This window comes from Pseudomonas sp. LFS074 (assembly GCF_047978165.1).
Lineage (GTDB): Bacteria > Pseudomonadota > Gammaproteobacteria > Pseudomonadales > Pseudomonadaceae > Aquipseudomonas > Aquipseudomonas putida_P.
This window is the reverse complement of record NZ_JBFPFV010000002.1, coordinates 113,443-166,561: the sequence shown is the minus strand read 5'-3', so window position 1 is coordinate 166,561 and position 53,119 is coordinate 113,443. Positions and strand designations below refer to the sequence as shown.

The following is a 53,119-nucleotide window of genomic DNA, read 5'->3' as shown; positions in this document are numbered from 1 at the left end:
CATCGCCCTGTTCGAGCGTGCGGGAGCGAAGGTTGGCGTCATCGAGGACATCGACCTGGTGGACCATGTGGACTGGCCGCGTTTCGTTGTTACCTACCGCATCGGCGTTGAACCCGACCCCGGCCCGGTGGGGCCGGATGACGAAGCGTCCTGAAGCAGCAAGAAAACACATTGAAGCCGCAAACCGAATGAAGTGGAGCAAACTGGAATAGGCATTCCTCAACAGCAGGAGACGACCATGAACACGACGACCCGCACCAGCACCGCAGAACGCCTCGGCCGCGCCTTTGGCCGCGGATGGCGTGCCTATGCGCGACGCGAACGGCGGGCGTCGAACTGGTTGGTGTCCAAGGGCATGCCGCGAGCTGGCGCTACCGCGCTCGTGTGGGTAGCCAAGCTGGCTGTACTGGGGGTGCTGCTCTACGTTGCGTTTTGGTTTGCACTCGTGATGCTGGGCGTTGCGGCGGCGGGATGGGCTGCTGCTGCAAATACTTCGGATGAGGACGAGTGGCCTTTCACCGACCTCACCGAGCTGCGCAAGACGCCGGGCTACGATCCCAACCTGTACAACGACACGTCGCACGAGTTGTACACCGACGACTGACCGGCCTCGCGCTATTTCAGTTTTCCTCCGGTGAGCGCCCCGGCACCCTTGCCGCCAGCTTGGCCGGCGCTCTTGCTGCCATCGGAAAGTCCCTGGATGACGTGCCCGGCCCGAATCCCAACCCAGGTAAGGCTCGCCAGCCAGAATCCCGGCAGAACCAGGAACATCGTGCCCATGACGAACATCAGGAGCATGTCGCCGAAGGCGTTGTTCAACCCTACCAGCGGGTCAAAGTTGGTGTGCGGCCGGTTCCAGCCAAAGCCCCAGCCATAAAGCGCGTCCAGAATCGTTGAATCGATCCAGCGTGCGAGCTGGAACCAGAAGTCCGTGAAGAACAGCGCGAACTGCACGACGCTGACGGTGACGACCGTCTTCAGGTCGTAGGTGCCCACAACCAGCACGAGCGGGATGCAGATGACCAGCGCCATCTTCAGTAAGGCGAGGATCATGGGCAGGGATTGGCGCACGACATCCATGGCAGGAAACGCGGCAATCGCGCCGACTGCCATCCCCACGTCGCCCGTGGCGCGCGTCACGATGTTCGGCAGGGTCTTGTCGATCTGGCCGCCGTAGTCCGTATAGACGCTGCCCTGGTTCAGTTTCTGCTGCCGCGGTGACGCGATGGCGCGGATCACCGAATCGTCCACCTCGGCCCGGCTGAGGAACCCGGCCCAGCCCGCCAGGCGATTCAGCAGGGTCGGGTCCACTTGCCCCAGCAGCCGCGCGCGCAGGCCGTTGCTGCCGTCTGACCACCACTGCCTGCAGGTCGGGTAGCCGCCACCATTGGCAACCTGCGCGAGGCCTGCATCGCGGGTGTCGTCATAGGGCCATGCCTCGCGCGCCGTGCTGGAGCGGTAGCTGTCGTAGTAGCCACCCGTGTCCGTGAAAAAGCGCGAGCCGATCCAGGTTACGTCGTGCATCTGCTGCTCATCGAGATCCGGGCGCTGCATGAACAATTTGGCCCGCGCAGGCCCATAGCAATCCCGCGAGAAGTCCGCGACCTCCTGAGCCAGTACCGGGTCGTCAATGCGGGTCGCGTCGATCTCCATCCTCATCTGCCGCAGGTCCGTACCGCACGGGATCGCCGCTACCGAGGCGCTCGTGACGGCGCGCGAGAGCGCGTGCATGAAAGCCCACCAGACCGGCACCTTCGCCGACTGGTTGTTGATGGTGCTGAAGGACTGCGACCAGCCGGTTTCCGTGGGCTGCGGCACGCTGACCTGGCACTGCGCCGAGCGCGAGCTGTCGTACTGGATGGTGCTGAGGTCCACGTCGATGAACGGAATGCCCGCGAACATCACCACCACGATCGCGACGAACACCCGGTTCTCGATACGGGCGGCACTCAGAACGCCTTTGTTGCCCTCGTCAGCGCCTTCCGCGCGGGCCTTCAGCCACTCCTGCACGACGATGGCGACGAAAGGCAGCGCGAACACCCCGCTGGACACCAGCACGGCCCAGATACCGTTGTTGACGATCCAGGACACGAGGGTGAGGTAGTACTCCAGATAGTCGGTCGTGAAGAGCGTCATGGCCCCGATCTCCCCTCAAGCGGCCTGCATCAACAGGCTGGCTTCCAGCGCGACGATGGCGACGACGCCGGCGACCTCGGTACGGATCAGCCGGCGCCGCGCCTGCCCATCTGTCCCGCTTTGGTCTTCGCGGGCCAGCACCCGGCGGCGCATCCAGAACCATCCATAGGCCGTTGCCGCGTACACGCACAGCCGCCAGATGAAGAAATACCCTGCGGAGGCCGCCAGCCACCGTTCCCAGCCTGCAACGCTGCCGACCAGGTTGATGCCCGCGACGTTCGCCCCCACTGCGGCGGCAACGATAAGCACCAGCCACAGCAGCGTCTTCGCCGCGCGCCGGCTGAACAACCAGCGCAGCGGCCGCCAGGCCATGCGCGCCGGGCTCATGGCCGACTCCCCGGATTGCCCTTCTGGAGCTGGTCGAGACGGTCCGGCACAGGATCGCCCTCGTAGATGCCGCGCGAACCGGCCGCGCGCGCGCCGTGGCGCTGGATGATCGCCATGGGCGAGTTGTTCGCCAGTTCGCGCCGCAGCTCCAGTTCGGTCTTGAGGTTGCGAATCTCACGGTCGAGCGTGTCGCTCTCGTGGTTCACCGCCTCCACGGCAAGTTCGTTCGCCGCGACGTTGGGCTCCTTCTTGCCCGTGAGCAGCGTGCGCTGCAGCAGCAGCGCTTTCTCCAGCACGGATGCCAGCGCGACCTCGGACGCGAGGCGCTGCGACAGCAGGTGCTGGTCGGGCTCGTCGCGCAGCGCCTCGATCACGCCGCGCGTGATCGGCAGCGACGCACTGCCAGCTTCGCGCAGGTTCTCCGGCGTCGTGTTCTTGGCCTTGGTTACCAGGTCCTGGAGCGCCTGCAGCTTGGCGTCGTACTCCTCCTGGATCAGCGGCGTGAGCCCGACGCCCGGCGTCGTCTCGGTCTTGGTGCAGGCATCGCACGTGCGCTGCTCCTTCTCGCCGAGCACGCGCGTGGCCCACTCGACGGCAGCCTGCGGCGAGGTCCAGGTCTGGCACGAGAGACTGCTGCAACTGGCCGGCGCAATGGACGAGGTGTCGGTCACGCCGCGGCCGTTGACCAGGTTGTAGCCAGCGCGGGTGACATCGCCGACGACCTTGATCGCGGGCTGGCCGGAGCCGCCCGCGTTGCTGCCCCCGACCCACGGCACGCCGTCATTGCCGCGGCGCGTCTCGGCCTGCTCGATGGCCGAGACCGCATCCGTGCTCGACACGGCATCGCGCAGCGCCAGCCCTTCGGCCATCTGGCTCCAGCCGAGTTGGCCGCCCGCCGTTTCGGCCATCTTCTCGGCCATGGCACGGCACGTCAGCTTGCTGCGGTCGAAATCCAGCCGCGCCTGCAGCACGCCATTGGTGAGCAGGTTGTACAGACCGGGATCGGCCCGCTGGATGATCAGTGCGGGCAACGATGCCACCGCACTGGTGGCACTCTGGATCACCGACGACATGATTTGCTGGAAGCCGTTGGTAATGCCGTTAAGTTGGTTCTTCAACGTGGTCTGGATGCTCATGTCGCCGCAGATCAAGTTGCTGTTCCAACCCACGCCGACACCGATGGAGCGCATGCCGGCTGCACGTCCCATCGACACGGCGTTGCCGCCACCGATCGAGTACATGACGTCATCGCCGATGACGCTGCCGCTGGTCTGGTATCCCAGTTGACCCCAGGCCACGCCGCTGCCCAGCGCGAGCGCGCCGGCCAGTGCCAGGACGATCTCCGTGCGACGTACCCGGCGGGAGAACGGATTGAATGCAGGACGGAACTTCATGGCACCCCCTCAGAGGAAATCGACGCTGCCCAGGAACACCTGGCCCCGGCGCTCGCAGCAGGCATACGGCCGCCACAGCGCCCATGCGTAGTCGCCTTGCTGGGCCTGGGTAAGGAAGCCGCTGCGCGGGAAGACCGTGCAGGACGAGGACAGGACGGGCGTGAGTTCTTGCCACTTGCCGGTCGAGGCATCGCCCTCCATCAGCGCGCCGGCCGGCCAGTAGCCGTCACGGGAGTTGGCAAGCAACGGCTGATAGACGTGGATCTGCCCGCGGCGCGTGACCACATCGCCCGCACGCTGGGCCACCACTGCGCCGGCCTTGAAGTCGTCGGTCTGGTGCAGGAAGCCGCCACGGGGATACACGTTGCCCCAGAGATTCATCGTGGTACGGGCACCGACTTCGCGCCGGCCCGGAATCAGCGCTTCCGGGTAGGCCATCTCGGGCACGTTGTAGCGCCAGGCCAGCGTATCCAGGGTGCTGAGCAAGTACGGCATAAACGCCGTGCCCGCGCCCTCACAGAAGTAGCCTGACGAAGAGACGAACTGGTTGAACACCTCTGCGCCGGGGTGACCGATGACATCCGCGTTCTTGAATTTGGCGAGGCTGTTTTCGTGATCCTCGTTCGTCGTTCCGTCGCCGCCAGCTTGGGCGGACGGGTTGGGCGTGCTCATTGCCTGGACTTCGACCCAGGGGTTTTCTCCGGTATTCGAGTACGACGACACCACTGCATCGGGGATGTAGTGGCGCACCTTGATCGACGTGCGCACGGTGCAGCCCGTCCATGTGCAGTAGAGCCAGTAGCAGATGCCGACGACGCGGTATTCGAGGCAATCGGGCGATGCCACCGAGCCGATGATGGTCGCTGTATTGAGGGCGTAGCTGCCCGTGGCGCTGAGCAGCAGCAACGAAGCCACGCCAGCGCGCAGGCGGCGCATCAGGTCGAATGGTCGGGTCACGGCTGGGTCCTCCGGTGCTGCTCGATGCGCGCGACAGCGCGAGCCACATCCGGCTCGCCATAGACCACATAGCGCCTGTCCACCACCACGGCCGGGAGGCTGGTGATGCCGAGGCTCCATGCGTCGGTAACGCCTTGGTATGCGGAAGCGATGCGTCGCTGCAGATCGGCACCGCCGCCATTCAGCCGGCGCTTGACGATGGCCGTCGCCTGTTCGGGGTCGGTGGGCAGTCCCGCGGAAAGCTCCGCTTCAATCCTGTGGGCTTCGTCCAGCTCGATCAGCCGCTCGCCGCCCATGGTCTTGACCGGGTGGCGGCTGTCGGTGACGACCACCACGTCGGCGGCGAAGGTGGCCGGGCTGAAAACGGCCAGGGCTGCCGGCAGCGCCACGGCCCGGCCGAGGGTTCGCCAGCCCGGCGCGAACCTGGAAAGGGATGCTGTCATGTCGCGTGCCCTTGAAGTTGATCAGAGCAGTAGTCAAACGCGAAGCCGACGCGGCCCCAACAAACAATGCGCATCGCGCACTGCCCGCATACCTGCTTGTCTCGCGCCCATGAAAAAGCGGAGGCCGAAGCCTCCGCGTGGATCAGGGAGCCGATGCCGTCGCTACAGCAGGCCGGATTCCGCGAACGAGTACGGCGTGCCCTGGCCGACGATGAGGTGATCCAGCACCCTCACGTCGATCAGCGACAACGCGGCCCTCAGCGTTTGGGTCAACGCACGGTCCGCGCTCGACGGCTCCGTGCAGCCCGAAGGGTGTTGGTGAGAAAAAATGACCGCTGCCGCATTCAGTTCCAAGGCACGCTGCACGATCGGACGCGCATGCACCGAGGTCGAATGGATCGTGCCTCTGAACATCGGCTCGTAGGCCAGCACCTCGTGCATGCTGTTGAGGAACACGATGGCGAAGACTTCATTGGGCTCGGCGGCCAGTTTCAGGCGCAGGTAGTCCTTGACGGCGGCAGGCCTCTCCAGGGATGGCCCCTTCTTGAAGACCCGCTGCTCCAGCAGCGCGATGGCTTGCCGGATGATCCAGTCATCGGATTGGGACATGGGGGCAAAACGTGGCTCCACGCAGGAGTCGTTGGCGACGAGAGACATGGCGGACCTCCAGAAAGTGAGCGGAGGGCGCCACCCTGGGAGGGCAAGCCCTCCTGGGGATGGAAACAGCGGAACAAGGTGCATCCATCACCGCGCGGCGGTGATTGTTCGCGGCCAGGATGCGAAAGCGAACGGGTAGCGGTCAGCGCGGCGAGCCGCGCCGTAGCCTTCAAGACCGAGGGCTACCTGGGCATGTCGCCGACAACGTCGGCAGGCATTTCGGATGTGGGGGTGGCGGGCGAACCCGGCGCGTCGCTGGCCATTTCCCCGGCCGCCAGCAGGTCCATGGCCGAGAGCAAGGCATCGCCCTCGATCGGCCCCTGCAACAGGATGGCCTGGCCCGTCTGGCGATCGAGCAGTCGCAGCGACGGCGTGGCGGTCACGCCGCTCTTGGTGGCTTCCGCGGCCTGCGCGCGGATGGCCACGTTGGGGCGCTCGCTAGCCATGCACTGTTCGATGGCTGACGTTGTTTCGGGGTAACGCAAGCCATCGGGCAAGCCCTGGCCGTCGCTGCGCGTGTGGGCATAGACCCATTCGACCGCCTGCCAGAACGCCGCATGCCCGCCCGCTTCGGCGGCGCACTCGGCCAGACGTGCCTCGGCCGACGCGGCAGGCTCGTGCGCGGCCAGCGGCTGGTGATGCCATTGCAGCGCCACGTCGGTGTTGTTGCCGACCCAGCGCTTGAGCTGCGGGAAATACTCCCGGCAGAACGGGCATTCCAGGTCGGCATAGAGCGTCAGCGTGAAACGGCCTTCCGGGTTGCCCATCTGCCAGGGTGGCCCAGCGACCTGCGCCGTGCTGACCGGCGCGCGCGACGGCGCTGAGGATTCGCCGGGCGTCCGGGACACCAGCCAGATCAGCAGCAGCGCGACCAGCGCAGCAGCCAATACCCAGGGCCAGCGAGGCCGCCAGCGGCGACGGCGGAACGCCTGGACCTGCATCGGAATGGAAGGACGTTTCTGTTCCATGGCGTTCTCCGGTTTACGACAGTTCCAGGGCCGGCGACTCGATGCCGCGGGCCTGGTCGATCTTCTCGGCCACCTTGAAAGCCGCTTCCAGTTCGGTGCAGCCGTACTGCTGCATGAGCTGGTAGCGTTCGGCCTTCTCCTCGGGTTCTGTCTGCGCGAGGGCGAGGTACAGGGACGGCGGCACGGCGCGGAACAGCACTTCCATGCTCTTGGAGAGGATGACGCCTTCGGTGAATTTCCCCGCTTCCTTGCGCGCCGAAAGCATCAGCGCCTTCTGCGCGGGCGAGAGTTCGCGGAACCGCGCGATCTTCTCAACTTCATCGGGCGGCATGCTGAGACAGATCCACCACTCGATCATGTTGAGCATGGGCTCCGCGGCGCGCGGCAGGTCGTCGATGTTCTGCGTCGCGAGCCAGAACCAGGCCCCCAATTTCCTCCACATCTTTGTAATTTTCACGACGTAGGGCGCGAGCAGCGGGTTCTTCGTGATGATGTGGCCTTCGTCGGTGACGTTGATGATCGGGCGTCCCAGGTATTGGTCGCGCTCGGCGATGTTGTTCACCGTGCTGATCAGGCTGATGTAAGCGATGGAGAGCTGCGCGTTGTAGCCCTCGCGGGCGTATGTCGCGAGGTCAACCAAGGTGATGTCGGCTTCGGGCCACGGCGTGCCGTCGCGGTCGAACATTTCGCCGTCCGTGCCTTGACAGAACATGTCCATCGCATCCGCCATCTCCAGCAGCCGCACGCGGCGCATTTCGGGCAGCGTCGGGTCCTGGCCGCGGGCGCGCAACGCGTTGCGCACGTCGCGCGTAAGCACCGTGCGTTTGTCGGCCACGCAGTGCTCGGCGGCGTCGAGGATGCACTGACGGATCAGCGAGCGGTCAGCCCGCGTCATCCGGGCTTCCTCCTTGTCCTCTCCGCCCGTGATCATCAGCCGCGCCGTGATCTCCAGTTCGCCGAGCACGTCGCGCTGCTCGTCCGCCTCCATGGCCGAGGCATCTGGTGGCGGGTCTTCATCCAGCGCGTCGGCGTCGAGCGTCTGCACGTCGCTGGGCGTCTCGATCAGCCGACGCGCGTCTGCGAATGGCGCGAGGCTGATGCCCGAACCTGGGGCCAGCTTGACCCGGTTTACCGTCAGCCCGAGCATGCGTGCGAAGTCGCTGAACAGGCCGAAGCTGTTGCCAGCCTCCACGATGAACAGCCGCGGTCGGTAGATGGCCGTGACCTGATTCAAGAGGTTGTTGAGCGTGGCGCTCTTGCCGGAGCCGGTGGGGCCGAACAGGAACAGATGGGCGTTCATCTGCCGATCCAGGCGGCTGAGCGGGTCGAAGGTGATCGGCCCGCCACCGCGGTTGAACATCGTGATGCCCGGGTGCCCCGTACCTTGAGCGCGGCCCCACACCGGCGACAGGTTCGCCGCGTGCTGAGCGAACATCAGTTGGGTGTACCACTTGCGCCGATCCTGGCCGGGGTTGTAGCAGCATGGCAGCCACCGCAAGTAGCTGTTGAGCGGCGCCACCTCGTCGTCCTCGCGCACCGGCTGCAAGCCAGCATTGAGCATCACGTTCGCCAGGTCCAGGCCGCGCCGGTCCAGTTCCGCTTCGTCGCGTCCGCGCAGGTAGAATGCCAGCGTCCCCCGGTAGAGCTTGTGTGCGCTGCCGATGAGGGAGCGGGCTTCCTGCACGTCCTTCAACGTCTGCTCCGACGCCAGCGTCTCGCCCACGGCCTTCTTCGCCAGGTGGTTGAGATCCGCTTCCAGGACATCCTGCGGCGTGGCGACCATCGTGAGACACAGCAAGGTGTCTTCCGGCATCTGGTCGAACAGCGTGTTGATGGCATCCCCTTTGCGGGTCTCGCCGGTCAGGTGTCCGGTGCCGGGCGGCATGCGCAGCCGGTCGGTGATCAGCACGCGGTGCGGCATGCCGTCGAAATACCAGGTGCCGTGCTCCACGTCGGAGCGTGGCTGGCCGAAGAACAGCCGCTGGCTGAAATCCCGCCCGCTCGCCAGCTCGATTTCGCCGGCCTCGCTTTCTTCGGTGCTGTCGGGGTAGCGCGCCAGCGCGTAGAAGCGCTCCCGGTCCTCTGCACTCGGTCCAAGCATCGCCGGGCGCGGATTGAACCACCGCAGCAGCCAGTCGTGGACGTCGGCTGCGACCATGCGCCGTGCCTGGATGCCGGCGTTCGCCAGGCCGCCGCACAGGCGGTCGCAGACGATGTTCAGCATCTGCTCGGGCGTCTGGCCGCGGCGGCTTGCCTGCCCAGTTGCACGGCGATAGATCACCATGCGCACCCGCCGCGTCTGGCCGCGCCAGCGCAGCCGCGTGACCACCGTGTCCTCGAACAGGCCGCCGGGCTTGGCCACAGCGCGCAGGTGGTGGCCGAAGAAGCGCAAGTAGAACTCGGTGAACGCCGAGCCGCGCGCACGTGGCTGCACGTAATCGCGCAAGGTCTGCATGTACTGGTCGAAGCTCGGTTCGTCCTGGGCATAGAGCTGGAGCACCCACGGGTTCTCGTCCAGTTCATCGAAACTGTCCTGAAGCGCGTTTTCCAGGGCGTCGCGGGCATGCGCGAGCCAGCCGGGTTCCCGGCCTTCGGTGCCCAGCGGCACCAGTTCGTAGAACGCCGCCACCGATTGGCCATCCTCCAGGAGCATCGATTTCGACCCGGGCAAGAACTCCACCCAGGGCAGCAGTTCCACGAAGGACGGCGCAACGTCGTACAGCGCCTGCTCGTCGGCCACGGTCGCTGGCTTGCGGCCGTGGACTGCCGAACCGGGTTCGGGGATGCCGGCCTGGCGCAAGGCCTCGACGTGGCGCTGCCAGCTGTCCGGCTGCTCATCGCTAGCCGGGCTACTGGAGCCGGCGCCGGCCAGCTTCGGCCATGGGAGTTTCCACCGCATCAGTAGTCCTCCACGCGCTCGCCCGGCATCGCGTACTGGATGCGCTGGTAGAGCGGGAAGACGGTCGTGTAGCCGGGCACCGGCACGGGATCGGTGCCGGCCAGATGCGGGTACACGTACATCACGAGATCGGGATTGGGCAGGCGCTGGAACTGGCGGTGGACCTCATTGCGCGCGGTGCGCGTGTAGCGCATCTGCTCGACAGGTGCGGCCTGCACGTCGGCGTCGGTCAGGGGCCGACGCAGGCTCTGGCGCGCATCGAGCAGCTGGCGGCCGGCGTTCCGTCCGGCTGCGCCACCGCCGTCGCCGGCCTCCTGCTGCCAGATGTCCATCATCGTGCGGTCACCGTGGGTCAGCAGCTTTTCCTTGCTGGTGGCGCAGCCGCCGAGCACCGCGACGGCGAGGGCCAGCACCAGGCCCTTAATCGAGTTCGAGAGCATGGCTTTCTCCTGCGCGGTGATCGACCTTGCGGCCTTCGGGATCGAAGTCGATGGCGAGCGGTTTTTCGAGGTGGACGGCGACCTTGGCGCCGGGCTGCACATAGACGGCGGCGAACGCCTGGCCGTAGAGCTTGTTGACCCAGGCCGACATGTCCCGGACACCGCCCGCGAGAATCTGGCCGACCGCTTCCTGGCCGGTGATGCCCACGGTGCCGATGGAGCCGTCCGAGCCGACATAGGACATGCGGCCGCTGTCGCTCTCGATGAGCGAGGCCACGCCGGCACCGGCCGCGGTGATCAGGGCCTGCGAGCCGAGGTACTGCTGGGCGTTGCTGCGCCGCTCGCCGCTGACGCAGGGGATGCCGTGCGGGTCGCTGATCCAGCCCAAGCCGTCGCGTTGCTGGTTGTTCTGCTGGTTGCCCTCGCGGTCTTCGGGGATCGTGCGGATCGTGCCGTCGTTGAAGACGAACGTGATGCTGCGCACCTGGCCGCGCACGCACGAAAGCGTCCAGTCGCCCGATGCGGTGCCGCTGAACACGGCGCCGGCCACGTCGGGAATGTCGATGCCATTGGCGGTCAGGTTGTCCGGCCCGACCAGGACTTTGAACGGATAGGGATCGTTGACCGTGCCGTCGATCGGCACGCGGCCGATCAGCGCGGTCATGGCGACCGAACCCATGAGCGTGGAGTTGGTCGGCACGGTATAGACCGGCTTGGCACTCTTGACCCCAGAGGCGCGGGCGCCCGCGTTGGCCACGGTTTCCGCGGTGGTTTCGAGCGTGCTCTGCGCCGGGCCGAAGCTCGTGGGGAAGCTCATTCCGCCGCTCGCGCCACGACCGCCGTTGCGCCCCTCGGCGGGCTTTGCGTCGTCCGGCTCGACCCACCGCACGCCGCCCTCCATGCCGGCCTCGTCGCCGCCCTGCAGCCCCAGGCCCACGGGCAGGTCCGCATGGCCGCCGCCGCGCCCGCCGATGCTGTCCAGGCGCCGCTGCAGGTCGGCGAGCAGCCCTTCGGTCTGCTGGCGCGCGCTGGCCGCCTGCTCCTGGTCGCGGCGCAGGTTGGACCGCTCGGATTCGAGCGCCGAGTTGATGCGCTGGTCGATGGAGTTCTCGCGCTGGCGCAGTCGCTGGTTCTCTTCACGCTGCGACTTGTTGTCCGAGAGCGCGGTCTGAAGCTCGGTGCGCAACTGCTTCACTTGGGCAACGAGCGTCGCCACGGTGTCGCGCGGGGTGTCGCCTTCGATGCCCAGCGCCTTCATTTCCTCGGGCGTGAGCTGGGCGCCGTTGTCCGCCGCGGGTGGCGCCGTGCTGCCTCCACCCGAGAACAGCCGGATACCGACGAACAGCACCAGGATGGCGACAGGGATCATCAGCCACTTGAGCAGGCCGTTACTGCGCATGGCGGGCCTCCTTGGCGTTCTCGTCGCCGTCCGGCTGCGGCAGATGCACGGCAGGGTCGAAGCGGTGAATCGCCGGCAGCAGCGACTGCGCGAGGCCGCGGCCGCCCGTGACCAGGTAGAGGACGGTCGTGTCCTCGGGCGTGCCGCGCGGGCCCAGCGCCTCGTGCTGGAAGGTGGCGGTGAGGAAATCGCCTTGCAGCACGCGCGGGTCGAGCGCGACCCAGTCGGCGCCGGTGTTGGTAAGGCGCACGGCAGTCACCCATTGGTCTTCCAGGCGCCACGACGCGAGCGCGACCGCGCGCACCGGCAGCGTTGGCATCAGTGTGTCCAGGTCGAGGTCGCGGGGCAGGTTGACCCGCATGACGCCCGGAAGCGGCTCGACGGTGCGCAGCGGTGCGTAGAGGTTCTGCGCGGCGAAGCGCGTCAGCACGACAGGGACCGGAGTTTCGCGCCGCGCGGTCCGCGCACCTGCCTGGCCCTGGGCGCGTGCCGGGGCCTCGGCACTGTCGGCCTGCTCGCCATAGCGTCCCGGTGCGCTGTCACCCTCGACGATGCGCACCGGCTCCAGCTCGGCTTCCCCGTCCTTGGGCGGTTCGGCTGCGATGTCCAGCAGGATCAGCGCGCCCGTGTCGGCGTCCTGCAGTTGCAACCGCGTGGGCTCGATCGGCTCGCTGGCGCGCAGGTACACCGCGCCACCCGCACTCTGCACGCGCAGGCGTTCGCCCACGCCCGCGGGCACGCCCACGCGCACGTTCCGGTCGATGAACACGATGCGTTCCTGACCGACCTTCAGCGGCACTGCCAGTGGCATGCGTTCCCAACGCAGGATCTCCACCGCCTGGGCGACGGGTGCCGCGGCCACGGCCAGTAGCCCCAGCAGCGCGAGTACAGGATGCTTCATGGGGTGTTTCCTCCTTGAGGCGCTTGCGGAGACAGGCCACTCGACGCCGGGCGCGCCGGCTCCGGTGCACTGATGCGCTGGGGCGCGCCTTCGTAGCAGTCCAGCGCCAGGCCGAACGGGTTGCGGGCGGGATCGACGTCCACCCGCGTGACCTTGATCGGATAACGCACCAGGGCGCGCTTGACCTGCTCGGCGCCGTAGTACTCGTCCGCCGTGATGTCCAGCGTCACCACCCAGTCGCGATCGGACACGGTGCGCACGCGCGCCGTGGGGTCGTCGCCATAGCCGCGGCCGGGAATCTCGTAGATGCCGCGCACGCGCTGGCGTAGCTCGCCGGTGGAGCGGCGGTAGTCGTAGTCCGCGCGAAGGAAGGCCTGGCAGGACGGGGTGAGGTACGGCGAGAGCGTGTGGAGGTTGCGCGAGTAGTCTTCTTCGCCATTGGTCGGCCAGCGGTTCAGCGTCTGGAACACGTAGAACGTGAACGCATAGACCGATTCGGGCGGCACTTCCCACCACTTGCGGGTACTGCCAGAGCGCAGGTCGGGCGGGACGTGGATGGTCAGGTCGCGCGGCGCGCTCCACCAGCCGCCGCCCATGACCAGGGCGACAATGACCAGCGCGCCCGCGCCCAGGCGCAAGGTCTTGATGTGCGCCTGCAGGTGGGTGATCTCGTTCTTGAAGCGGCTCATCGTGCCCCCCTTGCAACGGACCTTCGGGTGGACCAGAAGCCGGAGCGCGAGATCAGCACGTGGCCGCCTACCCATCCCGCCATCAGTGGATGGCGCGTGGCGATGCGCCATTGCAGTTGCCGGTACAGCCAGGTGTCGGGGCGCCCGCGCTTGAGCCGGCGCAGGATGCCGCCGCCGATGAAGACGCCCAGGGCCACGCCCAGGACGACGAACGTCGGCGCGATGGCGATCGTGCGGAACACCCAGGACAGCGGCGCGCCGACCAGCAGGCCGGCGGCGCCGGACAGGCCGCAGCAGATCCACAGTTCGTCGGCGGTGAGGCCGCGCACGACAACAGGGTGGCGGTTGAGCCGATGCGGAAGGAACGTGACCGTCCCGTCCGCACGGACGTGCTGCTGCTCGGACATACCGGCCTCGCCTTACAGGATGCCGGTGGCTTCGGTGAGCAGCCAGATGCCGATCACGAGCAGCACGGCACCGATCGCGACGGTGAGGCCAAACTGGCCCCAGGTCTTGCGGCCGGTGTGGATTTCCGCGTAGGTGCCGTAGGCGTGGTAGCAGACGCCGATGAACATCGACGCCACGACCAGGAGGGCTACGAGCATGATGATGTCGTAGCCGTAGTTCCTGATCGTTTCCATGATGCCGTTGCCGGTGCCGCGGGTCGGGTTCTCCAACTGCGGCAGGCCTTGCGCGAACGACAGCGCGGGCAGCGCGGCGGCGCCCAGGGCCATGGCGGCGCGCTGGGCGAGACGGGAAGTGAGGATGCGGTTGTGCATGGTCGGGCCTTTCAGGTCAGGACAGAAGGAAGAAACTCAGGACGAGGTACATCGCGACGAAGCGGATGCAGACGCCGAGGAACTGGCGCTGGTTGAGGCGGCTCTCGGACCACCCCACGTAGGCCGTTCGGATGGCCCAGACGCCCCACACGAGCAGGACCGCGAACACGACGCCGACCAGGACGGTCGCCATTGCGGAAGGCGCGATGCCGCTGTTGGCTTGAAATGCCGAGACCTGGGCGCCGTTCATTGCTTGCCCCCCGCAGTCGTCGCCGGCAGCGGCTCGGCCGCCCGCTCGGTGCGGTAGTCGCCGGCCAGTTCGGAGGGGTCGCGCGGCTGAGCGCGCGATGGCGTCAGGTGAAACTGGATGCCGGCGCGAACGCGCGCCAGGTCAGCCAGCAGCCGCGGGTAGTCGAAGTGGTAGCGCTCGCCCGGCTGGATGGGGGCATGCGCGGCGCTGTCCGCGACGGTGCGCTCCAGCGCGTCGAGCTGGCGCAGTGCGGCGACCAGCTCCTGGCGCTGTGCCGGAGACTCGGCCAAGGCCATCTGGGACTGACCCAGCAGGAGGGCCGTCACGAGAAAAGTGGGCACGCCGCGATGCGCGGCGCGCAGCCAGATCGAAGCCACCATCGCGCCATTCCTGTGTGATCAGCAATGGGGTGATCGTGGAGATCAGGGCTGTTTTAGGCCGCAAACAATAGGAACTGGCGGACGACCGGATTGGGCATACCGCGAGCGAACCTACAAAAGCCCGGGTGGAGTTTCGATTATTGCGTTTTTCGAGTGTTTCGAATATGATCGGCTCTGCAACCGTTTTCGCTTAGGAGCTACCCATGACCACCGCCACTGCCCAATCCAAGATGACCCTTCCCGCCGCGGGAGAGGTTAAGGCAGCCGTCCAGGGTCAACGTGCCTTGGCGGCTTACCTCGCAACCCAGTTCGAGACGCAGCACATCCAGATCTTTGATGACCACAAACAGGCTCATCAGGTGGAACTGCCTACCTCGGCTTTACGCCTGCTGGTCGACATCCTGGCCGAGTTGGCCGATGGCAATGCAGTAAAGGTGGTGCCCGTCCATGCAGAGCTGACGACCCAAGAGGCGGCGGACTTGCTCAACGTGTCCCGTCCCCATTTCGTCAAGCTGCTAGAAGATGGGGTGTTGGCATTTCATCGCACCGGCAAGCACCGCAGGGTGAGGTTCGCCGATCTGATGCAGTACAAGGAAGCGCGCGAGCGCGCCAGTGAGCAGGCGATGGCCGAACTCGCTCAGCAGTCGCAAGAGTTGGGAATGGGATACGAATGAGGCATTCCCCATTCACCGCCGTCTACGACGCGTGCGTTCTATATCCCGCGCCACTGCGGGATTTCCTGATGTGGCTCGGCCTGTCTGGCCGCTTCCGGGCGCGGTGGAGCCAAGCCATTCATGAGGAGTGGAAACGCAATCTGTTGATCAACCGCCCCGATCTCACCCGGGTTCAGGTCGACAGGACGTCGGATCTCATGGACAGGGCCATTCCGGACGGCTTGGTGGAGGGCTACGAAGCGCTCGTGGCAGGCCTGACATTACCCGATCCGAACGATCGGCACGTCCTGGCTGCGGCGATTCGCTGCGGTGCGAGCGTGATTGTGACGTTCAACGAACGTGATTTCCCGAACGATCTGCTGGCTCCGTACGGCATCGAATCGCAGCACCCCGATGAGTTTGTGGACAACCTGCTGGATCTGGATGCGGCCGCCGTAGTGTCGGCTGCGCAGCGCCAGCGTGCCCAACTCAAGCATCCGCCGATCGATGTGGACCGCTATCTCGAAATCCTGCTGCGCCAAGGCCTTGTGCAAACGACCAAGGTGCTGGCGACCTATCGCACCATTCTCTGACCCGCCGAGAGCCACGGATGACCAAGAATCCTTCATCAGACGCCACTTTGCCGAAAGGCATCCATCGAAGCTGGAAGCTGCCGGATAAGTCGCTGGGTGACTTGTGGGATTCGATCGTGATGGACGAAGCCATCAAAAAACAGTTGCTGTCACAAGCGATCGTCAACTTCACGGTGCGCCCCAAGGTGGAGCGCACGGTACTCCCCCTGCACGGCGTGATCTTGTTGGTCGGCCCGCCGGGGACTGGGAAGACCTCCTTGGCACGGGGCTTGGCGCATCGTGTGGCCGAATCTTTTTCTTCTGCGAAGTTTCGATTGCTGGAAGTGGAGCCTCACACGCTGACGAGCTCTGCAATGGGAAAGACTCAACGCGCCGTGGCAGACCTGTTCTCGCAATCGATCGCAGAATCCGCAGCGGCGGGCCCGACGATCGTCCTTCTGGACGAGGTCGAAACGCTTGCGGCTGATCGAGCGAAGCTCAGCCTGGAAGCCAACCCGGTTGATGTGCACCGGGCCACCGACGCGGTGTTGGTGCAGTTGGACATGTTGGCCGAACGCAACCCGCATCTGCTGTTCGTGGCCACCAGCAACTTCCCACAGGCCGTCGACAGTGCCTTCCTATCTCGTTGCGACATGGTGATGGAGGTGCCACTGCCCGGCAAGGATGCCTGCAAGCAGATCCTAGTGGACTGCCTGAATGGCCTGGCAAAGACATTTCCGGGGATTGGCAAGCTTTCCTCGGCTCACCAGTTCGACGCGTGCGCTGGCGAGTGCGTCGGATTGGATGGTCGGGCCATTCGCAAGGTCGTAGCCAACGCCCTCGCGGCCGACCCGCAAGTGGCTATCGATCCGAACAAGCTTTCCGTAGAGCACTTGCGCAGTGCGATACGACAGGCAAAGCAAATGCGCCTTCAAGGAGGGAAGCAAAAATGACCACCGTTGTCAGCCGGACGTTTCGCAGCTCGCCGCACCGCGATGCGTTGCAGACATGGGATGCCATTGTCGAACTGCTCACTCAGGGCAAGGACGGCACGGCTCGCTCTGAACTCAGGGCCGTGACGGGCGTGGCCGCCAGCTTGATCGCCGACCAGGCACCCAAGAGCGCGCCCATCGTTGCGACATGCGATGGACCACGGACCAGGATCTACTGCCTCTTCGACGAAGACGCGATCTATGGTGATGATGCCAACGAAGAAGTCTTGGGGTTCGAGCCGTTGAAGGGAGACTGGGGAGTCTCGCTGCCGTGTCCGAAGGAGCAGCTCGGCTGGGTGCAAAGCGCGCTCAAAAAGCACAGTTCTCGCATCATTGCACGGGACTTGAGCCAAGGAATTGCCACGCAGGCGCAGGCCGATGCTGGGCAAGCGCTGTCGCTCGACCTCGGAGGTTTCCTCAAGTCATGAGCACCGTCGCCACCTACTCGTACACGCACTCGGTTACCTATGTGACCGACAACATCCTCAAGAGCTTGAAAGACATCATCCTGCTCAGTGGGCTGGACCCTGAGCACTTTGCGGATCGCTGGGAGAGCAATACCCGAGCCATCAAGACGTGGCTCGGGACCGGTGATCTGCGCAAGGTGATTCTGGAGATCTACAACCCGGCAACCGACAAGCTCGTGACCCGATGGGATATCGACATCGTGTATGGGTGGTCCGATGGCGACGGCAGCTTCTGGACAGATACCGAGCAGTTGAAGTACGCGATCAAGAAAGCTGGGCTGCTGCCATCGCAGGCCAAGTACAAGTTAATGCTCGATACAAAGCCAGGGCGACCTGATGTGGAGGGATGGAGCAAAGGAAGTTATCGCTCGACGGATGGAATGGTCAAGCAGAGCCTAGGCTCGACTGTCGAACACAGCGGCCTGGCGGGTCAGGCCGGATATTGGAGGCAACGCTGATGCTGTCGATCGATGAAGCTTTTCGCAAGTTCAAGTCGCGTCTGGAACTCAACGAACGCGAACAGAAGAATGCCTCGCAACGCCAGAACGAAGTGCGGGACTACCTGCAGACCAAGTTCGGCATTGCGCGCAGCTTCCTGACCGGTTCCTATGCTCGATACACGAAGACGAAGCCGCTCAAGGATATCGACATCTTCTTCGTGCTGAAGGACTCGGAGAAGCATTACCACGGCAAGGCCGCATCGGTAGTGCTGGATGATTTCCACTCTGCATTGGTGGAGAAATACGGTTCGGCGGCCGTGCGCAAACAGGCGCGCTCGATCAACGTGGATTTCGGTGTTCACATCGACGCGGAGGACAACACGGACTACCGGGTGGTCAGCGTGGATGCGGTGCCCGCATTCGATACCGGCGACCAGTATGAGATCCCCGATACGGCGTCCGGAAAGTGGATCAAGACGGACCCGGAGATCCATAAGGACAAGGCGACCGCAGCGCACCAAGCCTATGGCAATGAGTGGAAAGGTCTCGTGCGCATGGTGAAGTACTGGAACAACAATCCCAAGCACGGCGATCTGAAGCCGGTGAAGCCCTCGTTCCTGATCGAGGTAATGGCCCTTGAGTGTCTTTACGGCGGCTGGGGAGGATCGTTCGATCGCGAGATCCAGTCGTTCTTTGCCACGCTTGCCGATCGAGTTCATGACGAGTGGCCGGATCCCGCCGGACTTGGCCCGGCGATCAGCAACGATATGGATGCCGCGCGCAAGCAGCGCGCGCAGCAGCTGCTGTTCCAGGCGAGCCAAGACGCAAGCATCGCCATCGACCACGCGCGTCGTGGTCGCAATATCGAAGCGCTTCGCGCCTGGCGCGCACTGTTTGGCCCCAAGTTCCCACTGTCCTGATTCCATCGGCTTCCATACACGTCCCATCGAGGTACAGCATGTCCCAGTGGTCGCTTTCCCAGCTCCTGTCGTCCCTGCATGAGGACATCCAGCAGCGCTTGTCCGTAGTACGCAAGACCTTCGGTCACCCGGGTACGAAGGGGGATGCGAGCGAGAACGTCTGGATCGACATGCTGGATACCTATCTGCCCAAACGGTACCAGGCGGCCAAGGCGCATGTGGTGGACAGCCTGGGGAACTTCAGCCAGCAGATCGATGTGGTGGTGTTTGATCGGCAATATTCGCCTTTTATCTTCACCTACGAGAACGAGACGATCATTCCAGCCGAAAGCGTGTACGCCGTTTTCGAGGCCAAGCAGACGGCTGACGCGGGGCTTGTGGCCTATGCCCAGGAGAAGGTCGCCAGTGTGCGCAGGCTGCACCGCACGAGCCTGCCGATCCCGCACGCTGGCGGGACCTACCCAGCGAAGCCGTTGATTCCGATTCTGGGTGGCTTGCTCACCTTCGAGAGCGAATGGAGTCCTGCATTGGGTCCATCCATGGACAAGGCGCTGAACGCAAACCTCACCGAGGGGCGTCTGGACATCGGATGCGTTGCCGCCCACGGGCACTTTTTCTATGACCAAGCCAGCGGCGCGTACAGCTACACCAACGAAAACAAGCCGGCGACCGCGTTTCTTTTCAAGCTGATCGCGCAGCTTCAGTTCAGTGGAACGGTCCCCATGATCGATGTGGAGGCTTACGGTCAGTGGTTGACCAAGTGAGGGGGCGCTGTGGCAAGCATACGTTCGGAGTACCACCGGTTCCTGGCGCACTTGGCGCAGCGGCACGTGCACGACGACGTGCGCCGGCTGGCGCACCTGGTGCTCGATCACCTGCAGCCACTGGCCGAGGTCGGTGCTGCACGCCGGGGGCGCTCCACGCGCTTGGCGCCGCTGGCCATCGCGCATCTGGCGCAGATGCCTGTCGCCTACGACGGGGACGCGCGCGGCCCCGAAAACGGGCCGGCGCTCGGGCGACTGCACCAGCTCGAAGTCGGGCCGTTTCGAGGATTCATGCGGCAGGAGACGTTCGACCTCAGCCATGACATCACCTTGGTCTACGGTGCCAACGGCACCGGCAAGAGCAGCTTCTGCGAAGCCTTGGAAGTGGCGATGCTCGGTTCGATCAGCGAAGCGCAGGCCAAGCGGGTCGACCAGCGGACGTACTGCAACAACGCTCGCCTGCGCCGCCACGTCGCGCCAGTCCTGTCGTCTACGGCGGCGGGCGAAGCGCAGGCCGTCCAGCCCGACGAAGCTGAGTATCGCTTCTGCTTCATCGAGAAGAACCGCCTCGACGATTTCGCCCGAATCGCCGCGCGGACCCCGAGCGATCAGCGCCAGCTCATCGCCACCCTGTTCGGCGTGGACCAGTTCAGCGAGTTCGTGCGCGGCTTCAACCCCTCGCTCGATCAGGACCTGATGCTTGCCGGCGTGCAGGCGGCGCAGCTGGCGCAGCGTCGCCTGCGGTTGGCGAACTCCGAACAGACCATCGCCGCCTACCCGCAGAAGATCGCAGCGGTCGAGGGCCTGGAACAAGCTTTGGCGCAGCGCATGTCACCTGGCGCGACCTATCAAGCCTGCGTGGACTGGCTGCTGGGTACGCCGCAGCAGCAAGGACGGCTACCGTATGTCCAGGCTCAGCTGGACGCCAACCCGCCTGCCATTCACGAGGTGACCCAGGCCCGCCTGCAAGCGTTGCTGGCAGAGGCCTACCGCGTCCAGGGACTGTGGCAAGCGTCTTCCGCGCAACTCGCGGCCCGCGCGGGCGAGGTGTCGTACGCGAAGCTCTACGAGGCCGTGCAAGCGTTGGCGGACGGGGCGACCGCGTGTCCGGCATGTGGAACCGGACTGGCCGCTGTGGCACAGGACCCGTTCGCCAGGGCGCGAATGGGCCTGGAGCAGCTCGCGCAACTGGCCGTCCTGCAGCAGCAAGAGGCCGGGCATCGGACGCAGTTGAGCGAGGCGGTCCGAGCGCTGTGGGACGAAATGCGCCGCGTGGTGGCGGCGGCTGGGGTCGCTTGTCCTGCCGAATCGCAGGCCGCGGGCCTGCCACTGCTGCCTCCCACGTCGGCGGGCAATTGGCTCGGCGGCTGGGTGAATGGGGACCAGCGCGCCTGGCAAGCCCTCTTACGGATCGCACAGATCATCGAAGGCTTCGACGCGCAGGCGCGCGACGTGCATGCCCAGCGCGGCGCGATGGCCCAGGAGCGGGACCGCCTGCAACAGCATCAGCTGGAGATCGAACGGCTGCGGACCATGCGCACGACTGCGGATCAGGAGCTGGCGGCCGCCCGCCAAACCGTGGCCCAATTCGACGACGCGAACCGCGGCCTGATCCAGGCGGCCACGGACGAAATGCCGGTGGTGGTGCACCATCAGCGGGTCAAGGCCGCCTACGACGGCTTCCTACCCGAGATTCAGGCATACCTGACCGCTCTGCCGGGGGTTCTGCTACAGGGGCTGGGAGACCAAGCCCGCCATCTCTACAACGCATTCAACCGGGCCGATCCGCCCGGCGATCTGCTGCACGCGCTGTGGTTGCCCGTGGCCGAGAACGGCAAGATCGAGGTGGAGTTCGCCGGCGAGCCGGGCGTGCGCTACGACGCGTTGATCGTCTTCAGCGAAGGGCACATCAAATGCTTGGGTCTGGCGATTCTGCTTGCCAAGAACCTCGCGCAGGGCTGCCCCGTGGTCATCTTCGATGACGTCGTCAATGCGATAGACGACGACCATCGCGATGGCATCTGGCGTACCTTCTTCGAGGACGGTTTGCTCCACGGCAAGCAGGTTATCCTCACCTCGCACGCAGAGGAGTTCCTGCACCGCATCCAGCAGGAGTTGGGCGTGCGCCGCGCCGCGGCCATCAAGCGCTACAAGTTTCTCCCGCATCAGGGAGAGCACGAACTGCGGGTCGACAGCGACCCGCCAGCGAAGAACTATGTTCTTCTGGCCCAGCAGGCGTTGGCGGCTGACGAGAAACGCGAGGCACTGCGCCAGGCCCGGCCGGCGCTGGAGAGTCTGACGGACCGCCTGTGGACGTGGCTGGGTCGGCGGGCGGACGGCCGGATCGACATCAAGCTGAGCGGGCCCCGCGCGCCTTGGGAGCTGAACAATAAATGCACCAAGTTGCGGTCGGCCGTCGAGCGTATCGCGGCGCAACATGCGGGTGCGCCGGATGCCGTAGGGGCGTTGGTCAGGCTGCTCAATGTCAGCGGTACGAGTATTGAATGGGGTTACCTCAATAGCGGTGTGCACGACGCTCAGCGCGATCATGAGTTCGATCGGGCGACGGTAAGAACGGTCGTCGAGGCGGTTACGGCGTTGGATGCTGCTCTTGATACCCTGCAGAACCGATGAACGGCACACGGCTTTGCAGAGCAGTGCCGCCCGTGTCACCTCATAAGTACTTCTTGAAGCTGCCTGCGGTCAGGCTGACTGCCATCCCCAGCAACGCCGCGCTGGGCAGCAGGATGACCAGAGGATGCACCGCTATGGGCAGTGCGAGATAGGTGACCCAAGGCAGCACGGCCAACGGCATCAGGCTGGCCTTCGCGCGGTGGTAGATGAAGCCGGATTCGCGGCCCGCGCCGAACCGGCGCACATCCCGTCGCACCAGGCCGTCGATCAGGCCGACGAATGCTGCAGTGAGGATCAGCGGCAGCGTGAGTACCAGGACCAGCAGGCGCACCAGGAAGGTGAGCGTCGTGAAGGCCGCAGCGATCAGGTAGCTTTCGGCCCAGACATAGACTTGGCTGATGTAGTAGCGGAAGTTGCGGCTCTGCCCGTGGCTGGCCGCGCGGGCGCGCTCGGCGGTCTGGCTCATGCGCTCCAGCAACCCCGAGCGCACGAACACCCACTCGTACCCGGTATCCACCAGCTCGTGCGCCGTGCGCCCGGGCTCCTGCACCACCACGCTGCGCGTGAAGTGGTTGGACAGGTGCCCGAGTTCGTACTGCAGCATCTGCTGGGAGTGGCGCCAGCCCTGGTCCTTCCAGAACAGGTGCATGCCGACGCACTCCACCACGATCGAGAACAGCAGCGAGCCGATGAGCACCCCGAGCAGCCGGAACGGCAAGGTGATGGTGCCGACGATCAGCCCCTGGCGCTGGTTCTGCTCCCGCTGCGCGGTCGAGGCGGCATCCTTCATGGTGCGGCCTCGCCGGTGCTGTCGTCGGCGCCGGTGGCCACCGCGTCAGGCTCGGCTGGAGCGGCGTCATCCAGCAGGTCGTCGGGCAAGGCTGCATGCGGCAAGGCTGCGGAACTGGTGAACTCCCACCACTGCGTGGCCTCGCTGTAGCTCTGGCGCATATACCCGGCCAGTTGCTGCAAGTCCGTCGGCATCACTTCATCGGGGTCTGGCGCCGGAAGCGGCATGCGCACCTTCCAAAGCTGGCCGCCCTGCAGCAGCGCGAAGCATTGGCCCTTGGGCAGACCGACGACGTGTGACGGCTCGATCATCGGCACGCTGGCCATGCTGATGCGGTCCTGGGTGTTCGACGTGAAGTCCGTCGCGCCGCGGATGTCTGAGCTGTCCGTCGCGCCCGAGACGATGGTGGTCGTATAGACCTCGACCTTCGGCAACTGCCTCGTCAGCAGTTCCGCGGTGGCCGTCTCGCGCACGCGCAACATGAATAAATTGTTGAAATTCCCGATCACTTGGCCGGCCTTCGCGCGGTTGCCGATGCGGGCCTCGATGTCCGAAAGCGTTTGCGTGTAGGCGGTGACTTGCAGGCCCGCGCCACCGCCCTTGTTGATGAGCGGAATGAACTCGTCACCCATCAATTCATTGAACTCGTCCGCATGCACGTTGATCGGCACGCGCGCACCAGCCGATGCGCCCGGCAGGCCATCGTCGATTCCGTGCTTGTAGATGTGCCCAGCCACCGAGACGAGATCGCTGAACATCGAGTTGCCGACCGCTGCGGCGACCTCCGCATCGGACAGCGCGTCCAAGCCGACATAGACGACGGCGCGCTTCCTGATCACCTGCATCCAGTCGAAGATCGGGCGCGGGTCGGCCAGGTCGGAGTAGTTCGGCGCCAGGAGCTGGGCGATCTTGCCGCTCGTGAGCTTTTCCAGCAGCGGCAGCAGCGATGCAACGATCTTGTCGAAGTAGGTCTTGTCGTAGCGCACCGCCGAGCGCAGGCCATCGAGCACAGGGTCGTAGTTGCGCGCCTGGGAGAGGTATTGCTCCAGCGCCACCACACGCTTCTCGCGCCCGATCATGTTCCTTGGGATGTTCTTCTCGTTGAGCTTGGCCTCGATCTGGACGATCACCTCCCAGGCCTTGGGCTCCGTCTTGGCAAAGTAGTGCTGGGCGTACTCAATGAACAGCGCGTCGATGTTGATGACGTGGCGCTGGATCAGCATGTAGTCCGGGCGCTGCCCCAGTTCCACCAGGGCGCGGGCGATGATGTTCACGAAGCGCCATGCGAACTCGCGGAACGCCGCGCTGTTGCCTTCGCCGGAGAGCTGCCCCGCGATGCGTGTCGCCACTTCCGAGATCCGACCGAAGCGGCCCACGGCGTTGTAGCGGGCGCTGATTTCCGGCCAGCCCAAGTGGAAGATGTAGAACTCGCCTTCGCGGCCAGCGCGCTGGGCTTCGACGTACATCCGTTTCAAGAGATCGGCATCCCCCTTGGGGTCGATGACGATGACGACCTCATGCTCGCCGGCAGCATTCCTGCGACGGATGTCCTGCGTGACGAACAACTCGGCCAGGCGCGTCTTGCCCACCCGCGTGGTGCCCAGCACCAGCGAGTGCCCGACGCGCTCGCCCAGCGGCAGGCTGACGTCCACTTCGTCGGGCTCGATGCCGTGCAGCCTTGGCAGGCCGCCGACAGGCGGCAACGGGCGCACGGGGTTGAAAGGCGCGTCCCAGCCGGTGAGCTTCGGCAGGCGCGAGAGCGGCAATGGCGCGAACTCCAGCCGTTCCTCCAGGCGCCTGGTCAGCCGGTAGGCCGGCGTCGGCTCGACGTAGCGGCGGAACTCGGGCCGGTACGTCTGCATCAGCCGATGCGTGTGCTTCTGCTCCCAGAGAAAGCCGCGCCCCACGAATAGGCGCTGCTGGCTGACCGGCACGTCCTTGCTGGTCATCACGTAACGCGGCAGACGGCGGATGTTGCGCCGGTAGCGCAGGATGATGCGGGCATCGCGGTAGCGGATCGCGCCGTAGGCGCCGAACGCCAAGGCGCTGCCGATGCCCATGGCCGGGCTCAGCGCGAGCGACCATGGGGCCACCAGGCACAGAAACGCGGCGCCTGCACACGCCGCGACGGTGTATAGCTCCACCGCTGGGCGTAGCAGAACCTCGACCGGCTGTTTGCCCGACATGGCTTCATTGCTCGATGCCGGTGGCCGTGATCAGCGCCGGGTAGTGCCGCAGGCCCAGGCGATCGGCCAGGTCGTCGCCGGCCACGGGCGCGAGCGGCACGCCCGGCACCAGGGCGCGCAGCCGCGCCAGGCCCTGCGCGGTCTCGACGTTGACGACCAGGCCGACCGCGCCACGTTCGCGCAAAGCGGCGGCGCGGCGCTGCAACCAGGCCCGGGAAGCCTCGTCGTCGCCGATGACCACGAACGGCCGCAGGCCGGGCGCTTCGATCACCCGTCGCGCGACGGTGCCGGGCGTGAGCTTGGCGCTGCGCACCGGCAGCATCGCGGCTTCGTCCGCCCGTGTGGCAGGAACCTGGGGCGTCGGGATGGACGGCCGCGCCGGTGCGTTGGCGCGCGGCTGGAGATTCAGGGCTTCGTAGTACGGCAATGCCGACGTGCCGCCACGGTCCTCGACAACGATCAGTGGCTCGCCGGCACGCGAGGCCAGCGGCAGGCCTGACAGCAGCATGAGTAGGCCCGTGAACGCGAGATGGGCGGGATGGGGTTTCGTCATGGGGAGGTCTCCTGGCGCGCCGCGAGGACCGCGGCGGCTGGTCGCGTGCCCTGCACGCGGGCAAGGTGGCGCGACACGCTGCGCCGATAGCGGGCGGCGGGCTCGCCGCCTGCGGGGCGGTGGTAGCGGCCGATCGCCAGCAGCCAGTCCTCGCCGGGGGTGTGCTGCTCCTTCAGGATCTCGGCGGCAACGGCCAGGTTGCGATACGGATCCAGCAGGTCGCACGCGCCGGTAAAGCGGTGCTTGTGGTAGCCGAGGTTGATCTGGCCCAGGCCCGCATCAATGCGCGTGTGCGGCGTGGCGCGCATCGCCTGCTGCAGGCCAGCGCAGGCGTCGGCGCGCGTGGCGAAGCGGCGCGACTGGCCGGCGACGTTGAGGGACCACGGCCACGGCACCAGGCGCCCGTTGCGCCGGATGCCGCTCTCCTGCAAGGCCACGGCGTAGAGCACGGTCGAGGGGATGCCTGCGCGCTGGGCGGCAAGCTGGTAAGCCGGTGGCGGAACCTCCTGGGCCAGGGCGGCAACGGCATACAGGCCGGCAGTGAGCACCAGTGCGCGCAGGGGCATGGCTACGGCTGGCGCTGCCATTGGCCGTTCACTTCGCGCACGGCGGCGGGCAGATCGCCGGGCAGGCCCAGTGACAGCCAGCGGCCGCCGTCGTGGTTGAGCGTGATGCTGCCGGCGCGCACGCGCGCCGGGTCGATCTGCGCGCGCTTGGCCCAGTCGCGGATGCGCGCGTCATCCTGGCGGCTGCCCACCATGTACAGGTCGAACTCCGCGCCCGAGGATTGCAGGCGCTGCACGAGCTGTCCGCAGGCTGCGCAGCCGTCCTTGACGAACACCGCCATGCGGCCGCTGCCGCGCAAGGGACTGCTGGATGGGCCGGCGCCCGGCTTGTCGTCGGGCAGGTTCACGCGCTGCATCCCCGGATTCAGGCGCTGCCAGGCCTCGTCGTAGGCGCGCTGGTAGGCGAGCAGCTTCTCGACGCGGCGCGCTTCCACCTGCACCTGCAGTTCCGCATAGCGGCGCCGTTCTTCGTCCGTGCGAGCTTCGATGCCCAGGGCGGACAGCGGGTCCAGGTTGGGCGAGTAGATACCCAGCGGCCCATCCATCAGCTCGCGGTAGCGTGCCCATTCTTGTGGCTGCAAGCCCCATTCGGTTGCCACCCGGTCGTCCAGCACGCGGGCGGCCAGCGGGCGCTCCTGGCTCTGTGCGTTGCGCGCCGAGGTCGTTGCGGGCTGCTGCGCCCAGGCGGGCCATTGCGACGACGCCACCAGGACCGCGAAAAGGAGGATCGACGGCTTCATGGGGTGCTCCGGTCAGGGAATCGCCACGCGGCGGGTCTGGTTGCCGGCCTGGAACACTGCGGTGTTGCCCTCGATCGCCTGCAGGCGCCACGGGCCGACCGCATCCCCGGGCAGCAGCACCTGAAGTTGGGCGGGCGTGAAGTCCCCGATGCTCGGCGCGACGGACACGCTGCGCTGGCCGGCGCGCAGTTCGGCGCCGACGACGCGGAATGGCAGCGGCGGCAGCTCGGTCTTGGAGGCGGCGGACGTGCGCGATGCGCGCCGCTGGGCGGGTGCGGTGGCACGCGCGGCGGCTTGGCGCGCCTTGATCTGCTCGACCTCCGCGCGCAGCGCCTGGAGGTCGTCGGCCGCTGCGTAGCCACTGAGAGATTTCTCGACCTGGGCCGCGCGTGCTTCCAGAATCTGGCGGGTGTCTTTGAGGTCAGCGTCCGTCGCGACGGCCGGGCGCTGCTGGATGGCCTCGATCGTCTCGGCCAAGCCAGTTGCCTGCGCTTCCAGGCGTTGCAGGCGGGAATCCAGCCGCTCCTGGTCGGCCTGGTCGCTGAGGGCCTGGTAGCCCAGGGCCGCCAAGACGCTGAGGAAGATCAACCAGAGCCACATCAGGCTCTGCACCACCACGGCGGCGGTCGATCGCTGGGCAGGTTGCGGGGCGTTCATGGCTGGCCTCCCGAAACCATGGGTGCCAGCGGGAACGTCTGCACCGCCTCGGTGGCGGGTGGCTCGGATGGGGACTCGGCGACCGCGCGATCGCCGGGCCGCTCGAAGCAGATTTGCCGTGCGCGGTCATCCGCGTGCAGTTCCCAGGCCGGGCCAGCCAGCGTGAGCAGCGCATCGCGCAAGGTCATGGGGCCGAGGTGCAGGTGTACCGCCGGCAACGGCAGCGCGTACAGCTCGATCACGGCATGCGCGGTCTGGCACAGGCCATAGCCGCTGCGTTTGAGCACGTGCCGAAGCCCATCCCCGACCGTGGCGCGGGCATCCTCGGGCATGGACACGTCGATGGTCTGCAACAACAGGTCGCGCTGCGCCGCCATGGGTGCCAGTTCGACCAGTGTGTAGCGGGCGTAGCGCACGACCGGGATGTACTCGGAAGCCTCGGGTTCAGGCGCGGCCAAGACTTCCGCGATGGTGTCGGGCGCGACCGGCGCAGTCGTCGTCGCGCAGCCACCGGCCAGCACCGACCACAGCAGGCCGAGAAATCCCGCCAGAAGGCGGCGTTCGGGATAGTGAAACCACGGTGGAGAGGGGCACATAGCTCGGCGTCCTGAAACATCCAGCCCTCACCATCGCCGCTCAGGCCGCGAGCGGCAGCAAACAATGCGAACCAGGCAGCGTCCGATTTACCGGGAGCGGCAAAAAAAACGGCCCCGAAGGGCCGTAAGTGGAACGTGTCATGCGGCGACAAGCTGCCGGGCCAGTGCGACCTCGACGGAATCACCGTCCTGGTTCAGGACATCGAGCCCGGATTCGGGCACGTCGCCCGAGGTGGACTGCGAGACCATGATCTTCTTGGCCATCAGCTCCAGGCAGGTCATCTGCGAGGAACCGGCGTAGCCGAGGTAGATCACACGCACGGGCTGCTTCTGCCCGATGCGCCAGGAGCGGCGTGCCGCCTGCTGGAGCGAGTACACGTTGTAGCCCGACTGCATGAACACGATCGTCGGGAACTCCAACAGGTCCAGCCCCGTCTTGACCAACTCGGGGTTGGTGATGAGCACGTCGATGCCACGGTCCAGTTGCTCGGCGATCCAGTCTTCGCGGCGGCTGGCATCCACGCTCGCGCGCAGCACCGCCACCTTGAAGCCTTCCTGCTCCAGCAACACCTTCAGGCGCGACGTGGTGTCGCGCGTGCCGGTATAGACCGTGTAGGCCAGGACCTTGCGGCCCTGCGCCTTCTCCTCTTTGCAGATGTCGATCAGCTCACGCTCCTTGGGGCTGATCTCGAACTCGTTGAACTGAGCCGGGACAAACGCCAAGGTGTTGCGCGTGCGCGGATGCACCACGGTCTCCGACCGGAAGCAGCAATCCGGCCAGGCCAGCAGCACGTTGAGGACCACACCCAGCAAGGTCGTATCGCGTCGCGCCAGAGCCTGTTTCAGCTCCGCGGTCAGCCGACCCGCCAGATCGCGGTAGGCCGCGGCTTGCGCCGTGTCCATCGCGACTTCACGGAACTCCTCGTCATACGGCGGCAGGACGTTGCCACCGATGTCCTTGAGCTTGAGAAAGATCGTGAACGGCAGGATGCAGCGCAGCACGCCCTTGGGGCCAAACCCCGGGGCCTTGACCGTGCGCACCGATACCTTGGTGCCCTTGGCCGTCTTGTGCGCCGTGCCGGTGCTCTCGGAGTAGATGTCCTTCAACACCCCGTGATCGCGCATGAACGCCATCGCAGCCGAGGTCATGCTGCCGCTCGTGGTCGGGCGGTAGCCGTCTTCGATCATCCGCCCCGGAAGGGCTCGGAACAGCAGGTGGAACAGGTCGTCCCCGTAGCCGCCCATCAACGTGCCGGTCAGCAGCAAGGTCTTGCGAGCCTTCGCCGCCAGCACGCCCATGGCCTGGCCCTGGGCACTGCCCCCGTTCTTGTACTCATGTGCCTCATCGGCGATGAGCAGGTCGAACGTGCCTTGCGGCAGGTAGCGTTTGATGAACTCGGACGGCTGATAGCCGCCCTCGCCAAAGCCGAACTCCATGTTGGCCATCGCACGTTCCATGCGCGTGGCCTGACGGTCGGAAAACACCAGCTCGCCGTTGCCATCCATGAGGTTGATGAACTCATGGATGTTGTCGCCGAGCATCGACGCCAGGAACCCGTCACCGAACTTTTGCATCAGCTTCTGCGCGGTGACCTCTCCGATGGTCGGTATGCGCTTTAAGGCTTTGAGCACGGCCGAGGACTGGTCGCTGCCGGACAGACTGCGCGGGCGGATCAGTGTCCACAGGGGCGCGGCGCAGTGGCCGCACTTCCTGCGGCACTCCTCGGCTTGGAGCGCGATCGGGTTGACCGGCTCGCCGTCGAGGTCGGTGATGACCGTGCCGCAGTCCGGGCAGGCCGCCACGTCGCCGTGGCGGGTGCGCCGCGTGGTGAAGACAGGCTTCCAGTGAAAGCCCATCCGCATCCTGACGCGCCCCAGGACGAAGAACTCCTGGCCCGTGGGCTGCACGCCCAACTGCTCGCGCAGCTTGATGAGCTTGACGAGCGTATCCGGCCCGTTGAGTACCCACACCTTGGCACCGGCCACCGTCTCCTGGATCTCGCGCCGCCACTTGTAAACCAGGTGGGGCGGCGACAGCACCAGAGTGCGGCGATAGCCTTCGGCGTTGAGCACGGCGGCCGTGGCAATGCCGACGGTCGTCTTGCCGCAGCCCATCTCGCCATTGACGATCGCAGCACGTTCGCCACGGTCGATCAGCAGCTCGGCGGCGGCGTGGACGACTTCGGCCTGGGCTGGGAACAGCTTGCGCTTGAGGCTGGCGACCACCAGTTGCCGGTGCGCCTGCGGTTGGCCGGTATAGACCGGCGGATTAGCGCTGTTGAGGGCGTCGAGTAGTTCGTCGCCGAACTCGCCGACAAAATCCTGAAGGCTCAGGGTCAGAGGGGAAGATTCCGCGTCGAGCAGTTCGCCCTGTACGGGCGCGGATTCAGCGGCAGTGGTTTCGAGATCGAGGGACATGGTGATGCTCCAAAGAAAAATGGGGCATGCACCACCCCCAGCGGGGCAATGGCATGCCCCGTGGTGGGAAGAGAATCGACGCGTGGCTGAGGGTGGTTGAAGGTGCTGGCCTGGGCGGCCCGCAGGTGAACCGTGCTCAGTCTTCGGACGGAAGCACGATGACGGTTGCGCAGCGCTGCGAATCGGTGACGATGCGAATGGCGAGCCCCGGATGGATCACGTAGTGCGATTCCAGCGACGCGCCCGATTGAAGCGCGCTGCTGTTCGTCTGCCATTGCTGGATGTTGACGTCGCCCCAGTCGCCACGGGTGTGGCGCCTGAAGTACGGGATCGGGTCCAGGCGACCCGCGCGGACCAGGCGGTCTACACCTCTGCTGAAGATGAGCGCCCCGATGGGGAACGCCAGCCGCTGGCAGTAGGTTTCGATGCGATGCGATGCCATGGGCTCCTCCTTGATGAGTCATTGAGCCACGACACCCCTGCCGGAGTGAAGTGGCTCCGTCAGGTGGATGAGGATGACGATGTGGGGCCTCAGATCAGGTCCCGCTCTTCGGGAAGCTGGACCACCGTGGTCTGGTGGTCCTCGCTGGTCTTGACGATCAGCGCCAGGTCCGGCGTGATCCTGAACTGCGAGATCATTAGGTTGTCCTGTTGGATCGCCACGTCGTTGGCTTGGCGTGTGGCCTCATCGATCTCGCCCCAGTCCCCGCGCACATGGCGCTGGACATAGGCCAAGGGGTCGATCAGGCCTCGCCGGGCCAGCCAATGCACCTTCTCGCTCAACTTCAACGTACTCGGTGCGAACAACGGTTGCTTGTGCGGCGCAGGCCGCTTGAACGGATTGGGGATCATGGTGTTTCTCCTTCGAGTTGGTACAGCAGGACGGCAGCGCGTCCGGTGGATCAGCGAATGGTCAACACCTCGCCCCGTGTCGCGGAGCCAGGTGTCATGTCCCACGCGCGGATGACGGGAACGAACTTGTCGGTGAGGATGCGGGTCTCGGCGATGGAGCCGTCTTCGCGTTCGGTGAACTCCCGCTGGAGCGTCTTGTCCTTGTGGGTGTCACCTTTGACGACGAGCACGCGCCCGGTCTTGGAGCGCACAACCCCCGAGATCGCACCCGCGGCCAGAGCCAGGGCGAGATGCCAGCGGGACAAGGCCCGCGCCGGTGGACGCAGCGATTGCTGCGCAGCCCCCAGGTGCGTGTCCTGCGATGGCCACAAGCCTTGCAGCCTGCCAACCTCATCGGCGAACTGCTCGGGCTCCATCGTCACGCGGAAGAAATGCTCTGGCTCGGCCGGGCTGGCGGGGACGATGTACGGCAGGAACGGCCACTCGCTCGGCAGTTCCTCGGCTTCGACTTCGCCTTGCCCTACCTGCAACAGCAGATTGCGCACGGCCTTGACGCCATCGGGCACCTGCTCGCGCTGGCGCACCCGGCGTCCGAAGATCACCACCTGCTTGAACTGCGTCTCCACCGCTCGGTAGATGCGCAGGTCCGTGTAGTGGCGCGTCAGCCAGCCGACCAACTCCGCGTCGAGCACGTAGCCGGGGACGATGAAAACCAGCACGCCGCCGTATTGCAGCAGCGAGAGCGTGCGCTGGTAGAACAGCTTTTCAAGGCGGGCACGGCCCTGGCCCTGATAGCCGATGTTGCCGTTGACGTCCTTGGACAGGTCCCCATACGGCGGGTTGAGCCAGAGCAGCCCGAAGGACTGCTTGGAGACCATCGTGTCCATCAGGTCCGCGTGCAGGCAGTGATCGACCAGGCCGCGGGCATGGCGCGCCCGCTCCGCGTCGAACTCGACGGCGAACGCCTTTGCCTGCTCGCGCCCGAGGGCATGGGCGGCTTCGGCGATCGCCACGCCTTCGCCGGCGCAGGGATCGAGGATGCACATCGGCCCGTCGCTGGGCATCAGTGCGTTGAGCGCTCTTTCGAGCGTGGGTTCGTCGGTCGGGAAATATCCGTTCTTGACGAAATTGCGGGCGAGCCGCGGGAACATGAGGGCCATGGAAGTCTCCTGGTTGGCGGGGATGAAACACGGAAGTACGCCAAGGCGTGCCTCCGAGGGTGGGTCAAGCCGCTACCGCTTCCGGCGTCCAAATCTTGGCCGGATACGGATAGGCGGTGAGCGCGTCGCTGCGGATCAGGGAGCCGAGCGCCAGGGTCAGCGCCGGCACGTCGATGGCGAGCCGATGGCCTTCCAGCGGCCCGAGGGCGAACGGAAGGCGGGCCAGCATCTCGCGGGTTTGCAGCAGTTCCAGCACGGTCTCGCGCCAGTGATCGAGCAGCGGCAACGGGCAGGTGTCCCGCACCAGCATCCACAGGCGGTCAAGCCTGTGGGCGCTGTCGCGTGGCAGCAGTGCCAATGCGCTGGCGTTGGCCTTGTCGGGCTTGACGCAGCGCCGGTCGAACAGCCACACGTTGGACAGCGAGCCGAACAGCGTCCGCCGGTACGCGCGCGTGATGCGCTTTTCCAGGCGATCGACGTTGCCGATGAATACCGGGACGCTGCCGCCCTGGTCGGTGATGACGTGGAACTGGTCCAGTCCCTGCTCGTCGCGCCCGAGGGTCAGGCGAGCGAGGAACTGCTGGACGGCGGTGTCCCGCGCCCAGATGGACAGGAAGATCAGGTTGCCCTGGTCATCGCCGACGCAGGCGTCGGCCATCACGTCCGGGCATTCGTCGATGCGGTACAGCGTGGAAGAAGTGTTTGCGGGCATGGTGGTGTCCTCGGATGAACGGGAACAGCACCGCCCGCTGGGGCAAGTACTGCCCCAGGGGGTGGAAGAAAACCGCTCAGTCCGGCTCGAACTGCCGGGTGTGCGGGTTGAAGTGAAGCGGCTCGTCCGCCGAAGTGATCGGCGTGAAGCCTTCCAGGTAGATGTTGTTGAGGTACTGGTCGCGGTAGGTCAGTGCCTGCCGTGCCTGGTCCTCGGTGAGGCCGTTGTCGATGAAGTACGCCAGCATTTCCTCGTCGGAGGACACTTCGTCGTTGGACAAACTCCCTTCAACGAGTGCCAGCAACGAGGGCGGAAGCGTTGCCAGGATCGGGTCCATGTCGGTTCCTCCTGGCTCAGGCCATCGACGCCGCGGCGGATGCCGCGGATGCCGTGGGTGTGCGCCGCCGGGCGTGGTAGGCGCGAACGCCTGCACGCCAGTCGGCGGACTGCTCCGGTGCGAGGTCCAGATAGGACAGCGGGCACGTGTAGTAGTACGGGTGCATGGACTCGTCCAAGGACTTGTAGCCCCACTGGCCGCCGCTTCGTTCAAGCAGATCGCAGCGGATGTAGCGCAGGGACTGGCCCGGTGCGAGATCACGATGCACGCCTTCGACCTTGGCGGTCACTTCGGCGACGGACCACAGCACGTTGCCGCGCAGGGTGTGAGCGATGACCTTGACGCTGGCGCGCTCGGTCTCTTGCGGTGCGATCAGTTCCGCGATCAGTTCGGACCGCGATTGGTTTGAGAAATACCAGCCCATGAGAGGCCTCCTCGAAAAGTTGAGCTGAAGGCCTCCCCGTGGGGAAGAACCCCCAGCGGGTGATGGAATGCCGCATCTGCGGCGAAGGAACCTATGCGTCGCCCTCAATCCCAGTCGTCATCGTCTCGATCACAACCGGCCGGGCAGTAGCCGAACTCGATCCCGTGCGAGCAATAGCCATGCTCCGCATTCCAGTCCTGGGTTTCCTGCCGTTCGGCAGGTGTTGCGTAGTCCCATTCCTGGGCCGCGATTTCGAGAGCCTGAGCACGTTGCTCATCCGGCAAACGATTGGCCTGTGCGTCGATCGCCGAACTGAAGAGCGTCACGTAGTGGTCGTAGGACAAGCCGCAACCGCGCTGGGCGTGTGCGGCGGCCGCTTTGCAAAGGTCCCGCCACGCGGGTTCATCCAGCGTTGAACGCGGGGTATCGCAAGCGATGGTGGACATGATGGAGACCTCCAGAAAATGGCCAGGGCCTCCCCCGCATGGGAAAGGAACCCCGGCGGGTGGATGAAGAACACCGCGCATGCGGCGTCTGCGATCACGCAGGTTTTGGTTCGGCCTGGCGGCTCCACTCCTGCGTCTTGAAGTCCAGCGCGTAGCCCAGCTCGCCCAGGCGGGCGATCTGCGCGCGCAGGGTGCGGCGGTCGATGGTCGAATCCAGTTTCACGGACTCGCCCAGCGGCCACAGCAGGCCGAAGAGCGCGGCGTCACCGTCTTCGGTGCTGCCGGGGGCAGCGGCCGTAGCAGGCGGTGGCGCATCCACGCCGAAGGGCGTGGTATCGACCAGCGGGTCCGCGGACGCCTGCACGGGTGCGGGCTTGGCGGGCCTGGACGCTTTGGTGGGCTTGGCCGGCGTTGCCGCAGGCTGCGCCCCTTGCTCTTCATCGAGCGGATCGACGTCCTGGGTGGCGAAGCTGCGGGCTTCGTCGCGGCTGAGTTTGTCGATGCCGTTGAGCGTCATGCCGTCGAGGCTGGCACGGATCTCGAACCGCATGCCGCCGCCGACCGGATAGGACTTCGGGAAGATGTACCTGATGATGAATTCCCCGTCGTACTTGCCTTCGGGGTACTGCTCCAGCTCCGGGTCTTTGACCTCGAAAGTACCGAGGTGCGTCGCGAGGCGGCCAACCGTGAACGGGCCGTTCTTGCCGCGGATGGTACGCAGCGTGAGCTGGCCGGGGACGACGATGGGCGCAACAGATTTCTCGGAAGCCGATGGGGTTGCCATGATGGTTCTCCTGATGATGAATGACGGGCCGCCGACGGCACCCGGTGGATGAGAGGAAATGGCCTCGCCCGAGGTGGGCGAGGTCCGCGTGGCATCACGCCTTGAGCTGGCGCATGCCTTCGGCCAGCAGCCACAACGCCCGGTTCAGGCGCAGGTTCTGGTCGATGCCTTGCACCGGACGGGTGCGCTGATTGCGGCCGTTGGCCGTGCGTCCGTTCAGGCCCCCTTTGACTAGGTTCTCCTGGACGCGGTTGAAGACGGCCCACAGGTCGTTCTTGCGGTCGTCCCATCGCCGAGGGGCCAGCAGTTGGCTCTCGGTGACAGGCGTGGACTTGGCCGGATCGTCGTACTTGAGTGCGAGCGCAGAGTTCGCAAAGACCTCCGCTTCGCCCTCATCGAGGGTGATGGTGCGCATCGCATCGCGCGCGTTATGCACGCGCTCGAAACCTTCGAGGACTCCGTAGGCACCTTCGATCACCTGGCTGGCCACGTCGCCCTTGTGGGGAACGCGGATGTCTGCGGTGGTGTCACCGCAAACCAGGCCGTTGTGGCAGACGAACCGGAACATGCCGGCGAGCATCTGATAGCTGCTCGTGCCGTCATGGCTGTTGAGCAGGATGATCTCGTTCGCCTCGTCGCCGTTGATCTGGCTTGCATGGCGAAGTCGGATGAGGTGCTTCGTGTACTCGCGCCGGTCTTCGTTGCGCACGCGCGTCTGACACACCATGAAGGGCTCGAAGCCCTCCTGGCGCAGCTTGGTCAGCACGGTCGAGGTCGGTATGTAGGCATACCGATCGGACCGGCTCCCATGTGGAGCGTCGGCGAAGATCGACGGAACGACGGCACGAATGCGGTCGTCCGAGAGTGGGCGATCAGAGCGCAGGATCGGGGATTGCGGAGCAAAGCGGGATACCAGAGACATGGCTGATCTCCTTTGAGAAATTCGACAACCGCGTGGCCGTGAGACCACGCGGAACTCGGGGGATGAAATGCGCAAGCACGCGTCCTGGGGACGCGGCGTACGTGGGGAGGAAAAGCGACAAGGCCCCGTGAGAGGCCGTGCCGGATCAGAACGAAGCAGCCAATGCCGGCTCCTGCTCCTGGACTTGCGCCTCGGGCTCGCGCTCGGCGGGCTCGGTGGCCGTGTCGATGGCATCGTCGGCTTCGGACGCGGATGCGTCTTCGGCCGGCGGCGCCTCGGCTTGCGCCTGGCTCGTCGGATAGACCTGGGTGCCGTCGATCTTGATGAGACCGATGTGGACCAGCGTCGATTCCAGGCTGGCGGCCGGTTCCCCGGCGTGCTCACCCTTGGTGCGGATGTACGGATCGATCTTCATGTCGTTCAGACGGAAGGCGATCAGCACCTTGCGGTCACCCTCGACGGCCTGAACGCACCGGCGAACCAGGTGCTCGGCTTCCGGGGTGGCGACGATGGTGTCGAAGTACCGATACTCCGGTTCATCGACAGGCCCGGCCAGTGCCGCGACGGTGCAAGAGAGGAACGAGTCGCCAGCTTTTGGGGTGACGTCCTTCACACGATTGAGATAGCCGATGCCGCGGGTGATCAACTCGTGCTGCTCGATCGAAGCCAGTTCGGCCCGGTCGATCAGTTCGGCCTTGAGCAGTCGCGCCTTGAGGGACGCGGCGGCCTGACCCTTCTGCTCACCCTTGTCGCGGATGTACACATCGCCCCACAGGTCACCGAGGCGAAAGCGCACCAGCGGGCGCTGCTTGGGATCGTCAACGCCGATGTAGCGCTGAACGAGCTTCTTGGCCTCGGCACCCGAGACCTTGACGTCGAAGTAGCGGTAGCTGGGGTCCCGGGCGGGGCCGACCAGCGCGGCGATGGTGCATGCCAGGAAAGGCTGCGCACGGCGGCCGCCCCGGACGGGCACTTCACGGACACGCTGGATGTAGCCGATGCCCGAGGTGTGGAGGTCGAAATACGATTTCTCGTTGGACGTGGTGTTCATGGTGAATCTCCATTGGGATGAAGCGGAGACACACCGGCCCACGCATGCGGGGAAGGTGCGTGACCCCGCGGTGGGTTGATAAGGCGAAAGCATCCGCCACCAGAGGCTGGTGGCCGCTCGCGGAAGGATGCGGTGCGAGCTGGCTCGGTCACGCAGTGGGAACTGCGCCGCAACCTCGAAGACCGATGGTTGCCTGGCATGTCGCTGACGACGTCAGCAGGCATGGGGCCAGCATGGCGGGGCCTCGCGCGCGCGGCAGCAATCAATCGGCACCCGGGCGCTTCCCTTTGTCCGCGCCACCCGGCGCCTGTCACAGGCACTTGGCGCCGCGCAGGTGCTCGGGGGTATCGGCGCGCGGACGGCCGGGACGGCTCCAGGCGCCGCCACCGCGCGCGCCGATCAGCCGCCAGCCGGCGGCGCGCAGGCTGGCGCCACCTTCGTCGGGCATGGTGTAGGTGAGCAGGCGTATGTAGCCCAGCGCCCTTGCCGCCTGCCAGGCCGCGCCGTAGAGCTTGCTGCAGGCGCTGGGTGTGCCGTCGGTGCACAGCCGCGTGACTTCCAGCGTCCAGGTGCCGCGCGACCGGGCGGCCGACAATGGCCACGCCGTGGATCAGGTCGCTGTCGCTCAGCGTGACGGCCAGGGCGAACTTCGCGCCCTGGACCGGGCGGTGGTGGCGATGGTGCGACAGAACGAATGCATTGGCCGTGCGCAGCGACACCGGTAGGAGGTGCAGCCTCGGCGAGGTCGATGGCGTGTTCATGCGGTTGTCTCCGGTGGCATGCCGGCGTTGTGGCCGGCGGGGCGTGCCTCGGCGGCTGGAGACAAACGCGCACGCGCGGCGATGGCGGCGGTGCGAACAAAAGAAGGCCCCCGATGCGGGGGCTGCGAGGCGGTTGCCGCGTCAGGCGGGAGGCACCACTGCTAAGGACAGGTGCGTGGCGGTGGCGGAAAGCACGAGATCGTCCGCCGAGTGCTGGAGGCGCGTGAACAGGCCGTCCTTCGGGTCGAAATACTCCGCGAAGTCATCGCCGCCCAGCTCGCGGCCGGCGAGGTGCCACCAGTCATCGAACGGGTCGGTGTCCGGGTTGCATCCGACGGCGTAGGCGAGCAGTGCCTGGCGCCCATCCGGGCGACGCTCCCCACGCTCGGCGAGGAAGTACACGCCCTGATCCTTGACCAGGACAATGCGGCACTGATTGGGGACGTCTCAGAAAACGGAAAAAATCGTACGCTAAGCCGGTTGCAGCGGTCGTAGCGGCCTGAACTTGCCCGCGCCGATCTTGGCGCTGCTGCGCCAGAGGTAATCGCCGGTCAGGTTGATGTGCTCCCAGCCCAGCGGCGACAGGTACTGCAACAGGGCGTCATCGACAGTCTGGCCGTGACCGCGTAAGGCGTTTGAGGCCCGTTCCAGATAGACCGTGTTCCACAACACTATGGCCGCCGTCACCAGGTTGAGGCCGCTGGCCCGGTAGCGCTGCTGCTCGAAACTGCGGTCGCGGATTTCGCCCAGCCGGTTGAAGAACACGGCGCGGGCTAGCGCGTTGCGGGCTTCGCCCTTGTTCAGTCCGGCATGCACGCGGCGGCGCAGCTCGACGCTTTGCAGCCAGTCCAGGATGAACAGCGTTCGCTCGATGCGGCCCAGCTCGCGCAGCGCCACGGCCAGGCCGTTCTGGCGCGGGTAGCTGCCGAGTTTCCTGAGCATCAGCGAGGCCGTCACCGTGCCCTGCTTGATCGAGGTGGCCAGCCGCACCTTGGCGTTGATCGCCTTGCCGGACGCCTGGAACTGCTGCTGATGCTTGTGCTTGGCAGCGTTGAACAGCTTGCCCAGGATGCGGTCGTGCAGGTCGATGATTTCGTCGGTGACGGTGGCCATGCCCTCGATGGCGAGCGCACCAGGGTCGCGTAGCGGCGCTGTGCCTCGAACTTGGCCAGATCGGCGGGCGTCATCTGGCCGCCTTCGCGGGCGATCTTGAGCAGGCGGTTCTGGTGCACCGACCGCTCGATGCCGGAAGGCAGGTCGAGCGCCTGCCAGGCTTTGAGGCGCTCGATGTGTTCGAGTATGTGGCGCGAGTTCGGCTTGACGGGCGACTGGCGCAGCCAGGCCAGCCAGGTCGTCTTGCCGTTGTCGTGGCGCTTGAGCAGATCGTCGAGGCGGTGCCGGTGGGTGGCCGACAGGGGATCGGACAAGGCCGCGTAGATGCGGCGGTTGGCGCGGCTGTAGGCGTTCATCGAACACCTCCCTTTTCCTCATCCGGCGCAACAGGACAGTTGCTTCACGTCCTTGTTGAAGGTCTGCGCCGCGAGCTTCAGTCCCTCGACCATGGTCAGGTAGGGGAACAACTGGTCGGCCAGCTCCTGCACGGTCATCCGGTGGCGGATCGCCAGCGCGGCCGTCTGGATCAGTTCGCCCGCTTCCGGCGCGACCGCCTGTACGCCGATCAGCCGCCCTGAGCCAGCTTCCGCCACCAGCTTGATGAAGCCGCGCGTGTCGAAGTTGGCGAGCGCCCTCGGCACGTTGTCGAGCGTCAGCAGCCGGCTGTCGGTCTCGATGCCGTCGTGGTGCGCTTCCGCCTCGCTGTAGCCCACGGTCGCCACCTGCGGATCGGTGAACACCACCGCCGGCATCGCCGTCAGGTCCAGCGCCGCGTCGCCGCCGGTCATGTTGATCGCGGCGCGCGTGCCGGCCGCCGCCGCCACATAGACGAACTGCGGCTGGTCGGTGCAGTCGCCGGCAGCAAAGATGTGCGGTGCGCTCGTGCGCATGGCGCGGTCGATGACGATGGCTCCCTGCGCATTGACTTCGACGCCTGCCGCTTCAAGGTTCAGGCTGCGCGTGTTCGGCGCGCGACCGGTGGCGACCAGCAGCTTGTCGGCGCGCACTTCCCCCTGCCCGGTGGTGAGCACGAATTCCCCGCCCGCATAGGCAACGTGGCTCGCCTGGGTGTGGTCCAGCACCTCGATGCCCTCGGCGCGGAAGGCGTCTGTTACGGCTTCCCCGATGGCCGGGTCTTCTCGGAAGAACAGCGTGCTGCGCGCCAGGATCGTGACCTGGCTGCCCAGCCGGGCGAAGGCTTGCGCCAACTCGACCGCCACCACGGAGGAACCAATCACGGCCAGCCGCTCGGGGAGCGAGCTGCTTTCCAGCGCCTCGGTGGAGGTCCAGTGGGGTGTGTCCGCAAGGCCCGGGATTGGCGGAAGCGCCGGGCTCGCGCCGGTGGCAATCAGGCAGCGGTCGAAGTTCACCTCGTGCGTGCCGCCGTCAGCGGTCGCCACGGTCAGCGTGCGCGTGTCCCTGAACCGGGCCTCGCCGCGCAGCACGGTGATGGCCGGAGTGCTTGCCAGGATGCCTTCGTACTTGGCATGGCGCAGCTCCTCGACGCGGCCTTGTTGCTGGGCCAGCAGCCGCTCGCGCAGTACAGCGGGCGCTGCGGCCGGCAGGCCAGCATCGAACGGGCTTTCGCGGCGCAGGTGGACGATGTGCGCGGCGCGGATCATGATCTTGGACGGCACGCAGCCGACATTGACGCAGGTGCCGCCGATGGTGCCGCGCTCGATCAGCGTGACGCGGGCGCCTTGCTCCACGGCCTTCAAGGCAGCCGCCATCGCCGCGCCGCCGCTGCCTATCACAGCCACGTGCAGCGCTTGTTCACCGCCAACATGCTTCGTTTCGCCACCGAGCCAGCCCAGCGCCTTGTCTAGCAGGCCGGCAGGCTTGTTCGGCGTGTCGGTAAGCCGTGCGCGATAGCCGAGCGTGGCCACTGCGGCAACCAGCGGGGCCACGCTCACGCCTGCATCCGCCTCGATTTCGGCCTGCCGCTGCGGATAGGACACCGAGGCCGCGCGCACGCCGGGCACGTTCGTCAAAGCCTGCTGGACGTGCTCGGCGCACGACGTGCAGGTCATGCCTTCGATGTGGAGGGTGATCGCCTCGGCCATGATTACGCCCTCACTGCTTGACGCTGGACGGGTAACCCGCGTTTGCGGTGGCCTTGGTCAAGGCGTCGGCATTGGTCTTGGCCTCGTCGAAGGTGACGACGGCCTCCCGCTTCTCGAAGCTGACTTCGGCCTTCTCGACGCCGGCGACCTTGGACAGAGCCGTCTTGACCGTGATCGGGCACGCGGCGCAGGTCATGCCGGGCACCGACAGGGTGACGGTCTTGGTGGCAGCCCAGGCGGGCGCGCTTAGAGCGGCGGCCAGGGCGATGAGGGTGGTGAGGGTGGTGAGTTTCTTCATGGTGATCTCCTTTCAGTAGAACAGCGGCAGGACGTAGGGAAACGCGAGGGCAACCAGAACCAGGGCGGCCACGATCCAGAAGATCACCTTGTAGGCAGTCCGCACTTGGGGCACGGCGCAAACGTCGCCGGGCTTGCAGGCATGGGCTGGTCGGAAGATGCTGCGCCAGGCGAAGAACAGCGCGATGAGCGCTGCGCCGATGAAGATCGGCCGATACGGCTCCAGCACGGTCAGGTTGCCGATCCACGCGCCAGAGAAGCCGAGCGCGACCAGGACAAGGGGGCCGAGGCAGCAGGCCGAGGCGAGGACGGCCGCGACGCCGCCGGTCGCCAGTGCGCCGCAGCCGTTCTTGGGTTCCGACATAAGGTTCTCCTTCCGGGACTTCGCTTGATGCTGTAACGTTACTTCCGTAGTCAACTACGGAGTCAAGCGCCATGGAGAACGCTCAAGAGAATCTGACCATCGGGGCCTTCGCCAAGGCAGCCCGGGTCAACGTGGAGACGATCCGCTTCTATCAGCTCAAGGGCTTGCTACCCCAGCCGGAGCGGCCCTACGGTCGCATCCGCCGCTACGGGCAGGCGGACGTGGCGCGGGTGAAGTTCGTGAAGTCAGCCCAGCGCCTGGGATTCAGCCTGGATGAAGTCGGCCAGCTCCTGAAACTGGAGGACGGCACCCATTGCAGCGAGGCGGCCGAACTGGCTGCTCACCGGCTGGCCGATGTGCGCGCACGCATGGCGGACCTCACGCGGATGGAAGAGGCCCTGTCGACGCTAGTGAGAGAGTGCAACGCGCACCATGGCAATGTTTCCTGCCCGTTGATCGCAGCTTTGCATTGCTGCTAAAGGGCCCACTTCGGCTCTTAGCGTACGATTTTTTTCCGTTTTCTGAGACGACCCCTGATTGGCGATGGCTTCGGTCAGCACGGGGCGCAGGTCAGCGCCTTTGAATCGCAGTGACATGGATGAAATCTCCTGTGTGGAAGAATGAGAAAGGCCTCCATCCGATGGGATGAAGGGCCTGTAGTGCACGCGGCCGGAACGGCTGGAACGCCGTGGCGGATGCCTCGGGTCAGCCGCAGGACCGCCCGGTTTCGCTGCGGGGCGTCATGCCGGGACGGCCTGGCGCTTGCGGGCCGCTTTCGCGTCGAGGATGCTCACGTCGATCTGGCGCCAGCGCCCGTCGTCGATGAGCCTCTCCAGCACTTCGCCGAGCATGTCGAAATACACCTCGTCGTGCCGATCGACCAGTTCGACCGATTCACCGTTCTGACGGTGCAGTTCCACCACGTAGGTGTCTCCGCCGCGGTCGTAGAGGATCGTCACCCGGCCCTCGAACTTCGCGGTCGAGACCGTGAAGCTGATCGCCGGCGGGGTCTCGATGATCTTGGAGGGCGTGGGATCGACCCAGGTGAAGTCGCGGGCACCGGCATCCACCAGCATGTGGGTGATGCGCCGGAAGCGATCGGGGGCCGGCATCTCCTCCAACTGCTCGATGAGCTGGCCCAACTCCATGCACTGCGGCGTGGGAATGGGCAGCTTGGCCGGCGCCGAGCCGAGGATGTGCCTCGTGATGGTGTACGGCGTGCCGTCCGAAGTCTCCTCGGTGATGACCTCCGGCGTGTCCGCGCGCAGTCCGTCGAAGCGACGACGGGCATAGGGTTGGACATGCACCTTGGCGCCTTCGGCAGGAACCGTGGTCACCAGGCTGGGATCGAGCACCGCGAACTCGGAAGGCTTGAGCTTGACGACGATGGCATCGTCGGTCGCGGCGACCACCTTGCCGTCGAAGGGTTGGGGGTCGATGGCGAAGCCCAGCGTTGAGGACAGCGGCTGATCATCGAACACGCGGTACTTGAACGACCGCACGTTGCGGGGCACATGGCCTGCGACCAGCGAAGGCATCATGGATTTGATGAGGGAACGATCCATGGGGAAACTCCTTGAGGAAAAACAAGGGATTCCCCGCCCGCAAGGGAGAGGTCCCTTGTGGGTGGCGTGGATGGACGCGGTAGGTCCGTAGGAAGAAACGACCAGCACGGTTTCCCGCGCTTGCAGCCTCGAAGGTCTCGACTGCCTGGGCATGTGCCGGCAACGCCGACGAACATGGGGCAAGCATGGCCCTGGGGCGGTCTGCCTGCCCGCAGGAAACGGCACCGCACCACAACCGTTTTCCTGTGCTGCGGGCAAGAAAAAGCCCCTCGAAAGGGGCTGGAGGAATCAGGCTTGGTACACGAAGTAGTGCTCGCGCTGACGCGGAAAGAACACGTGTTTCCACGTGTCGCCGCTTGTGTTGCCACCGTCGAAGACGACCATTTCGTAGTCGTCCACGTCGGTGTCCACCAGGTCGGCGCTGGCGATATGGCGCATGTGCAGCGTGCCGCTCATGCGCTCGAATACCAGGATCTGGCCGATGGCATCTTCCTGGCTCATGGCGTTGACGCAGGCTCCGAGTTGGTGCTCGAAGTCGGATGCGGGTGTGATGAGGTCGGGGAACATGGGATCGCTCCTGTGAAAGTGCGCCGGCCCGGCTCTCTGGCGGGAGACCGGGCCGGCATGCGGTGAGGACAAGGAAGGCCGGGGATGTGTGTGGCAGCTATTCGCCGGCCAGCGATAGGCCCGGCAACACGGGTGCGTCGGCATCGAGGATGAGGATGCGCACGTCGGCCTGGCCGGCCAGTTCAAGGATCTGTGCCAGCTCGTCCGGCATGCCCTTGCTGCGGTGCTCCTGCCGAAGCTGCTCGGCGGCGATCCCCTCGACGTCCTGCAGGTGCTGGTCCGTCCAGGGCGTGGAGATCAGCTTGACGCCGATCGCCGGGCTGTAGGGAATCCGGAACGCGATGAACAAAAAGGCCTCCGGCGTCGCGAGGTCAGCCAGGTTGGCCAGGTACTGGCCGGTTTCGCGGCTGATGTGCGCGCTGCTGATTTCCCAGCACCGGCTGTAGTAGCCGGTCTCGAAGCTCAACCGCTGCACGACTTCCCGTGCGGCCTCGGCCGAATAGGTGTCGCCAATGTGGACGGGGCGGCCGTCGAAGTCGTCGCCGTGGATCGCGTACACCACGGCACCCACCATGCCTTCGCCGCTGCCCCCTTCAGCCGCGTCGCATTCGGCGATCAGTGCGGCGCCGACAGGTTCGGTGCCAGTCCTGACCACCGCGAAGTCGCTGGTGATGATGCAAGGAGAAGAAACCAGCGCCGCGTCGCAGAGGTGCTGCTGGCTCGGGTGGATGTTTCGCCAAACATGCGGGCTTCCGTCCTCGTAGCTGATGGACAGCGTGCGGACGATTTTCAGATTCCAGTAGCCGCGTAGAAAGGGATTGGGATTCTGGGACATGGGATTTCTCCAACAGAATAATGATGGAGCAAATCCCCGCCACCGGGAATTGACCCCGGTGGGTGGAAAGAAAGGAAACAGCGTCAGGTGACGCTGATCGTTGGCGTTTGGGCCAATCGCTCGGCGACGCGCCGGCGCAAATTCATGCGGAATGGCTCGTCGCTGACGCCCGCCAGCAGATTGATGGTCTCCAGCGCGATCAGGGCCGAAGCCTCTTCGATGTCGGCGGCCACAATGGTCTTGCGCAATTGGTCGCCGAGCTGGAGGGCCTGGGAGGAGGAGCTGATGAAGCGGACCTCGCGGCTCAGGTAGCAGCCGTTGCCGCCGAACTCGAACAGCCGCGGCTTGCTGCAGTACCAGCAGCCCTCGAACTGGATGGCGGTCAGGTGGTGCCCGTCATCGAACCGGGTGGCGATCAGAAACAATGCGTCGAGATCGGCGGTGTCCTCGAACGAATGACGGTCGATCAAGTTCCCCAGCTCTTCGTCCTCATCGGCACGGAAGTGCACGGCGAGCAGTTCGAGCAGCGGCGGGATCGACAGCCCTTCGTCGTCCGGCATCGGAATACCGAGTTGCGTGGCCAGGTCTTCCAGGCCATCGAGCACGTCCGGCCATTGCGGATTGGTGGTCTCGGCGATCTGGGCGATGTAGGCCTGCCCGTTGCCGGGGTGGCTCTCGTCCAGCGCGAAGGCGCCGAACAGCGCCTGGATGACGGGCGTCACACGGTCGAGCACGAGAACGCCGGTGGCTTCGTAGTAGTTGTTGGCCATGAAGGCTCCTTTCGATGAATGAACGGAGCCAGCCCTTGCGGACGATGGCATCCGCAGGGGAAACCGCCTGATGCCGGATGGCGCTGGGCGGGGAGAAAACGCGAGGGACATGGCCTCGAACGAGGCGCATGTCCCTCATGGGGTCCCGTGAACGCAGTGATGAAGGTGTGCCAGGGACCGGCTCACCAACCGCTGTAGTTCAGCAGCAGGTCGGCGATCACCTGGCGACGTTGCAGATCGAGACCATCGAAGTCCGACAGTCCTTGGAAGTGGCAGCGCTTGAGCATGGCACCGCCCTCGCGCGCGTTGTAGAAGCTGAACATGGCGGACAGGAACATGCGTTCCCCGCTGCTCAGGACGCCGAGTGCGTCGTTGGCACGCAGCATGTCGGGACGCAGATCCCACTTGCTCTTTGCCTGGTTCAGGCCTTCGCGCGTGCCGTCGCCAAACCATTGCGGGCCTGCGATCTCGACGCCGCGCTTCCAGACCTCGAAGAAGGCTTGGGGCGCGGCGGCGAAATGCTGCTCTTCCCGCATGATCTGATCGACGACTTCCTGGGGCAAAAGCTGGTTCATGACGTGGTTCCTCCAGTTGGATCAGGGTGTGGCGAGCTGGGACCAGCCGCCTCTTTCGAGGGCACGTTGAGCCGCGGCATAGCTGCGGAAGTACTGGCAGGATTCCCGCGAAACGGGACCTTCTGTATCGCGCGTGCCGATGTAGTGGCCGGCGGCGCTATGCAGGATTTCGAGCGGCAGGAACTTGCCGCAATGGATCAAGGCCAACTGGCCGAAAGAGGCTTGCTGGGACATGGACGGGCTCCTTGGAAAAAGCGGGGCCTCGTCCCTCACGGGATGGCAGCTCCCGCACGCGGTTGAGAAAAAAGCATCGGCGTCACGGGTGACGCGCGTCCGCAGACTCGATGCGATGGCGGACTGGCGGGTAGCGCGGAAAGAATCCGCGGCAGCCTGGAAACTCTGGCTGCTGGCATGGTGCTGACGAATCAGCGACACATGCGGGCAGCTTCATGCGCGAGGCGAGCCGCGTCAGCCGGAAATCGGCATTTGCAACAGCCCCGATTGGCGAACGCGGAAAAAAGAAAGCCCCGCAATAAGTGCGGGGCTGTCAGGAGGATGAGGCGAAACTGGGTCAGCGAGGCCTGTCGCCCAGTACATGCTGCTTCCACAGGGCGAATGCCTCGTCCGGTCCCAGCTCTGCGAGGATGACGATGGGCTGGCCCCGACGGGCACGCAGCGATGCGAAATACGCTGGCCGGTCGGCGATGGCGTTGAGCTTGATGCCCTTTAGGAACAGCAACTGGCGGGGGCGAACTTTGGTGGTAACGCAGGCATGATTGCGCTTGTTTGGGGCAAAAGGGCCAGCGAAGCGGGCGGACACGGCCAGAAAACCGCGACGAACTACTTGTACTTGCCAGGCGAGGCGAACGGGTGACATCAGCATATCGCTATGCGGTAAAGAAGACCGTCCTAAAGCTTGCAGGATCCCGGCATAGCTTCATCATCACCTCTCCGTGACGGCTCATTGGAACGAAAAAGGCCAGCATCGCCGTGATGGACTTTCATAATTGCCAGGTCAACTGGCTTGCGTGCTGTTTATTCACAGCAAGGCATTGCGACGTCGTTGCAGCAATCGCCGCCATCGCAACAGGGCGTTGCAGCAAAAGCGGCGGTGGGCGCTAGCATGAGGGCCAAGCCGCGGCCGCTCATGCTGGGGGCCGTTCTCTTCAGATTGGTGTCCTGCACCGTGTGCATTGCGAATTTCCGGATCGTCCCAATGTCACTGGGACTCCTTTGTGGCGGCCGGGTTCTCCACGCTCATGAACGACTGGGCCACCAGCGCGATCGCCCCGCCCACGATGGCCATGTCAGCGATGTTGAAGGCGGGCCAGTGCCAGCCGTGCAGGTGAAAGTCGATGTAGTCGATAACGTGCCCGCGCGTGGCGCGGTCGAACGCGTTGCCCAATGCGCCGCCCAGAATGAGGCTGTACGAAAGGCCTTCCGTTTTGCGCAGCGGCCGGGAGAGCAGCCATGCGAGCCATGCCGATATTGCGAACGCGATCGCCAGAAAAAACCACCGCTGCCAGCCGCCCGCGCCAGCAAGGAAGCTGAACGCCGCGCCGGGATTGAGAGCGTGAACTAGGTTGAAGAATGACGCCACCTCGTGCGACCAACCCAAGGGAGTTGTCGCGTCAATGTAGCTCTTAGCTGCCTGATCGCCGGCGAATATAACGATCGCGAGTGAGTACCACTGCGTCTTGCGAAGAGATGGTTCATCCATTGTTCATGCCGCCTTGAACTTCAGGAGGCGCAGCCCATTGACGACAACCAAAAGACTTGCCCCCATGTCAGCGAACACAGCCATCCACATGGTGGCATGCCCTGTGAACGTCAACGCAAGGAACACCGCCTTGATGCCAAGGGCCAGAACGATGTTCTGCGTGAGGATCGCCGCAGTGCTACGCGACAGCCGGATGAAGGCGGGGATCTTGCGCAGGTCGTCGTCCATCAGGGCGACGTCGGCTGTTTCGATCGCGGTGTCGGTGCCGGCCGCGCCCATGGCGAAGCCGATGTCGGCACGGGCGAGCGCGGGCGAATCGTTGATGCCGTCGCCCACCATGCCCACCTGGCCCTCGCCGCCGACCAGGCTTTCGATGGTCTTGAGCTTGTCTTCGGGCAGTTGGTCACCACGGGCTTCAGAGATTCCGACCTGGGCAGCGATGGCCGCGGCCGTGTGCTGGTTGTCCCCCGTCAGCATCAGCGTGCGCACACCCAGCGCCTGCAGGTCGGCCACCGCCTCACGGCTGGTTTCCTTCACGGTGTCGGCCACTGCAAAAATGCCGAGCACGGTCGCATCGTCCATCAGCAGGATCGCTGTCTTGCCTTGGCGCTCCAGGGTCTCCAGCCGAGCCTGGAGCGTCGCTTCGCTCAGGCCCAGCTCCTGGGCGAGCCTGTGGTTGCCCATGTGCAACATGCGCCCGGCGACGCGGCCGCGCACGCCGCGGCCAGGCAGCGCCGCGAAGTCGTCGACCTCGTGCAGCGCGATGCCGTCACGGTTCGCCTTGCGGGCGATGGCCTGAGACACAGGATGGTCCGAGCGTGCCGCGAGGCTTGCGGCCCAGGCGGCAACTTCCTGCGCCTCGCCGATCAGCGGCACGAAGTCGGTCTGCTCGGGCTTGCCATGTGTGAGTGTGCCGGTCTTGTCCAGGGCCAACGCCTTGAGCTTGCGCCCGCCCTCCAGGTAGACGCCACCCTTGATCAGGATGCCGCGTCGGGCGGCAGCGGCCAAGCCGCTGACGATGGTGACCGGCGTGGAGATGACCAGAGCGCAGGGGCAGGCGATCACCAGCAGTACCAGGGCCTTGTAGACCCAGTCAAACCATGCGCCGCCGAAGGCGAGCGGCGGCACGACGGCAACCAGCACGGACACCGCGAACACCGCCGGCGTGTAGACGCGGGCGAACTGGTCGACGAAGCGCTGCGTGGGCGCACGGCTGCCCTGCGCGGACTCCACGGCATGGATGATGCGCGCGAGCGTCGAGTCGCTGGCGCCTGCGGTCACCTTGTATTCGAAAGAGCCGGTCTCATTGATGGTTCCGGCGAAGACCTGGTCACCTTCGGCCTTCTCGACGGGCAGGCTCTCGCCGGTGATGGGCGCCTGGTTGATGGCCGATCGACCCGAGGTGATCAGGCCGTCCAGTGCGATGCGCTCGCCAGGACGCACGCGGACCACCGCGCCCTTTGCGACCTCCTTGGCCGGCAGCTCTGTCCATGAGCCATCGGCCTGCCGCACGGTCGCGGTCTCGGGCGCCAAGTCCATCAGCCCCCGAATGGCGTTGCGGGCGCGGTCCAGCGACTTCGCCTCGATCACTTCCGCCAACGCGAACAGGAACATGACCATGGCGGCCTCCGGCCAGTGGCCGATCGCCATGCCGCCGGTGACCGCGATGGCCATCAGGGCGTTCATGTTCAGGTTGAGGTTCTTCAGCGCGATCCAGCCCTTCTTGTAGGTGCTGAGGCCGCCGGTGAAGATCGAAACCAGTGCCAGCACGATCACGGCCCAATGATTGCCGTCGTTGACCCAGTACACGCCTTCGGCGGCCACCGCCGCAACGCCCGAAACCGCCATCGGCCACCAATTGGTCTTGTGCGCGGCCACCGGGGCATCGCGCGGCTCATCAGTCCTCTGGACCTCGGCTTCCATGCCCAGCGATTCGATGGCTTCGACTGCCGGCTTGATCGCGTCGGGTGTGTGCCGAACCGTGAGCGTGCGCTGCATCAGGTTGAAATCCATTCCCTGCACGCCCGGCATGCCTTGCAGCTTGCCGCGGATCAGACTTTCCTCGGTCGGACAGTCCATCTTCGCGATGCGAAGTACCGTGGTGGCTGTCTGCATGTCCTGCCGCGCAGCCTGCATTCCAATGGAAGCAAGCGCCTTCTCGATCGGCGCTGAGGTCGCCAGCGTGTGCTGGACTCCCAGCACACGCTGCATCAGATTGAAGTCGAGCGCGGTCACACCCGGCAGCTTGCCCAGCCGGTCGCGGATCAGCGCTTCTTCCGTCGGGCAATCCATGTTCTCGATCCGGTACGTCACCCGCTCGCCGATCGGCGGCGCGGAAACGGCAGCGGTTGGTTGCTGCTGCAGGGCCGAGGATGGGATCACAGCCGCGGCTTCGATCGGCCCCGTGTGGCCGAAGGTCTGCTCCTTGGCGCGCATGCCGATCGAGGCCAGGACCTGCTCCATCTGCGCGCGTGCCTGAGCGAGGTGTTTCACCGACAGGGTGCGCTCAGCGAGGTCGAAGTCGAGGTCCTGAATTCCCTCGACTGCCCCGAGGTGCGAGCGGATGAGTTTCTCCTCGCTCGGGCAGTCCATGTTCTCGATGCGGTAGGTGGTCGACACGGCGGCGTCTCGGACAGCCTGAGCCTTCATGCCCACCGAATTCAGCGCTTGCTCCAAGGCATCGGCCGAGACTTCGCGGTGCGAAATGGTCAACAAACGCTGCGGAAGATCGAACAGGAGCCGCTCGACACCGGGCATGCCCTCCAGCGTTCGCCGCACCAGTGCTTCCTCATTGCGGCAATCCATGTTGCTCACGTGGAAAACGGTGGTTTCAGTGCTGGCCTGCTCACTGGCGCACGCCGTCTGTTGGCCATTGCCGCCGGAGCAGGCGCATGGGCTGGAAGGTTCTTTGTTCATAGATCGCTCTTCATTGACAAGGTTTTCCCCGGATGCCATCATTAGAAAACCTCTAGTAGATATAGAGTCAAGTTTTTTATAGGAAGCAACCATGATGCGGATCGGTGAACTGGGCAAGAAGGCAGATTGCTTGGTGCAGACCGTGCGCTTTTACGAGTCAGAAGGCTTGCTGCCCGAGCCTGCACGTAGCGAGGGCAACTTCAGGCTCTATGACGAAGTCCATTTGCAGCGCTTGCTGTTCATCCGCCGCTGCCGGGCGAAGGACATGACGCTGGATGAGATCCGTCAACTGCTGAACTTACGGGATCGGCCAGAGTTGGGCTGCGGCGAGGTGAACGCGCTGGTCGACGCTCATATCGCGCAAGTGCGGACCAAGATGAAGGAATTGCGCGCCTTGGAGCGCGAGTTAATGGATCTGCGACGCTCCTGCGATAGCGCCCGAACCTCGCGCGAGTGCGGCATTCTCAACAGCTTGGCCGAGCCCGCCTGAAGCTCGAGCGTGTCATCGGTGCTGGAAGTGATCGGGTCCAGTTCTGAGAGCCACGTGCCGCGCTCCATCATGCGAAAGCGCGCGATTCTGACGTTTTGAGACGGCGTGCGACCGAGGGCGTGGCCCACAGGAGCCAGCGCGAGCCGGACGACCTGCGCGCCGCAATCTCCGCCACCTTACGGGTTCTCCAGGCCAGACCGAGCATCGCGGCGTGGCTGCGCAGGTGCAGGTGCAGGCCAAGGTAGCAGTGCGCCACGACGCGGCCCGACTCATGGGCACGCCACGCAACTCGCGATCGCTTCGCAAGAAGCCGCAAGGCCCGACTCGCGCAAGAATGCGACGTGGGCAAGATCGTATAGCCAGCAGCGCAAGCGTTTGCCGCTGCTGGCCGGCTCCGGAAGGGATAGACAAGCTGCGGGCCGTAGTCCATTGGAAAGTCCATCTTTCTTGAGTGTCACTCTTTGGCGCCCAGCGTGTGCTTTTGCGACCGGAAAGCGCTGAACAAGTGGCCCCCGGGCATCCAGAAATCGCCGTAGTTGACTTGGGCGTCTTCGTGCTCACGCTTGTGATGCCAGCGATGGGCTTCAGCCACCCCGATCAACAATCCCAACGGCCCGACCCGGTATCCCAGATTGGAGTGCTGGAAGGCCAGATGCACGACCAAGAAGCCGAGCCATGCGCCGACGGCCAACCACAGCTTGGAACGCCGCTACTGGCTCAACGGGGAGTGGAAAGGCCGCCCGCCCTCTAGCAAGGCGGCACAAGCGAGCGCGACGATCACTGTGAGTAGCTCCGTCGGAAAAGACGGCCGGCCGGTCGCGAGCTCGCCGAAGAGCACAACCGCAGTGGCGCCACGGATCAGTGGATAGCAGCCATACCGGATGACAGTCGCAATGAAGGGGGCGCATTGGTGCTCATCTGTTCTGTCCTAAAGCTCTGACTGGATTGGAAAACCTTCTAGCTACGGTAGAGTCAAGGGCGTCCGGGAAGACCCTGTGGCAAGTTCGTTGCATCTGCGCCTTGACTCTCCAGCCGCTACAGGCTTCAGCATCCATCGATTTGGAAGGAACAATGCATGGCTGAAAACCACAGAAATCACGAAAACGACGAGTTGGGCCGCCTAGATGCGAGCGATGCGAAGGACCGAAAGATTCTTCTGACTGTGTTGCTGATCAACCTGACGCAGTCCGCCGCCGGCATTGCCCTTGGCATCTGGGCTGGCTCTACGGCGCTGATGGGCGCCGGGTTGGACAACCTCGCCGATGCGTCGGTCTATGCGGTTAGCCTGTATGCCGTCGGTCGTGCGGCAACGGTCAAGGTGGGCGCGGCCCGCTTGTCGGGTTTCTTGCTAATCGGCCTGGCCGCGCTGCTGCTGTTGGAAGTCCTACGCCGCTTCGCTGGAGGGGAAGAGCCTGTCGGCCCAGCCATGATGGCCATGGCCGCGCTGAACGCGGCTTTGAACCTAGTGTGCCTCAGACTACTGCGCCGCCATCGCGGGGAAGATGTGAACTTCAAGGCGTCAGCGATCTTTACCAGCAACGACTCCATCGTCAATGGTGCGATTGTGCTGTCCGGGGTGCTGGTGATGGGGTTCGGGTCGAACATCCCGGATCTGGTGCTGGGCGTCATCGTGGCCGCAATCGCAGCGAATGGGGGGCGGGAAATCCTGCGCGAAGCATCGGAAACAGCTCGCCGTAAGGCGGGCACATAAGGCATGTTTTCGCCCAGTTCATCCCGAGGTTTACCTCTGCAAAAGAGGTAGTCCAGC

At 65.4% G+C, this 53,119-nt stretch carries 63 protein-coding genes and 2 pseudogenes (1 of these 65 cut by a window edge); 13 read left to right on the top strand and 52 right to left on the bottom strand.

The features are described 5' to 3' along the window. Together ACNQP3_RS18930 and ACNQP3_RS18925 are read left to right on the top strand one after the other, a co-directional pair. Nucleotides 1–154, top strand: partial view of an RES family NAD+ phosphorylase gene (locus tag ACNQP3_RS18930; protein ID WP_012614066.1) — the end only. Its footprint begins 479 nt before the window's first position; the window shows 154 of its 633 coding nt (coding positions 480–633); its start codon lies beyond the left edge, outside the window; its stop codon occupies nt 152–154. Nucleotides 155–238: 84 nt separating this feature from the next. Beyond that, a complete protein-coding gene (locus tag ACNQP3_RS18925) occupies nt 239–604 on the top strand; it encodes a DUF3742 family protein (RefSeq protein WP_003821127.1) in 366 nt (121 codons plus the stop codon). Between the two features lie 11 nt (nt 605–615). On the opposite strand, the gene ACNQP3_RS18920 is transcribed toward ACNQP3_RS18925, so the two are convergent. From ACNQP3_RS18920 to ACNQP3_RS18845, 16 genes are all read right to left on the bottom strand, one after another. After that, nucleotides 616–2,136, bottom strand: coding sequence for a conjugal transfer protein TraG N-terminal domain-containing protein (locus ACNQP3_RS18920; protein ID WP_003821126.1), 1,521 nt, complete (start codon nt 2,134–2,136; stop codon nt 616–618). A 15-nt stretch (nt 2,137–2,151) separates the two neighbouring features. Further along, nucleotides 2,152–2,523 carry a hypothetical protein gene (locus ACNQP3_RS18915; protein WP_003821125.1) on the bottom strand — a complete coding sequence of 124 codons (372 nt, stop codon included), beginning with the start codon at nt 2,521–2,523 and terminating at the stop codon, nt 2,152–2,154. Beyond that, nucleotides 2,520–3,917 carry an integrating conjugative element protein gene (locus ACNQP3_RS18910; protein ID WP_003821123.1) on the bottom strand — a complete coding sequence of 466 codons (1,398 nt, stop codon included), beginning with the start codon at nt 3,915–3,917 and terminating at the stop codon, nt 2,520–2,522. Before ACNQP3_RS18910 ends, ACNQP3_RS18915 begins: the two co-directional genes overlap by 4 nt. 9 nt (nt 3,918–3,926) lie before the next feature. Then, nucleotides 3,927–4,874 carry a TIGR03756 family integrating conjugative element protein gene (locus tag ACNQP3_RS18905; RefSeq protein WP_012614067.1) on the bottom strand — a complete coding sequence of 316 codons (948 nt, stop codon included), beginning with the start codon at nt 4,872–4,874 and terminating at the stop codon, nt 3,927–3,929. Further along, nucleotides 4,871–5,317, bottom strand: coding sequence for a TIGR03757 family integrating conjugative element protein (locus tag ACNQP3_RS18900; RefSeq protein ID WP_003821119.1), 447 nt, complete (start codon nt 5,315–5,317; stop codon nt 4,871–4,873). The genes ACNQP3_RS18905 and ACNQP3_RS18900 overlap by 4 nt, the downstream gene beginning before the upstream one ends. Nucleotides 5,318–5,479: 162 nt before the next feature. Further along, nucleotides 5,480–5,974: a JAB domain-containing protein gene (locus ACNQP3_RS18895; RefSeq protein ID WP_003821118.1), complete on the bottom strand. Its 495-nt coding sequence runs from the start codon at nt 5,972–5,974 to the stop codon at nt 5,480–5,482. Between the two features lie 182 nt (nt 5,975–6,156). Continuing rightward, nucleotides 6,157–6,942: a DsbA family protein gene (locus tag ACNQP3_RS18890; RefSeq protein ID WP_012614069.1), complete on the bottom strand. Its 786-nt coding sequence runs from the start codon at nt 6,940–6,942 to the stop codon at nt 6,157–6,159. Nucleotides 6,943–6,955: 13 nt separating this feature from the next. Next, nucleotides 6,956–9,841, bottom strand: a complete 2,886-nt coding sequence (locus ACNQP3_RS18885) for a conjugative transfer ATPase (RefSeq protein WP_012614070.1) — start codon at nt 9,839–9,841, stop codon at nt 6,956–6,958. Continuing rightward, nucleotides 9,841–10,281: a TIGR03751 family conjugal transfer lipoprotein gene (locus ACNQP3_RS18880; RefSeq protein ID WP_003149753.1), complete on the bottom strand. Its 441-nt coding sequence runs from the start codon at nt 10,279–10,281 to the stop codon at nt 9,841–9,843. Before ACNQP3_RS18880 ends, ACNQP3_RS18885 begins: the two co-directional genes overlap by 1 nt. Beyond that, a complete protein-coding gene (locus tag ACNQP3_RS18875) occupies nt 10,262–11,680 on the bottom strand; it encodes a TIGR03752 family integrating conjugative element protein (RefSeq protein ID WP_004350605.1) in 1,419 nt (472 codons plus the stop codon). Before ACNQP3_RS18875 ends, ACNQP3_RS18880 begins: the two co-directional genes overlap by 20 nt. Further along, nucleotides 11,670–12,581, bottom strand: coding sequence for a TIGR03749 family integrating conjugative element protein (locus ACNQP3_RS18870; protein ID WP_004350604.1), 912 nt, complete (start codon nt 12,579–12,581; stop codon nt 11,670–11,672). The genes ACNQP3_RS18875 and ACNQP3_RS18870 overlap by 11 nt, the downstream gene beginning before the upstream one ends. Beyond that, a complete protein-coding gene (locus tag ACNQP3_RS18865) occupies nt 12,578–13,270 on the bottom strand; it encodes a PFL_4703 family integrating conjugative element protein (RefSeq protein WP_012614071.1) in 693 nt (230 codons plus the stop codon). Before ACNQP3_RS18865 ends, ACNQP3_RS18870 begins: the two co-directional genes overlap by 4 nt. After that, nucleotides 13,267–13,677 (bottom strand): TIGR03750 family conjugal transfer protein, encoded by a 411-nt coding sequence (locus tag ACNQP3_RS18860; RefSeq protein ID WP_003821108.1) that lies wholly within the window; start codon nt 13,675–13,677, stop codon nt 13,267–13,269. Before ACNQP3_RS18860 ends, ACNQP3_RS18865 begins: the two co-directional genes overlap by 4 nt. Before the next feature lie 12 nt (nt 13,678–13,689). Continuing rightward, complete coding sequence (locus ACNQP3_RS18855) at nt 13,690–14,049, bottom strand: TIGR03745 family integrating conjugative element membrane protein (RefSeq protein WP_003153634.1); 360 nt, start codon at nt 14,047–14,049, stop codon at nt 13,690–13,692. Nucleotides 14,050–14,065: 16 nt separating this feature from the next. Continuing rightward, complete coding sequence (locus ACNQP3_RS18850; RefSeq protein ID WP_003050225.1) at nt 14,066–14,299, bottom strand: TIGR03758 family integrating conjugative element protein; 234 nt, start codon at nt 14,297–14,299, stop codon at nt 14,066–14,068. Next, nucleotides 14,296–14,679, bottom strand: coding sequence for an RAQPRD family integrative conjugative element protein (locus ACNQP3_RS18845; protein WP_003090167.1), 384 nt, complete (start codon nt 14,677–14,679; stop codon nt 14,296–14,298). The genes ACNQP3_RS18850 and ACNQP3_RS18845 overlap by 4 nt, the downstream gene beginning before the upstream one ends. A 203-nt stretch (nt 14,680–14,882) precedes the next feature. Here ACNQP3_RS18845 and ACNQP3_RS18840 point away from each other — a divergent pair, with 203 nt between their 5' ends. The 8 genes from ACNQP3_RS18840 to ACNQP3_RS18805 are packed head-to-tail and all read left to right on the top strand — an operon-like array spanning nt 14,883 to nt 22,121. Beyond that, a complete protein-coding gene (locus ACNQP3_RS18840; protein WP_003050245.1) occupies nt 14,883–15,353 on the top strand; it encodes a helix-turn-helix domain-containing protein in 471 nt (156 codons plus the stop codon). Continuing rightward, entirely contained in the window at nt 15,350–15,925 is a 576-nt protein-coding gene (locus ACNQP3_RS18835) for a PIN domain-containing protein (protein ID WP_003153636.1), read from the top strand. Before ACNQP3_RS18840 ends, ACNQP3_RS18835 begins: the two co-directional genes overlap by 4 nt. Before the next feature lie 17 nt (nt 15,926–15,942). Next, on the top strand, nt 15,943–16,857 hold the full coding sequence (locus ACNQP3_RS18830) for an AAA family ATPase (protein ID WP_003050256.1): 915 nt from the start codon (nt 15,943–15,945) through the stop codon (nt 16,855–16,857). After that, entirely contained in the window at nt 16,854–17,324 is a 471-nt protein-coding gene (gene cap8 / locus ACNQP3_RS18825; RefSeq protein ID WP_003153638.1) for a type III CBASS phage resistance system CD-NTase-associated protein Cap8, read from the top strand. The genes ACNQP3_RS18830 and cap8 overlap by 4 nt, the downstream gene beginning before the upstream one ends. Next, a complete protein-coding gene (gene cap7, locus ACNQP3_RS18820) occupies nt 17,321–17,821 on the top strand; it encodes a type III CBASS phage resistance system CD-NTase-associated protein Cap7 (RefSeq protein WP_003090159.1) in 501 nt (166 codons plus the stop codon). The genes cap8 and cap7 overlap by 4 nt, the downstream gene beginning before the upstream one ends. After that, nucleotides 17,821–18,723, top strand: coding sequence for a CBASS oligonucleotide cyclase (locus tag ACNQP3_RS18815; RefSeq protein WP_003153640.1), 903 nt, complete (start codon nt 17,821–17,823; stop codon nt 18,721–18,723). The genes cap7 and ACNQP3_RS18815 overlap by 1 nt, the downstream gene beginning before the upstream one ends. Nucleotides 18,724–18,761: 38 nt before the next feature. Beyond that, nucleotides 18,762–19,487, top strand: coding sequence for a CBASS effector endonuclease NucC (nucC, locus tag ACNQP3_RS18810; protein WP_003050273.1), 726 nt, complete (start codon nt 18,762–18,764; stop codon nt 19,485–19,487). A gap of 9 nt (nt 19,488–19,496) precedes the next feature. Next, entirely contained in the window at nt 19,497–22,121 is a 2,625-nt protein-coding gene (locus ACNQP3_RS18805) for an AAA family ATPase (RefSeq protein WP_003153642.1), read from the top strand. A gap of 40 nt (nt 22,122–22,161) precedes the next feature. On the opposite strand, the gene ACNQP3_RS18800 is transcribed toward ACNQP3_RS18805, so the two are convergent. The 25 genes and pseudogenes from ACNQP3_RS18800 to merT all read right to left on the bottom strand — a co-directional run bounded on the left by ACNQP3_RS18800 (nt 22,162) and on the right by merT (nt 41,913). After that, entirely contained in the window at nt 22,162–22,911 is a 750-nt protein-coding gene (locus tag ACNQP3_RS18800; RefSeq protein WP_003153644.1) for a TIGR03747 family integrating conjugative element membrane protein, read from the bottom strand. Next, nucleotides 22,908–25,097 carry a type IV conjugative transfer system coupling protein TraD gene (gene traD / locus ACNQP3_RS18795; protein ID WP_004350569.1) on the bottom strand — a complete coding sequence of 730 codons (2,190 nt, stop codon included), beginning with the start codon at nt 25,095–25,097 and terminating at the stop codon, nt 22,908–22,910. The genes ACNQP3_RS18800 and traD overlap by 4 nt, the downstream gene beginning before the upstream one ends. 4 nt (nt 25,098–25,101) lie before the next feature. Continuing rightward, the gene (locus ACNQP3_RS18790; RefSeq protein ID WP_003109779.1) at nt 25,102–25,650 is read right to left on the bottom strand and encodes an integrating conjugative element protein; all 549 of its coding nucleotides are present in this window, start codon (nt 25,648–25,650) and stop codon (nt 25,102–25,104) included. After that, entirely contained in the window at nt 25,647–26,237 is a 591-nt protein-coding gene (locus tag ACNQP3_RS18785) for a transglycosylase SLT domain-containing protein (RefSeq protein WP_003109780.1), read from the bottom strand. The genes ACNQP3_RS18790 and ACNQP3_RS18785 overlap by 4 nt, the downstream gene beginning before the upstream one ends. Beyond that, nucleotides 26,219–26,956 (bottom strand): TIGR03759 family integrating conjugative element protein, encoded by a 738-nt coding sequence (locus ACNQP3_RS18780; RefSeq protein ID WP_003098886.1) that lies wholly within the window; start codon nt 26,954–26,956, stop codon nt 26,219–26,221. Before ACNQP3_RS18780 ends, ACNQP3_RS18785 begins: the two co-directional genes overlap by 19 nt. A 12-nt stretch (nt 26,957–26,968) precedes the next feature. Then, entirely contained in the window at nt 26,969–27,613 is a 645-nt protein-coding gene (locus tag ACNQP3_RS18775; protein WP_003098888.1) for a hypothetical protein, read from the bottom strand. Then, nucleotides 27,610–28,209 (bottom strand): PilL N-terminal domain-containing protein, encoded by a 600-nt coding sequence (locus ACNQP3_RS18770; RefSeq protein WP_003098890.1) that lies wholly within the window; start codon nt 28,207–28,209, stop codon nt 27,610–27,612. The genes ACNQP3_RS18775 and ACNQP3_RS18770 overlap by 4 nt, the downstream gene beginning before the upstream one ends. Before the next feature lie 138 nt (nt 28,210–28,347). Further along, nucleotides 28,348–30,627, bottom strand: a complete 2,280-nt coding sequence (locus ACNQP3_RS18765; protein WP_004350563.1) for a helicase-related protein — start codon at nt 30,625–30,627, stop codon at nt 28,348–28,350. Between the two features lie 136 nt (nt 30,628–30,763). Further along, the gene (locus ACNQP3_RS18760) at nt 30,764–31,069 is read right to left on the bottom strand and encodes a hypothetical protein (protein ID WP_003116817.1); all 306 of its coding nucleotides are present in this window, start codon (nt 31,067–31,069) and stop codon (nt 30,764–30,766) included. An 89-nt stretch (nt 31,070–31,158) separates the two neighbouring features. Further along, on the bottom strand, nt 31,159–31,479 hold the full coding sequence (locus ACNQP3_RS18755; protein ID WP_003116818.1) for a hypothetical protein: 321 nt from the start codon (nt 31,477–31,479) through the stop codon (nt 31,159–31,161). Nucleotides 31,480–31,529: 50 nt separating this feature from the next. Beyond that, the gene (locus ACNQP3_RS18750; protein WP_223224654.1) at nt 31,530–32,663 is read right to left on the bottom strand and encodes a DUF6094 domain-containing protein; all 1,134 of its coding nucleotides are present in this window, start codon (nt 32,661–32,663) and stop codon (nt 31,530–31,532) included. 40 nt (nt 32,664–32,703) lie between these two features. Next, entirely contained in the window at nt 32,704–33,351 is a 648-nt protein-coding gene (locus tag ACNQP3_RS18745) for a hypothetical protein (protein ID WP_003116820.1), read from the bottom strand. A 76-nt stretch (nt 33,352–33,427) separates the two neighbouring features. Further along, a complete protein-coding gene (locus ACNQP3_RS18740; RefSeq protein WP_003090124.1) occupies nt 33,428–33,688 on the bottom strand; it encodes a hypothetical protein in 261 nt (86 codons plus the stop codon). Between the two features lie 16 nt (nt 33,689–33,704). Then, nucleotides 33,705–34,112, bottom strand: a complete 408-nt coding sequence (locus tag ACNQP3_RS18735; protein WP_003116821.1) for a hypothetical protein — start codon at nt 34,110–34,112, stop codon at nt 33,705–33,707. A 104-nt stretch (nt 34,113–34,216) separates the two neighbouring features. Further along, nucleotides 34,217–34,558 (bottom strand): hypothetical protein, encoded by a 342-nt coding sequence (locus ACNQP3_RS18730; protein WP_003116822.1) that lies wholly within the window; start codon nt 34,556–34,558, stop codon nt 34,217–34,219. 94 nt (nt 34,559–34,652) lie between these two features. After that, entirely contained in the window at nt 34,653–35,342 is a 690-nt protein-coding gene (locus tag ACNQP3_RS18725; RefSeq protein WP_003116823.1) for a DUF3275 family protein, read from the bottom strand. Nucleotides 35,343–35,436: 94 nt separating this feature from the next. Beyond that, the gene (locus ACNQP3_RS18720; protein ID WP_003116824.1) at nt 35,437–36,264 is read right to left on the bottom strand and encodes a DUF932 domain-containing protein; all 828 of its coding nucleotides are present in this window, start codon (nt 36,262–36,264) and stop codon (nt 35,437–35,439) included. A 145-nt stretch (nt 36,265–36,409) separates the two neighbouring features. Further along, nucleotides 36,410–37,315 carry a DUF3577 domain-containing protein gene (locus tag ACNQP3_RS18715; protein WP_003116825.1) on the bottom strand — a complete coding sequence of 302 codons (906 nt, stop codon included), beginning with the start codon at nt 37,313–37,315 and terminating at the stop codon, nt 36,410–36,412. A gap of 310 nt (nt 37,316–37,625) precedes the next feature. After that, a pseudogene (locus ACNQP3_RS18710) lies at nt 37,626–38,076 on the bottom strand (XF1762 family protein). A 141-nt stretch (nt 38,077–38,217) separates the two neighbouring features. Continuing rightward, nucleotides 38,218–38,502 carry a DUF3085 domain-containing protein gene (locus ACNQP3_RS18705; protein ID WP_031629745.1) on the bottom strand — a complete coding sequence of 95 codons (285 nt, stop codon included), beginning with the start codon at nt 38,500–38,502 and terminating at the stop codon, nt 38,218–38,220. Nucleotides 38,503–38,547: 45 nt separating this feature from the next. After that, nucleotides 38,548–39,066: pseudogene (locus tag ACNQP3_RS18700) on the bottom strand (Tn3 family transposase); the annotation flags it as partial. Then, nucleotides 39,030–39,545 (bottom strand): Tn3 family transposase, encoded by a 516-nt coding sequence (locus ACNQP3_RS18695; protein ID WP_003098931.1) that lies wholly within the window; start codon nt 39,543–39,545, stop codon nt 39,030–39,032. The gene ACNQP3_RS18695 and the pseudogene ACNQP3_RS18700, both read right to left, overlap by 37 nt. 18 nt (nt 39,546–39,563) lie before the next feature. Next, a complete protein-coding gene (merA, locus tag ACNQP3_RS18690) occupies nt 39,564–41,252 on the bottom strand; it encodes a mercury(II) reductase (RefSeq protein WP_003098932.1) in 1,689 nt (562 codons plus the stop codon). A gap of 10 nt (nt 41,253–41,262) precedes the next feature. Then, nucleotides 41,263–41,550 carry a mercury resistance system periplasmic binding protein MerP gene (gene merP / locus ACNQP3_RS18685; RefSeq protein ID WP_003116826.1) on the bottom strand — a complete coding sequence of 96 codons (288 nt, stop codon included), beginning with the start codon at nt 41,548–41,550 and terminating at the stop codon, nt 41,263–41,265. 12 nt (nt 41,551–41,562) lie between these two features. Continuing rightward, nucleotides 41,563–41,913 carry a mercuric ion transporter MerT gene (gene merT / locus ACNQP3_RS18680; RefSeq protein ID WP_003116827.1) on the bottom strand — a complete coding sequence of 117 codons (351 nt, stop codon included), beginning with the start codon at nt 41,911–41,913 and terminating at the stop codon, nt 41,563–41,565. A 71-nt stretch (nt 41,914–41,984) separates the two neighbouring features. On the opposite strand from merT, the gene merR reads away from it, so the two are divergent. Beyond that, nucleotides 41,985–42,392: an Hg(II)-responsive transcriptional regulator gene (gene merR / locus ACNQP3_RS18675; protein ID WP_003098939.1), complete on the top strand. Its 408-nt coding sequence runs from the start codon at nt 41,985–41,987 to the stop codon at nt 42,390–42,392. Nucleotides 42,393–42,653: 261 nt separating this feature from the next. On the opposite strand, the gene ACNQP3_RS18670 is transcribed toward merR, so the two are convergent. From ACNQP3_RS18670 to ACNQP3_RS18630, 9 genes are all read right to left on the bottom strand, one after another. Next, nucleotides 42,654–43,478 carry a hypothetical protein gene (locus ACNQP3_RS18670; protein ID WP_003098941.1) on the bottom strand — a complete coding sequence of 275 codons (825 nt, stop codon included), beginning with the start codon at nt 43,476–43,478 and terminating at the stop codon, nt 42,654–42,656. Nucleotides 43,479–43,766: 288 nt separating this feature from the next. Continuing rightward, on the bottom strand, nt 43,767–44,045 hold the full coding sequence (locus ACNQP3_RS18665; RefSeq protein ID WP_003116828.1) for a hypothetical protein: 279 nt from the start codon (nt 44,043–44,045) through the stop codon (nt 43,767–43,769). A gap of 97 nt (nt 44,046–44,142) precedes the next feature. Next, nucleotides 44,143–44,880, bottom strand: a complete 738-nt coding sequence (locus ACNQP3_RS18660) for a hypothetical protein (protein WP_003116829.1) — start codon at nt 44,878–44,880, stop codon at nt 44,143–44,145. A gap of 83 nt (nt 44,881–44,963) precedes the next feature. Further along, on the bottom strand, nt 44,964–45,650 hold the full coding sequence (locus ACNQP3_RS18655) for a hypothetical protein (protein WP_003116830.1): 687 nt from the start codon (nt 45,648–45,650) through the stop codon (nt 44,964–44,966). Between the two features lie 182 nt (nt 45,651–45,832). Further along, nucleotides 45,833–46,225, bottom strand: a complete 393-nt coding sequence (locus ACNQP3_RS18650) for a hypothetical protein (protein WP_003116832.1) — start codon at nt 46,223–46,225, stop codon at nt 45,833–45,835. 21 nt (nt 46,226–46,246) lie between these two features. Beyond that, complete coding sequence (locus ACNQP3_RS18645; protein WP_003116833.1) at nt 46,247–46,459, bottom strand: hypothetical protein; 213 nt, start codon at nt 46,457–46,459, stop codon at nt 46,247–46,249. 337 nt (nt 46,460–46,796) lie between these two features. Continuing rightward, on the bottom strand, nt 46,797–47,108 hold the full coding sequence (locus ACNQP3_RS18640; RefSeq protein WP_003108988.1) for a hypothetical protein: 312 nt from the start codon (nt 47,106–47,108) through the stop codon (nt 46,797–46,799). A 336-nt stretch (nt 47,109–47,444) separates the two neighbouring features. Continuing rightward, nucleotides 47,445–47,945, bottom strand: a complete 501-nt coding sequence (gene lspA / locus ACNQP3_RS18635) for a signal peptidase II (protein WP_003098955.1) — start codon at nt 47,943–47,945, stop codon at nt 47,445–47,447. Nucleotides 47,946–47,948: 3 nt separating this feature from the next. Next, entirely contained in the window at nt 47,949–50,861 is a 2,913-nt protein-coding gene (locus ACNQP3_RS18630) for a heavy metal translocating P-type ATPase (protein ID WP_003098961.1), read from the bottom strand. A gap of 91 nt (nt 50,862–50,952) precedes the next feature. Between ACNQP3_RS18630 and cadR the strand changes: the two genes are divergently transcribed. After that, nucleotides 50,953–51,351 (top strand): Cd(II)/Pb(II)-responsive transcriptional regulator, encoded by a 399-nt coding sequence (cadR, locus tag ACNQP3_RS18625; protein WP_003098965.1) that lies wholly within the window; start codon nt 50,953–50,955, stop codon nt 51,349–51,351. A 67-nt stretch (nt 51,352–51,418) separates the two neighbouring features. On the opposite strand, the gene ACNQP3_RS18620 is transcribed toward cadR, so the two are convergent. Together ACNQP3_RS18620 and ACNQP3_RS18615 are read right to left on the bottom strand one after the other, a co-directional pair. After that, nucleotides 51,419–51,781: a DUF3703 domain-containing protein gene (locus ACNQP3_RS18620; RefSeq protein ID WP_196495817.1), complete on the bottom strand. Its 363-nt coding sequence runs from the start codon at nt 51,779–51,781 to the stop codon at nt 51,419–51,421. A 24-nt stretch (nt 51,782–51,805) separates the two neighbouring features. Continuing rightward, a complete protein-coding gene (locus ACNQP3_RS18615) occupies nt 51,806–52,009 on the bottom strand; it encodes a hypothetical protein (RefSeq protein WP_023657334.1) in 204 nt (67 codons plus the stop codon). A gap of 417 nt (nt 52,010–52,426) precedes the next feature. On the opposite strand from ACNQP3_RS18615, the gene ACNQP3_RS18610 reads away from it, so the two are divergent. Further along, nucleotides 52,427–53,062, top strand: coding sequence for a cation transporter (locus ACNQP3_RS18610; protein ID WP_003098972.1), 636 nt, complete (start codon nt 52,427–52,429; stop codon nt 53,060–53,062). Nucleotides 53,063–53,119 lie beyond the last annotated feature (57 nt).

What these genes read in the sequence shown, in the direction of transcription:
- ACNQP3_RS18610 (WP_003098972.1), top strand. Translation starts at nt 52,427, where the DNA reads ATGGCTGAAAACCACAGAAATCACGAAAACGACGAGTTGGGCCGCCTA.
- ACNQP3_RS18740 (WP_003090124.1), bottom strand. Translation starts at nt 33,688, where the DNA reads ATGGACCCGATCCTGGCAACGCTTCCGCCCTCGTTGCTGGCACTCGTT.
- ACNQP3_RS18915 (WP_003821125.1), bottom strand. Translation starts at nt 2,523, where the DNA reads ATGAGCCCGGCGCGCATGGCCTGGCGGCCGCTGCGCTGGTTGTTCAGC.
- ACNQP3_RS18670 (WP_003098941.1), bottom strand. Translation starts at nt 43,478, where the DNA reads ATGGATCGTTCCCTCATCAAATCCATGATGCCTTCGCTGGTCGCAGGC.
- merR (WP_003098939.1), top strand. Translation starts at nt 41,985, where the DNA reads ATGGAGAACGCTCAAGAGAATCTGACCATCGGGGCCTTCGCCAAGGCA.
- nucC (WP_003050273.1), top strand. Translation starts at nt 18,762, where the DNA reads ATGTCCCAGTGGTCGCTTTCCCAGCTCCTGTCGTCCCTGCATGAGGAC.
- ACNQP3_RS18760 (WP_003116817.1), bottom strand. Translation starts at nt 31,069, where the DNA reads ATGGCATCGCATCGCATCGAAACCTACTGCCAGCGGCTGGCGTTCCCC.
- ACNQP3_RS18645 (WP_003116833.1), bottom strand. Translation starts at nt 46,459, where the DNA reads ATGTCCCAGCAAGCCTCTTTCGGCCAGTTGGCCTTGATCCATTGCGGC.
- ACNQP3_RS18880 (WP_003149753.1), bottom strand. Translation starts at nt 10,281, where the DNA reads ATGCTCTCGAACTCGATTAAGGGCCTGGTGCTGGCCCTCGCCGTCGCG.
- ACNQP3_RS18830 (WP_003050256.1), top strand. Translation starts at nt 15,943, where the DNA reads ATGACCAAGAATCCTTCATCAGACGCCACTTTGCCGAAAGGCATCCAT.
- ACNQP3_RS18870 (WP_004350604.1), bottom strand. Translation starts at nt 12,581, where the DNA reads ATGAAGCATCCTGTACTCGCGCTGCTGGGGCTACTGGCCGTGGCCGCG.
- ACNQP3_RS18660 (WP_003116829.1), bottom strand. Translation starts at nt 44,880, where the DNA reads ATGTCCCAGAATCCCAATCCCTTTCTACGCGGCTACTGGAATCTGAAA.
- ACNQP3_RS18885 (WP_012614070.1), bottom strand. Translation starts at nt 9,841, where the DNA reads ATGCGGTGGAAACTCCCATGGCCGAAGCTGGCCGGCGCCGGCTCCAGT.
- cadR (WP_003098965.1), top strand. Translation starts at nt 50,953, where the DNA reads ATGATGCGGATCGGTGAACTGGGCAAGAAGGCAGATTGCTTGGTGCAG.
- ACNQP3_RS18800 (WP_003153644.1), bottom strand. Translation starts at nt 22,911, where the DNA reads ATGAAGGATGCCGCCTCGACCGCGCAGCGGGAGCAGAACCAGCGCCAG.
- ACNQP3_RS18860 (WP_003821108.1), bottom strand. Translation starts at nt 13,677, where the DNA reads ATGTCCGAGCAGCAGCACGTCCGTGCGGACGGGACGGTCACGTTCCTT.
- cap7 (WP_003090159.1), top strand. Translation starts at nt 17,321, where the DNA reads ATGAGCACCGTCGCCACCTACTCGTACACGCACTCGGTTACCTATGTG.
- ACNQP3_RS18910 (WP_003821123.1), bottom strand. Translation starts at nt 3,917, where the DNA reads ATGAAGTTCCGTCCTGCATTCAATCCGTTCTCCCGCCGGGTACGTCGC.
- ACNQP3_RS18780 (WP_003098886.1), bottom strand. Translation starts at nt 26,956, where the DNA reads ATGAAGCCGTCGATCCTCCTTTTCGCGGTCCTGGTGGCGTCGTCGCAA.
- ACNQP3_RS18695 (WP_003098931.1), bottom strand. Translation starts at nt 39,545, where the DNA reads ATGAACGCCTACAGCCGCGCCAACCGCCGCATCTACGCGGCCTTGTCC.
- lspA (WP_003098955.1), bottom strand. Translation starts at nt 47,945, where the DNA reads ATGGATGAACCATCTCTTCGCAAGACGCAGTGGTACTCACTCGCGATC.
- ACNQP3_RS18875 (WP_004350605.1), bottom strand. Translation starts at nt 11,680, where the DNA reads ATGCGCAGTAACGGCCTGCTCAAGTGGCTGATGATCCCTGTCGCCATC.
- cap8 (WP_003153638.1), top strand. Translation starts at nt 16,854, where the DNA reads ATGACCACCGTTGTCAGCCGGACGTTTCGCAGCTCGCCGCACCGCGAT.
- ACNQP3_RS18920 (WP_003821126.1), bottom strand. Translation starts at nt 2,136, where the DNA reads ATGACGCTCTTCACGACCGACTATCTGGAGTACTACCTCACCCTCGTG.
- merT (WP_003116827.1), bottom strand. Translation starts at nt 41,913, where the DNA reads ATGTCGGAACCCAAGAACGGCTGCGGCGCACTGGCGACCGGCGGCGTC.
- ACNQP3_RS18840 (WP_003050245.1), top strand. Translation starts at nt 14,883, where the DNA reads ATGACCACCGCCACTGCCCAATCCAAGATGACCCTTCCCGCCGCGGGA.
- ACNQP3_RS18640 (WP_003108988.1), bottom strand. Translation starts at nt 47,108, where the DNA reads ATGCTGATGTCACCCGTTCGCCTCGCCTGGCAAGTACAAGTAGTTCGT.
- ACNQP3_RS18745 (WP_003116820.1), bottom strand. Translation starts at nt 33,351, where the DNA reads ATGCCCGCAAACACTTCTTCCACGCTGTACCGCATCGACGAATGCCCG.
- traD (WP_004350569.1), bottom strand. Translation starts at nt 25,097, where the DNA reads ATGTCGGGCAAACAGCCGGTCGAGGTTCTGCTACGCCCAGCGGTGGAG.
- ACNQP3_RS18755 (WP_003116818.1), bottom strand. Translation starts at nt 31,479, where the DNA reads ATGATCCCCAATCCGTTCAAGCGGCCTGCGCCGCACAAGCAACCGTTG.
- ACNQP3_RS18925 (WP_003821127.1), top strand. Translation starts at nt 239, where the DNA reads ATGAACACGACGACCCGCACCAGCACCGCAGAACGCCTCGGCCGCGCC.
- ACNQP3_RS18715 (WP_003116825.1), bottom strand. Translation starts at nt 37,315, where the DNA reads ATGAACACCACGTCCAACGAGAAATCGTATTTCGACCTCCACACCTCG.
- ACNQP3_RS18845 (WP_003090167.1), bottom strand. Translation starts at nt 14,679, where the DNA reads ATGGTGGCTTCGATCTGGCTGCGCGCCGCGCATCGCGGCGTGCCCACT.
- ACNQP3_RS18835 (WP_003153636.1), top strand. Translation starts at nt 15,350, where the DNA reads ATGAGGCATTCCCCATTCACCGCCGTCTACGACGCGTGCGTTCTATAT.
- ACNQP3_RS18790 (WP_003109779.1), bottom strand. Translation starts at nt 25,650, where the DNA reads ATGACGAAACCCCATCCCGCCCATCTCGCGTTCACGGGCCTACTCATG.
- ACNQP3_RS18850 (WP_003050225.1), bottom strand. Translation starts at nt 14,299, where the DNA reads ATGAACGGCGCCCAGGTCTCGGCATTTCAAGCCAACAGCGGCATCGCG.
- ACNQP3_RS18815 (WP_003153640.1), top strand. Translation starts at nt 17,821, where the DNA reads ATGCTGTCGATCGATGAAGCTTTTCGCAAGTTCAAGTCGCGTCTGGAA.
- ACNQP3_RS18650 (WP_003116832.1), bottom strand. Translation starts at nt 46,225, where the DNA reads ATGAACCAGCTTTTGCCCCAGGAAGTCGTCGATCAGATCATGCGGGAA.
- ACNQP3_RS18655 (WP_003116830.1), bottom strand. Translation starts at nt 45,650, where the DNA reads ATGGCCAACAACTACTACGAAGCCACCGGCGTTCTCGTGCTCGACCGT.
- ACNQP3_RS18895 (WP_003821118.1), bottom strand. Translation starts at nt 5,974, where the DNA reads ATGTCTCTCGTCGCCAACGACTCCTGCGTGGAGCCACGTTTTGCCCCC.
- ACNQP3_RS18865 (WP_012614071.1), bottom strand. Translation starts at nt 13,270, where the DNA reads ATGAGCCGCTTCAAGAACGAGATCACCCACCTGCAGGCGCACATCAAG.
- ACNQP3_RS18730 (WP_003116822.1), bottom strand. Translation starts at nt 34,558, where the DNA reads ATGTCCACCATCGCTTGCGATACCCCGCGTTCAACGCTGGATGAACCC.
- ACNQP3_RS18785 (WP_003109780.1), bottom strand. Translation starts at nt 26,237, where the DNA reads ATGGCAGCGCCAGCCGTAGCCATGCCCCTGCGCGCACTGGTGCTCACT.
- merP (WP_003116826.1), bottom strand. Translation starts at nt 41,550, where the DNA reads ATGAAGAAACTCACCACCCTCACCACCCTCATCGCCCTGGCCGCCGCT.
- ACNQP3_RS18620 (WP_196495817.1), bottom strand. Translation starts at nt 51,781, where the DNA reads ATGGACTACGGCCCGCAGCTTGTCTATCCCTTCCGGAGCCGGCCAGCA.
- ACNQP3_RS18900 (WP_003821119.1), bottom strand. Translation starts at nt 5,317, where the DNA reads ATGACAGCATCCCTTTCCAGGTTCGCGCCGGGCTGGCGAACCCTCGGC.
- ACNQP3_RS18665 (WP_003116828.1), bottom strand. Translation starts at nt 44,045, where the DNA reads ATGTTCCCCGACCTCATCACACCCGCATCCGACTTCGAGCACCAACTC.
- ACNQP3_RS18770 (WP_003098890.1), bottom strand. Translation starts at nt 28,209, where the DNA reads ATGTGCCCCTCTCCACCGTGGTTTCACTATCCCGAACGCCGCCTTCTG.
- ACNQP3_RS18720 (WP_003116824.1), bottom strand. Translation starts at nt 36,264, where the DNA reads ATGTCTCTGGTATCCCGCTTTGCTCCGCAATCCCCGATCCTGCGCTCT.
- ACNQP3_RS18855 (WP_003153634.1), bottom strand. Translation starts at nt 14,049, where the DNA reads ATGCACAACCGCATCCTCACTTCCCGTCTCGCCCAGCGCGCCGCCATG.
- ACNQP3_RS18765 (WP_004350563.1), bottom strand. Translation starts at nt 30,627, where the DNA reads ATGTCCCTCGATCTCGAAACCACTGCCGCTGAATCCGCGCCCGTACAG.
- ACNQP3_RS18775 (WP_003098888.1), bottom strand. Translation starts at nt 27,613, where the DNA reads ATGAACGCCCCGCAACCTGCCCAGCGATCGACCGCCGCCGTGGTGGTG.
- ACNQP3_RS18890 (WP_012614069.1), bottom strand. Translation starts at nt 6,942, where the DNA reads ATGGAACAGAAACGTCCTTCCATTCCGATGCAGGTCCAGGCGTTCCGC.
- ACNQP3_RS18725 (WP_003116823.1), bottom strand. Translation starts at nt 35,342, where the DNA reads ATGGCAACCCCATCGGCTTCCGAGAAATCTGTTGCGCCCATCGTCGTC.
- ACNQP3_RS18735 (WP_003116821.1), bottom strand. Translation starts at nt 34,112, where the DNA reads ATGGGCTGGTATTTCTCAAACCAATCGCGGTCCGAACTGATCGCGGAA.
- ACNQP3_RS18630 (WP_003098961.1), bottom strand. Translation starts at nt 50,861, where the DNA reads ATGAACAAAGAACCTTCCAGCCCATGCGCCTGCTCCGGCGGCAATGGC.
- merA (WP_003098932.1), bottom strand. Translation starts at nt 41,252, where the DNA reads ATGGCCGAGGCGATCACCCTCCACATCGAAGGCATGACCTGCACGTCG.